The 57,671-nt window shown below is 51.4% G+C and carries 46 protein-coding genes (1 of these 46 cut by a window edge); 22 read left to right on the top strand and 24 right to left on the bottom strand.

The features are described 5' to 3' along the window. The 4 genes from AC1VOR_RS14510 to AC1VOR_RS14525 form a co-directional block, all read left to right on the top strand. Nucleotides 1-132, top strand: partial view of a class I SAM-dependent methyltransferase gene (locus tag AC1VOR_RS14510; RefSeq protein ID WP_482618656.1) — the 3' portion only. It extends 1,140 nt beyond the left edge of the window; 132 of the gene's 1,272 nt are visible here — the last part of the coding sequence; its start codon lies off the left edge, out of view; it ends in the stop codon at nucleotides 130-132. Then, nucleotides 129-2,714, top strand: a complete 2,586-nt coding sequence (locus AC1VOR_RS14515) for a metallophosphoesterase (RefSeq protein ID WP_482618657.1) — start codon at nucleotides 129-131, stop codon at nucleotides 2,712-2,714. The genes AC1VOR_RS14510 and AC1VOR_RS14515 overlap by 4 nt, the downstream gene beginning before the upstream one ends. Before the next feature lie 203 nt (nucleotides 2,715-2,917). Then, nucleotides 2,918-4,189 (top strand): MerR family transcriptional regulator, encoded by a 1,272-nt coding sequence (locus tag AC1VOR_RS14520; RefSeq protein WP_482618658.1) that lies wholly within the window; start codon nucleotides 2,918-2,920, stop codon nucleotides 4,187-4,189. Nucleotides 4,190-4,338: 149 nt separating this feature from the next. Then, on the top strand, nucleotides 4,339-6,150 hold the full coding sequence (locus AC1VOR_RS14525; protein WP_482618659.1) for an FAD-dependent oxidoreductase: 1,812 nt from the start codon (nucleotides 4,339-4,341) through the stop codon (nucleotides 6,148-6,150). A gap of 72 nt (nucleotides 6,151-6,222) precedes the next feature. On the opposite strand, the gene AC1VOR_RS14530 is transcribed toward AC1VOR_RS14525, so the two are convergent. After that, nucleotides 6,223-7,050 (bottom strand): WYL domain-containing protein, encoded by an 828-nt coding sequence (locus AC1VOR_RS14530; RefSeq protein WP_482618660.1) that lies wholly within the window; start codon nucleotides 7,048-7,050, stop codon nucleotides 6,223-6,225. Then, nucleotides 7,037-8,353 carry a helix-turn-helix transcriptional regulator gene (locus AC1VOR_RS14535; protein WP_482618661.1) on the bottom strand — a complete coding sequence of 439 codons (1,317 nt, stop codon included), beginning with the start codon at nucleotides 8,351-8,353 and terminating at the stop codon, nucleotides 7,037-7,039. The genes AC1VOR_RS14530 and AC1VOR_RS14535 overlap by 14 nt, the downstream gene beginning before the upstream one ends. Before the next feature lie 186 nt (nucleotides 8,354-8,539). Between AC1VOR_RS14535 and AC1VOR_RS14540 the strand changes: the two genes are divergently transcribed. Continuing rightward, nucleotides 8,540-9,331: a nucleotidyltransferase domain-containing protein gene (locus tag AC1VOR_RS14540; RefSeq protein WP_482618662.1), complete on the top strand. Its 792-nt coding sequence runs from the start codon at nucleotides 8,540-8,542 to the stop codon at nucleotides 9,329-9,331. A gap of 100 nt (nucleotides 9,332-9,431) precedes the next feature. Here the strand turns inward: AC1VOR_RS14540 and AC1VOR_RS14545 are convergent, their stop codons facing one another. Further along, a complete protein-coding gene (locus AC1VOR_RS14545; protein WP_482618663.1) occupies nucleotides 9,432-10,301 on the bottom strand; it encodes an alpha/beta fold hydrolase in 870 nt (289 codons plus the stop codon). 175 nt (nucleotides 10,302-10,476) lie between these two features. On the opposite strand from AC1VOR_RS14545, the gene AC1VOR_RS14550 reads away from it, so the two are divergent. Beyond that, nucleotides 10,477-11,382, top strand: a complete 906-nt coding sequence (locus tag AC1VOR_RS14550) for a LysR family transcriptional regulator (protein ID WP_482618899.1) — start codon at nucleotides 10,477-10,479, stop codon at nucleotides 11,380-11,382. A gap of 58 nt (nucleotides 11,383-11,440) precedes the next feature. Here AC1VOR_RS14550 and AC1VOR_RS14555 read toward each other — a convergent pair whose 3' ends face one another. Both AC1VOR_RS14555 and mscL read right to left on the bottom strand, forming a co-directional pair. Beyond that, nucleotides 11,441-12,592 carry a DUF4261 domain-containing protein gene (locus AC1VOR_RS14555; protein ID WP_482618664.1) on the bottom strand — a complete coding sequence of 384 codons (1,152 nt, stop codon included), beginning with the start codon at nucleotides 12,590-12,592 and terminating at the stop codon, nucleotides 11,441-11,443. A 628-nt stretch (nucleotides 12,593-13,220) separates the two neighbouring features. Continuing rightward, nucleotides 13,221-13,616 carry a large conductance mechanosensitive channel protein MscL gene (gene mscL / locus AC1VOR_RS14560; RefSeq protein WP_482618665.1) on the bottom strand — a complete coding sequence of 132 codons (396 nt, stop codon included), beginning with the start codon at nucleotides 13,614-13,616 and terminating at the stop codon, nucleotides 13,221-13,223. Nucleotides 13,617-13,782: 166 nt separating this feature from the next. Here mscL and AC1VOR_RS14565 point away from each other — a divergent pair, with 166 nt between their 5' ends. The 6 genes from AC1VOR_RS14565 to AC1VOR_RS14590 all read left to right on the top strand — a co-directional run bounded on the left by AC1VOR_RS14565 (nucleotide 13,783) and on the right by AC1VOR_RS14590 (nucleotide 20,585). Next, nucleotides 13,783-14,475 carry a response regulator transcription factor gene (locus tag AC1VOR_RS14565; RefSeq protein ID WP_482618666.1) on the top strand — a complete coding sequence of 231 codons (693 nt, stop codon included), beginning with the start codon at nucleotides 13,783-13,785 and terminating at the stop codon, nucleotides 14,473-14,475. Next, nucleotides 14,472-15,734 (top strand): HAMP domain-containing sensor histidine kinase, encoded by a 1,263-nt coding sequence (locus AC1VOR_RS14570; RefSeq protein WP_482618667.1) that lies wholly within the window; start codon nucleotides 14,472-14,474, stop codon nucleotides 15,732-15,734. Before AC1VOR_RS14565 ends, AC1VOR_RS14570 begins: the two co-directional genes overlap by 4 nt. A gap of 98 nt (nucleotides 15,735-15,832) precedes the next feature. Beyond that, nucleotides 15,833-16,597 carry an ABC transporter ATP-binding protein gene (locus AC1VOR_RS14575; RefSeq protein WP_482618668.1) on the top strand — a complete coding sequence of 255 codons (765 nt, stop codon included), beginning with the start codon at nucleotides 15,833-15,835 and terminating at the stop codon, nucleotides 16,595-16,597. Nucleotides 16,598-16,600: 3 nt separating this feature from the next. After that, entirely contained in the window at nucleotides 16,601-18,943 is a 2,343-nt protein-coding gene (locus AC1VOR_RS14580) for an ABC transporter permease (protein ID WP_482618669.1), read from the top strand. A 323-nt stretch (nucleotides 18,944-19,266) separates the two neighbouring features. Continuing rightward, nucleotides 19,267-19,599 (top strand): hypothetical protein, encoded by a 333-nt coding sequence (locus AC1VOR_RS14585; RefSeq protein ID WP_482618670.1) that lies wholly within the window; start codon nucleotides 19,267-19,269, stop codon nucleotides 19,597-19,599. Between the two features lie 125 nt (nucleotides 19,600-19,724). Further along, nucleotides 19,725-20,585 carry an alpha/beta fold hydrolase gene (locus AC1VOR_RS14590; protein ID WP_482618671.1) on the top strand — a complete coding sequence of 287 codons (861 nt, stop codon included), beginning with the start codon at nucleotides 19,725-19,727 and terminating at the stop codon, nucleotides 20,583-20,585. 45 nt (nucleotides 20,586-20,630) lie between these two features. Here AC1VOR_RS14590 and AC1VOR_RS14595 read toward each other — a convergent pair whose 3' ends face one another. From AC1VOR_RS14595 to AC1VOR_RS14625, 7 genes are all read right to left on the bottom strand, one after another. Continuing rightward, entirely contained in the window at nucleotides 20,631-21,494 is an 864-nt protein-coding gene (locus AC1VOR_RS14595; RefSeq protein WP_482618672.1) for an SDR family oxidoreductase, read from the bottom strand. Between the two features lie 65 nt (nucleotides 21,495-21,559). After that, the gene (locus tag AC1VOR_RS14600; RefSeq protein WP_482618673.1) at nucleotides 21,560-22,831 is read right to left on the bottom strand and encodes a GNAT family N-acetyltransferase; all 1,272 of its coding nucleotides are present in this window, start codon (nucleotides 22,829-22,831) and stop codon (nucleotides 21,560-21,562) included. Then, entirely contained in the window at nucleotides 22,819-24,246 is a 1,428-nt protein-coding gene (locus AC1VOR_RS14605; RefSeq protein WP_482618674.1) for a F390 synthetase-related protein, read from the bottom strand. Before AC1VOR_RS14605 ends, AC1VOR_RS14600 begins: the two co-directional genes overlap by 13 nt. Next, on the bottom strand, nucleotides 24,243-25,058 hold the full coding sequence (locus tag AC1VOR_RS14610; RefSeq protein WP_482618675.1) for an MBL fold metallo-hydrolase: 816 nt from the start codon (nucleotides 25,056-25,058) through the stop codon (nucleotides 24,243-24,245). Before AC1VOR_RS14610 ends, AC1VOR_RS14605 begins: the two co-directional genes overlap by 4 nt. 89 nt (nucleotides 25,059-25,147) lie before the next feature. Further along, nucleotides 25,148-26,140, bottom strand: coding sequence for an NAD-dependent epimerase/dehydratase family protein (locus AC1VOR_RS14615; RefSeq protein WP_482618676.1), 993 nt, complete (start codon nucleotides 26,138-26,140; stop codon nucleotides 25,148-25,150). Then, on the bottom strand, nucleotides 26,137-27,567 hold the full coding sequence (locus AC1VOR_RS14620; protein WP_482618677.1) for an ATP-grasp domain-containing protein: 1,431 nt from the start codon (nucleotides 27,565-27,567) through the stop codon (nucleotides 26,137-26,139). The genes AC1VOR_RS14615 and AC1VOR_RS14620 overlap by 4 nt, the downstream gene beginning before the upstream one ends. Next, entirely contained in the window at nucleotides 27,557-28,555 is a 999-nt protein-coding gene (locus AC1VOR_RS14625; protein WP_482618678.1) for a beta-ketoacyl-ACP synthase III, read from the bottom strand. Before AC1VOR_RS14625 ends, AC1VOR_RS14620 begins: the two co-directional genes overlap by 11 nt. 252 nt (nucleotides 28,556-28,807) lie before the next feature. Between AC1VOR_RS14625 and AC1VOR_RS14630 the strand changes: the two genes are divergently transcribed. The 4 genes from AC1VOR_RS14630 to ahpF all read left to right on the top strand — a co-directional run bounded on the left by AC1VOR_RS14630 (nucleotide 28,808) and on the right by ahpF (nucleotide 32,899). After that, entirely contained in the window at nucleotides 28,808-29,173 is a 366-nt protein-coding gene (locus AC1VOR_RS14630; protein ID WP_482618679.1) for a DUF2185 domain-containing protein, read from the top strand. A 214-nt stretch (nucleotides 29,174-29,387) separates the two neighbouring features. Next, the gene (locus AC1VOR_RS14635; RefSeq protein WP_482618901.1) at nucleotides 29,388-30,227 is read left to right on the top strand and encodes a YitT family protein; all 840 of its coding nucleotides are present in this window, start codon (nucleotides 29,388-29,390) and stop codon (nucleotides 30,225-30,227) included. Between the two features lie 566 nt (nucleotides 30,228-30,793). Beyond that, on the top strand, nucleotides 30,794-31,357 hold the full coding sequence (ahpC, locus tag AC1VOR_RS14640) for an alkyl hydroperoxide reductase subunit C (protein WP_018751773.1): 564 nt from the start codon (nucleotides 30,794-30,796) through the stop codon (nucleotides 31,355-31,357). 12 nt (nucleotides 31,358-31,369) lie between these two features. Continuing rightward, nucleotides 31,370-32,899 carry an alkyl hydroperoxide reductase subunit F gene (gene ahpF, locus AC1VOR_RS14645; RefSeq protein ID WP_482618680.1) on the top strand — a complete coding sequence of 510 codons (1,530 nt, stop codon included), beginning with the start codon at nucleotides 31,370-31,372 and terminating at the stop codon, nucleotides 32,897-32,899. Nucleotides 32,900-33,036: 137 nt separating this feature from the next. On the opposite strand, the gene AC1VOR_RS14650 is transcribed toward ahpF, so the two are convergent. From AC1VOR_RS14650 to AC1VOR_RS14670, 5 genes are all read right to left on the bottom strand, one after another. Then, nucleotides 33,037-35,757, bottom strand: coding sequence for an endo-1,4-beta-xylanase (locus AC1VOR_RS14650; RefSeq protein ID WP_482618682.1), 2,721 nt, complete (start codon nucleotides 35,755-35,757; stop codon nucleotides 33,037-33,039). A 263-nt stretch (nucleotides 35,758-36,020) separates the two neighbouring features. After that, nucleotides 36,021-37,397 (bottom strand): MBL fold metallo-hydrolase, encoded by a 1,377-nt coding sequence (locus AC1VOR_RS14655; protein ID WP_482618684.1) that lies wholly within the window; start codon nucleotides 37,395-37,397, stop codon nucleotides 36,021-36,023. Continuing rightward, entirely contained in the window at nucleotides 37,394-39,079 is a 1,686-nt protein-coding gene (locus tag AC1VOR_RS14660) for an ABC transporter permease (RefSeq protein WP_482618903.1), read from the bottom strand. Before AC1VOR_RS14660 ends, AC1VOR_RS14655 begins: the two co-directional genes overlap by 4 nt. A 39-nt stretch (nucleotides 39,080-39,118) precedes the next feature. Further along, on the bottom strand, nucleotides 39,119-40,225 hold the full coding sequence (locus AC1VOR_RS14665) for an ABC transporter substrate-binding protein (protein ID WP_482618686.1): 1,107 nt from the start codon (nucleotides 40,223-40,225) through the stop codon (nucleotides 39,119-39,121). A 24-nt stretch (nucleotides 40,226-40,249) separates the two neighbouring features. Further along, nucleotides 40,250-41,284, bottom strand: coding sequence for an ABC transporter ATP-binding protein (locus AC1VOR_RS14670; protein ID WP_482618688.1), 1,035 nt, complete (start codon nucleotides 41,282-41,284; stop codon nucleotides 40,250-40,252). 171 nt (nucleotides 41,285-41,455) lie between these two features. On the opposite strand from AC1VOR_RS14670, the gene AC1VOR_RS14675 reads away from it, so the two are divergent. Both AC1VOR_RS14675 and AC1VOR_RS14680 read left to right on the top strand, forming a co-directional pair. Continuing rightward, nucleotides 41,456-42,370: a LysR substrate-binding domain-containing protein gene (locus tag AC1VOR_RS14675; RefSeq protein ID WP_482618690.1), complete on the top strand. Its 915-nt coding sequence runs from the start codon at nucleotides 41,456-41,458 to the stop codon at nucleotides 42,368-42,370. A 132-nt stretch (nucleotides 42,371-42,502) separates the two neighbouring features. Beyond that, nucleotides 42,503-43,363 carry a hypothetical protein gene (locus AC1VOR_RS14680; RefSeq protein WP_482618692.1) on the top strand — a complete coding sequence of 287 codons (861 nt, stop codon included), beginning with the start codon at nucleotides 42,503-42,505 and terminating at the stop codon, nucleotides 43,361-43,363. A gap of 114 nt (nucleotides 43,364-43,477) precedes the next feature. Here AC1VOR_RS14680 and AC1VOR_RS14685 read toward each other — a convergent pair whose 3' ends face one another. The 7 genes from AC1VOR_RS14685 to AC1VOR_RS14715 all read right to left on the bottom strand — a co-directional run bounded on the left by AC1VOR_RS14685 (nucleotide 43,478) and on the right by AC1VOR_RS14715 (nucleotide 52,707). After that, a complete protein-coding gene (locus tag AC1VOR_RS14685; protein ID WP_482618694.1) occupies nucleotides 43,478-44,887 on the bottom strand; it encodes a DUF1266 domain-containing protein in 1,410 nt (469 codons plus the stop codon). A gap of 153 nt (nucleotides 44,888-45,040) precedes the next feature. Continuing rightward, nucleotides 45,041-46,318, bottom strand: a complete 1,278-nt coding sequence (locus AC1VOR_RS14690; protein WP_482618696.1) for a glycoside hydrolase family 125 protein — start codon at nucleotides 46,316-46,318, stop codon at nucleotides 45,041-45,043. A 113-nt stretch (nucleotides 46,319-46,431) separates the two neighbouring features. Beyond that, complete coding sequence (locus AC1VOR_RS14695; RefSeq protein WP_482618698.1) at nucleotides 46,432-47,280, bottom strand: carbohydrate ABC transporter permease; 849 nt, start codon at nucleotides 47,278-47,280, stop codon at nucleotides 46,432-46,434. Continuing rightward, on the bottom strand, nucleotides 47,277-48,152 hold the full coding sequence (locus AC1VOR_RS14700) for a carbohydrate ABC transporter permease (protein WP_482618700.1): 876 nt from the start codon (nucleotides 48,150-48,152) through the stop codon (nucleotides 47,277-47,279). Before AC1VOR_RS14700 ends, AC1VOR_RS14695 begins: the two co-directional genes overlap by 4 nt. Before the next feature lie 130 nt (nucleotides 48,153-48,282). Then, a complete protein-coding gene (locus tag AC1VOR_RS14705) occupies nucleotides 48,283-49,581 on the bottom strand; it encodes an ABC transporter substrate-binding protein (protein ID WP_482618701.1) in 1,299 nt (432 codons plus the stop codon). A gap of 102 nt (nucleotides 49,582-49,683) precedes the next feature. Beyond that, nucleotides 49,684-51,453, bottom strand: a complete 1,770-nt coding sequence (locus AC1VOR_RS14710; protein WP_482618703.1) for an L-fucose isomerase — start codon at nucleotides 51,451-51,453, stop codon at nucleotides 49,684-49,686. Nucleotides 51,454-51,504: 51 nt separating this feature from the next. After that, a complete protein-coding gene (locus tag AC1VOR_RS14715; protein WP_482618705.1) occupies nucleotides 51,505-52,707 on the bottom strand; it encodes an ROK family protein in 1,203 nt (400 codons plus the stop codon). A 288-nt stretch (nucleotides 52,708-52,995) separates the two neighbouring features. Between AC1VOR_RS14715 and AC1VOR_RS14720 the strand changes: the two genes are divergently transcribed. The 4 genes from AC1VOR_RS14720 (at nucleotide 52,996) to AC1VOR_RS14735 (ending at nucleotide 57,608) form a co-directional block, all read left to right on the top strand. After that, complete coding sequence (locus tag AC1VOR_RS14720; RefSeq protein WP_482618707.1) at nucleotides 52,996-54,159, top strand: hypothetical protein; 1,164 nt, start codon at nucleotides 52,996-52,998, stop codon at nucleotides 54,157-54,159. Beyond that, a complete protein-coding gene (locus AC1VOR_RS14725) occupies nucleotides 54,159-55,115 on the top strand; it encodes a ribokinase (RefSeq protein ID WP_482618709.1) in 957 nt (318 codons plus the stop codon). The genes AC1VOR_RS14720 and AC1VOR_RS14725 overlap by 1 nt, the downstream gene beginning before the upstream one ends. Then, nucleotides 55,112-55,777 (top strand): ribulose-phosphate 3-epimerase, encoded by a 666-nt coding sequence (locus AC1VOR_RS14730; protein ID WP_482618711.1) that lies wholly within the window; start codon nucleotides 55,112-55,114, stop codon nucleotides 55,775-55,777. Before AC1VOR_RS14725 ends, AC1VOR_RS14730 begins: the two co-directional genes overlap by 4 nt. 190 nt (nucleotides 55,778-55,967) lie before the next feature. Continuing rightward, a complete protein-coding gene (locus AC1VOR_RS14735) occupies nucleotides 55,968-57,608 on the top strand; it encodes a glycoside hydrolase family 53 protein (protein WP_482618713.1) in 1,641 nt (546 codons plus the stop codon). The last annotated feature ends 63 nt before the right edge of the window (nucleotides 57,609-57,671 follow it).

The raw sequence follows: 57,671 nt of genomic DNA on the forward strand, positions 1-57,671 counted from the left end.
TTTAAGGAGTGGGTTCAGCAGGTCATTGAAGGCTCCGGGCTGGAGGCTGAATTTGTAGCGATGGGTGATGGGGTTAATGGGACTCAAACGACGCAAGGCGTTATTTTACAGAAAAGGGGAGCTGAATTGTGAAGCTTCAAACAAGGGTACACACCATATTTATGCTGATTGGACCGACGGAATGTGGCAAAACGACGTTTGCCCAAGAGGTACTGATTCCTGGGCTGCGATTTGAGGACCAGAACAGAAAGGTCAAAGCCAATATTCAATACCTGTCCTCGGATCAGATCCGTCAAGAGGTGCTGGGGTATGATTACGATAAATACGAGCAAGTGATGCTGGAGGCCAGTGAGCAGGCATTTCACCTGCTATTCACAAGGCTGAAGATGGTTACCTCTTTCCCGGTAAATGCGGAGTTTGTTATCGTCGATACGACCGGGTTGTCCGAGGATTTCCGGGCTAAGGTGAAGGAGATCGCCTTCGAGAATAACTATAATCTGGAAGCCATTGTCTTCGATTACCGTAAGCGGGAGGATTATTATGCCTCCGAGCGCTCCAAGAAGCTGATTACGAACCATATCAATCGTTTGAAAAAGGAAGTGCTGGGTTCCCTGTCCCGGGAGGGCTATGGCCAAGTTCACAAGGTACGTGCGAAGGACTTCTATTTGTCCGAGCAGGGCACGGCGAATCCAGAATACAACATCGTCATTGAAGATCGGGATGCTTATCTCGCTACCCATCTTCCACAAGATCAACATTACATCATGATCGGTGACGTGCATGAGTGTGTGGATGATTTGAAGGGGCTGCTGATGGATCACGGCTATCGATTTGCCGAGGGCAAGCTGGTAGTCCCGGAGAAGCTGGAGCAGACGAAGCTGGTTCTGGTTGGGGACTGGATTGATAAGGGGAAGCGAACGAAGGAGATCATTGAATTTCTTTACGACCACCAGGAGCATTTCTACTTTGTGCTGGGGAACCACGAGAACTTTGTCTCCAAATACATGAAGGGTGAACTGCAAGGGGTTGATCAGGAATTAGCCCATACGTATTTTGATTCTACGCAGGCACTGGCGAATGATTCGGAGTTACTCTTGAAGTTCACGCAACTGGTTGAGCTTTCCCAGCCCTTCTACCGATATGTCGGGGGCAGTGGATCGTCCTTCTATGTGACCCATGCCCCGTGCCGGAACAAGTATATCGGTAAGCTTGATCCCCATTCCCGGCGGCATCAGCGGAATTTCAGACTGGACAGAGAAGAGCAGGTCGAAGGTCAGCTTGCTTTCCTCAGTCAGGAATCGGTCAAAAATCATCCTTATCATATATTTGGTCATATCGCGGCCAAGCAAGCCTTTAGAGTAGGCAACAAAATTCATATCGATACGGGAGCCGTGCATGGCAATCAGTTAACTTCGGTCAGCATCTCGTTCAAGCCGTTCCTGAAGTCGCATAAATCACGGCAGAGTGTATTTGAAGAGTCTCTGCCTACCTTATTTCAGCAAGAACGCAAGGTAGCTGTTCGTGATTTGGAGGAGGACGATCTGCGAAGACTTCGTTACTGCTCCGCGAACAAGATTAATTTTATATCCGGTACGATGTCCCCGTCTGACAAGAATGAACAGACTCAGGAGTTGGAATCGCTCAAGGCCGGACTGGATTATTTCCGGGAGCGGGGCATTCAGCAGGTGGTCTTGCAGCCTAAGTATATGGGCTCCAGATGTAACATCTACCTGCATGCCAATGTAGAGGAATGTTATGCGGTCAGCCGTAACGGGTACAAGATCAAGCGAGTAGACTTGAGCGAAATCTATGAGACTCTGCTGCACAAGTTTGGTGGCTACATGGAAGCTAACCAGATTGAAATGATGATTCTGGATGGAGAGCTTCTGCCGTGGCAAGCGCTTGGGGCCGGACTGATCGACAAGCAATTCAAGCCTATTGAGCAGGCCTTAGCGACGGAACTTACCTTCTTGCAGGAGAACGGGTTTGAGGAATCGCTGAACAAGCTGGTCTCGGAGTATGATGCCAGTGGGTTCGAACAGGACCAGTATCACATGAACAAGTCGGCATTAAGCGAGAAGTATGGAACCGCCCTGTATCAGAACTACAAGCCTTTGCATGATCTGCGCAAGAGCTTGGTGCCGTTGTCCGAGCATGTTCAGGCTTACCAGAATTACCGGAGACAGCTTGAACTTTATGGAGAAGAGGCGGATATGGAATATAAGCCATTTGCTCTGTTGAAGCTCGTCTATGCCGATGGCCGGGAAGAACTCCCTGATTGGGGTACAGCGCAGATGTACGGCTTCCTGTCCGAAGATGCAGCGCGGTCGCTTGACCTGTCGGAGCCGGGAGCGCTGGAGAGCGCAGAGCAATATTTCTCGCAGTTAACCCTGGAGAATCAGATGGAAGGGATCGTCATTAAGCCGGAACGATGGAATGGCAAGGTCGTGCCTTATATGAAGGTGCGGAACCCGAATTACCTGTCGATCGTCTACGGTTATGACTACAAATTCGAGCATAAATACCGCAAGCTGCTGAAGCAAAAGAATATAAGTAAAAAGCTCCGCACCTCGTTGAACGAAGCGCAATGGGGGAAGCAGATGCTTGCCGTACCGCAGAGCGCAATCACACCTGAGCATGAGGCTTATAAGCAGATTGCCGCCAGCCTGTTATTTGAGGTGGCCCAGGAACGGGAGATTGACCCTCGTCTGTAAAAAGTAAAATCAGCTACATCCTTTGTCCATTTTAATGCTCTATGACAAGGGATTAGCTGGTTTTTTCTGTTCTTGTCAAAGAATCTATTGCGACGCTCGAAAGGTTCAGCTACGATGAAGACATGATGTTGAGGAAGATTAACGCGAATGATGCTTACCTTATAAAGTGAAAAAATTCACAAAATTCATAAGGAGGGATAGCCTTGAAAATCGGGGAGTTCTCCAAGAGGAACCATATTACGCAGGATGCCATTCGCCATTATATTGACCTAGGTCTGTTAGTAGTAGATAAGCGAGGCTCGCACTACCATTTTACCGACAAAAATAAAAGCGAGCTGCAAGACATCCTGATGCTGAAGGAACTGGATTTTAGCTTGAACGAGATTCAGAGCATTTTGTGCTTTAACCGGCTGGAGGGGCAACGCTCGAACGATTTTCGTAATTTTCTCTTATCCTTACTGGAACGGAATAGGGAACGGGTGAATGAGAAGCTTAAGAAGTTTGTCGAGGTTGAACAGATATTGAGACGTAAAATTGAGGAGTTGAATGTCGAAGAACACGACAGAGCGAAGCTGATGGGCTTTCCGCTCTCCTCACTTTCCATGCTGCGCTGCCCTGCTTGCCGGAAGTCGCTGCAAATTGGGGGTGGCTCCATTGAGCACCATATGCTGCTTCAGGCGGAGGTCTTCTGCGAGTGTAGTTATCAAGCCGTTGTGGAAGATGGCATCTTCATTGACCGCAGAGCGGTGAGAACAAGGATTTTGCCTACCAAGAAAGAATTTCTGGAGTCGGCCTCCCCGCAGTACATTAATTTATTGTATAACGGCACAACGACGCTGATAGATCATATTCAAGGGCACGCCGGTCCTATGGAGTATATTCTTGAGCTGGATAGCTGTGTTGGTCGCTTTCTGATGCGGTATATGGAGCATTTGAAGGAAGGGACAACCTATATTTTACTCAGTACGGATTTGGAGCGATTGACCTCCTTGAAGCAGAATCTGGAGCGGGAGTATGCAGACAAGCATTTTATCTTTCTCTGCTGCGATCTGACCCAGCTTCCTCTGGCCGAAGGCTCCATCGACCGGATTGTAAGCCAAGGCATGTTGCCTAAATCCGAGCATACTAATAATCAGTTCCTTCCCGCTCTGGTCTCACCGTTATTGAAGCCACAGGGAGTGCTCGCCGGGGCCTTTTGGCATCTTGGGGTCCGTCCGTATCACAGTAGGCCCCCGCTGGTAGGGACTCAGGAATATACGAACCGGCAGGAGCTCATGGACGAGATTGAACAGCTTGATCTTTCGCAGTTGGATGTAGAGGAGTTAGGACCCGTAGTCGACAGTAGCCCCTATCTTGTCTTCAGGGATCAGGAGCAATACTTAATGCTCTACGCCGGCGTGAAGCATGGTAGCTATGAGGTGCTTCCCAGACCTGTAAATCGCGAGGTTCAGCCGTCCAGGCACAGAATTTCCTAACCCTACGGCAAACATGGGGTTGACCCCATGTTTTAAGGGATAAGCTTCAATTATTAAGTTATTTTTTTCACAAATACAAATTGACTTGGTGAACACCCCACTATGTACACTTAGCTTGTAACATAAGCACAGCCATAGGGGGAACAATCATGAAGGCAATTAGGAAAAAGATAGTCATGGTAATGATGGGCGCTCTGCTGGTACTCAGCTTGGCTGCTTGCGGGAATGCAGCAAATAACGGCAATCAGGCAGCCAATGAAGCACCCGGCACCGGCATCTACAAGGCGGGGACGTATACAGCAGTAGCTAAGGGAAATAACGGTGACGTTAAGGTTGAAGTTGTATTTGATGCCAATCAAATCATCTCCGTTACCGTGAAGGATCATCAAGAAACTCAAGGAATCAGTGATCCGGCGATGGAGAAAATACCGCAAGGCATCGTGACGGGCCAGACCCTGGCAGTTGATGTTGTTTCAGGCGCGACCAATAGCTCTAATGCGATTCTGGCAGCAGTTGAGGATTGTGTGAAGCAAGCGGGTGGCGATATTGATGCTCTAAAAGTAGCTGCTACAGTCAATGAAGGAGACAAGGTAGAGAAGGAAATGTCTACGGATGTCGTCATTATTGGTGCGGGCGGTACTGGGCTTGCCGCAGCAGGTTCGGCTTTTGAACAAGGTGCCAAGGTGATTGTCTTGGAGAAGCAAGGTAATGTCGGCGGATCTACTGCACTGTCCGGCGGGGGAATTGCCGCAACAGGCACCCGCTTCCAGGAGGAGATTGGCGTGAAGGATACGCCTGAGGACTGGATGAAGCTATGGAAGGAACGCCAAAGCACCAGCAATCCAGGCAGCCTCTACCCTGACTATGATCGGGTAGCGAAATATATGGATGATGCCGTAGATACAACTCACTGGTTGGTCGACTATATGAATCATAAATATGCAAGGGTCGAGGGATACGGGGTGGACCCTGTTGCACGTCTACACTTTCCTGAGAAGGGCGGGGCCGAATTAATCTCCAATCTGGAGAAGACCGTTCGGGAGAAAGGAATCGACATATTACTGGAGACTCCGGCCACCGAGCTTCTGACGGATGCGCAGGGGGCGGTCGTGGGCGTCAAGGCGGAAAATGCGGAAGGCACGCTGACTGTGCATGCCAAGAAGGTGATCATTGCCTCGGGTGGTTTTGCCAAGAATGAGGAAATGATGCAGCGATTCCTGCCTCAGTTCGTCGAAGATATAGATATCAGTGCAGCGGCAGCGGGCAGTACCGGAGACGGCATTTTAATGGCGGAGAAGATCGGGGCAGCCCTGTATGAGGACCCCTGGATTATTGGCCTTGGCATGGGCAGCCGCATCCAGCAATTGGGCGGACTAAGCTGGGATACCACGAAGATTCTGGTAAATGAACAAGGGCAACGCTTCTTCAATGAGAACAGCCATTACGCTATTGTGACTAACCAGGTGGTGAACCAGGAACAAGTGTGGATGGTGATCGATTCCAGTGAGGCCAATGCCAAGACCATTGCCTCGATTCAAGAGCTACTGCCTAATAATGAGATCGCCACAGGCGGGACTTTACAGGAACTGGCCGAAGCTATGAAGGTGCCAGCAGATACCTTGACGGAGACCGTGGACACCTTCAATAGTGGGGTTGCTTCCGGCAAGGATGCCTTCAACAAGCAGAAAGAAACTCTTGTCGCAGTGGCCAAGGCTCCCTACTATGCCTTCAAATTTTATCCCAAAACCATGGGAACCTTTGGTGGCGTGAAGGTGGATGAACAATACCGCGTATTGACGGAAAATGGAGCGCCTATCCCGAACCTATACGCTGGTGGAGAAGCAGCAAATCGCTTCATTTATAACCAGGTGTATATGTCTGGCAGCGCGGTGCAATATGCGTTGACGAGTGGTAGATTGAGTGGGGCGAATGCAGCTAATGCCATTAAGGAAGGCAATTAAAGAGTAGCTCCACGTATATAAAATAAGAGAGCACCTGTCGGATGAAGTCTCCGATGAAGGGTGCTCTTTTCGTTATGAAGACAGCTCTTCGCTCTCCGTCTCGGTGGCCTGATATCGCGCCAGAGCCTTCGTTGCGGCCTCCAGCATGCGCTTCTTCAAATAGTTCCCTTCAATGACCCGGACACGTTTGCCAAGGAAGCGGATTTTGGACAACAGATATTCGGCCTCATCGCCGAACACGACAACACGGATGCGATAGATATCCTGCTCGGCATCGTATTCCACCTGCTTCTCAAAGCTGGAGAAGGCATACAAGATGCGGGATAGCTCCTCATTATAGAGCTGAACTACTTCGATGAGTACCTGGTTTTTTCGTGAATCCAGAAGGGTCCCCATTCTCTCCACCATAGCCTCTACGGCTGCGGGGGGAACGGCTTCCTCCGTTAATTCTTGAATCTTGGCCAGTCGGGTACTCATCAGGGCACGATTGCGGGAACGGTACCATAGCAAATACCATTCTCGCTTTACCATGGAATACTCCAGCTTGTACGGAATGCCATGGTGGTCTGTTCGGGCCTCCCCGTTCTTCACCTTATAGCTTAGACGAATACCCGATTTGTTCATGATGAGCCGCCGTAAAGGACGCAGGAGGGGATGAACCACCTGGCGCTCCACGCTTCCTGCCTTCTGAATGAGGTGAAGCGAGATGTCCATGGCCTGTTCAGGCTCCAGAATTTGTTGCAGCTTCGTGAGGGTCTCAGGCGTGAAGGCATCCTGGGCCGCAGGATGCTCCAGCATCGTCTTCAGCCAGGCCCGTTCATGGCTGGTTATCATTATCGTTCCACTATGCTCCAGACGCGAAATAATCTGGTGGCTGAACAGCTTCTCAAATAGATTCATAATAGCTCTGAATCTCCTTCCATTCGGCAATCATGTCCTGACGGAAACGGCGGGGCTCCAAAATCTCGCAACTGGAGCCGAAGCTGCGTAGCCAGGGCTTGATTTCAATTGTGCCGTTGACCATAATCTCGTAGATAAACGAAGTATCATCTTCATCAACGATCTGTCCCCATTGCCCTTGCAGCAGCACCCGTTCCTTGATGAAATTAGGCTCAGAGCCCCCAGGGTTATAGAAGCGGGCGCGCACCATGATTGGTTTGCCGGTATCGATGAGCCAACTGTACTTTAGCTTATCGGCTAGCTCTGCCTTTTTCTGCTCATGCCAAGCTCCCTCAACAGTCTCGGCTTCCTCCAGTTGAGTGATGCCCTCCATACGGTATTTGCGAATGCCCTGCCGTCCATGGGACAACAGATACCATCTGCCGTATTGATGATCATATACCAGCTTCAGCGGGAGGGTAATCTCTCGTTTGGAGGTCGTATTCCGCTCAAATAAAGGGTTGGTATTTTGCGAATTATAACTGCGGTCCGACTTGGGCGAGAAATATTCAAAGCGCACCTTACGATGGTCCCGAATGGCCTGGAGCAAGGTAAACAGATGAGCTTCATCCAGAATTCTTGAGTAGTAATGATATTTATACAGGAAGGCCTCGGCTTCCACCGCACTTGCGATTTGCGGGTTTTGTAGCAGATGCTTCTTCAGTCCATCGCGCAGCAGGTATCCCTGAACCGAGGGCACCTGCGTATTGGCCATGACATCGATGAAGTCATACAGGTCAACCAATTCCTCGTCTGACAAGCAGCGCACCAAGTCGTCCTGAATGCGATACTTGTAGGGGCGTGGCCCTGGCTCCTTTTTGACGACGCCTACCGCCTCCAGATATTTGAGATCAGAGCGAATCGTCTTCTCGTCAGGCAGAGCAAGATCAGACGGTAAGCTGTCACAGCATAAATCCAGCAGTTCCATGGCAGTCAGCGCTTGTTCGTTCATCGCGCTCAGCAGTAGTGAAATGCGTTCACTTTCGGATTCCTTCACCGATTTGGTGCGGAACAAGAATAATAATAAAGGATCGGTGGAGTCATGATAGCTATAGTGCAAGAGATCAGCGAATTCCTTGCTTGGTTCCTCGGATGCTGAAGCATGAAGGGAAGTGGCGGCTTCCTTCAGCTTGCGCGTGGTTTTATCAAAGGTATGTACAGAAATGCCCAGCCGCTCGGCGAATTGTTTGCGGTTGAACGCGCCGCTCGTTAAGACAAGCATTCGCAGAAATTGAATTTCTTTGTCAAAGCTTTCCTTAGCCATAATGTCCCCTCGAATCGATATGCGGTCTTAATCCCATTATAACAGGAGAAGCGAATAGAGCGCCCGATGCGGGCATTTTTAGGCCATTCGTCATACTTGTGCCATGTTCGCCTGGTCGGTGATCAGCGATAATCGGTATTAAGAAGTGTGGTGAACAAGTCACCCACCAAGGAAGGGGGCTTTCTCATGCCAGACATGAAGGAGCACATCAGAACAGAGCTGAACCGCATCGAACAAACCGAAAATGTCAAAATCCTGTATGCCTGCGAATCGGGCAGTCGAGCATGGGGATTCCCCTCCCAGGACAGTGATTATGATGTAAGGTTTGTTTATGTCCGGCCGCAGGCCTGGTATTTATCCATACTAGAGCAACGGGATGTCATTGAACGCCCAATCAGCGAAATGCTGGATATTCATGGCTGGGATGTGAAGAAGGCGTTGAACCTGTTTCGCAAGTCCAATCCACCCCTGCTGGAATGGCTGCATTCACCGATCATTTACAAAGAAGAGCAAGCATGGGCCAAACGGATGCGGGACATCTCTCCCTGGACGTTCTCGCCTAAGTCATGCGTTTATCATTATATGCATATGGCCTCGGGCAATTATCGGGGATATCTGCAAGGGGAGCAAGTCAAGATCAAGAAATACTTTTACGTGCTGAGACCGCTGCTGGCTTGTCAATGGATTGAGAAATATGAGACGATGCCGCCGGTAGAATTCGATCAACTTGTCGATGAGCTGGTGCCGCGAGACAGCGAGCTGATGAACGAGATTCAGCGCTTGCTAGTACGGAAGAAGGCAGGGGAGGAACTCGACTATGAGCCGCAAATTCAAGCGATTGATCAATTTCTGAGGGAGAGTATCGCCTACTACGAGCAGAACACGTCTGCCATGAAGACCACAGCACCTATTGCCCCGGATCAGCTTGATGAATTGTTTCGGACGACGCTCCAAGAAGCCTGGAGCGAAGTGAAGTAAAACGCGGTGAGGTGAACAACGCATAAGGCCCCTCCTTCATCAGATGAGGAGGGGCCTCATCGCCCACATGTCAAGCACTGATAGTGGTGTTAAGCCTTAATTATATGGTTTTCAATTTCCTTTTCAGAAAATCGAGGATGAATTCACTGATCTCTAGAACATGTGTTTCAAGAGCAAAATGCCCTGTGTCCAGCAGATGGACTTCCGCCGATGGGATATCACGCTTATAAGCCGCTGCGCCGGCGGGGAGAAAGGCAGGATCGTTTTTGCCCCACACAGCTAACAAAGCAGGCTGATGTTGGCGGAAGTAGGCTTGAAATTCAGGATAAAGCTCTACATTTGATTTATAATCCAGAATCAAGTCCAGTTGAATTTCCTCAGCCTCCGGGCGTGCCATGTAAGCAATATCCAGAGAATATCCATCCGGCGAAACCAGGCCGGCATCTGTGCCGTGAAGGTACTGAAATTCGCGAATCGTGTCGGGACTTAAGGAACTGCGGCAGGCTTCACGGTGTTCCGGCGTTGGGGAATGCCAGTAGGTCTCCCAATCTCCCCAGGCATCACTGAATCCATCCAGATAAGCATTACCATTCTGGCTGATGATGGCCAGAACCCGTTCCGGGTGGGCCATGGCCAAGCGATAACCGACAGGTGCGCCGTAATCAAATACATAAAGTATATATTGTTGAAGCGATAGAGCTTCCGTGAATCCTTCAATCACCTCAAACAGGCTGTTGAATGTGAATTCAAACTGGCTGCGTGACGGTGTTGTGGTGTGCCCGAATCCAGCGAGGTCAGGAGCGATGACACGGTAGTGTTTGGCTAGTTGGGGAATAAGATTGCGGAACATATGACTTGAGGTAGGAAACCCATGCAACAATAACATGACTTGACCCTCCTTCGGCCCCGCTTCACGATAGAAAACCTCGACATCCCCAACCTTCTGACGTTGATATGAAATGTTCATCATGATCTCTCCTTTTCCCAAGTGAGTGTGATATTTCGTGAATACGCTGAACTTGCTCCAGTTGGCTTTGCTGTAGCCTTATTGTATACTGGAGGCAACTATTTTACTAACGAATGATCACGATGCTTACTATTCTAAAATAAAATACATCAGGGAGAAGGGAATCCATGTGATTCATATGATCCATTTGTTAGAGGGGCGCTACTTTCAGGCCTTTATTGCCCTGTTGGAAGAGAAGAGCTTCAGCCGCGCGGCGGAGCGTTTGGGTTATGTTCAGTCCACCGTCACCACCCATATTCAGCAGTTGGAGAAAATCAGCGGACAGAAATTGTTTCACCGGTACCCGCGAGGGGTGGAACCTACGGAAGCAGGCAAAGTATTTGCCAAATATGCCTATCAGTATGCTCATTTGGCTCATTCCCTGGGAGAGAGTATGGCTAAGCTGGAGCAGCCCTCCGGGACGGTGAGTCTTCGTGTCCAGGAATCCTTTTTCCTAACCAGATTGCTCCCGTTCGTCCGAGAATATACAAGAAACTTTCCTAATGTGAAATTGTATATTGAACAAGGAGCGCATCAGGATATTGTAAACGGCGCTCTGGATTATGCCCTGGATTTCGGGATTGTTCCAGCAAATCCGCAGCGGCATGACCTGCTCTTCTATCCGATGAAGGAGGAGACGATTGTATTTGTTACCTCAGGGGACTTGGCTGGGAAAATAGAGCGCGAGGGCGTTCAGCTTCTGAATGATGAACTCTTTATCAGCAACGGGATGTCCTGCTTGTACCATACAACGGCGATAGATGTGTTGAAGGAGGCAGGGATTACGGTTAGGGATGCCCTTGAAATGCCTAGTCTTGAAATGATTAAGCAGATGGTCATTTGTGGAAGAGGTTACGCTCTGGTGCCTGAAATAGCCATCACTAAGGAGCTTGGGGCGGGAGTGCTCAAGCGGCTGCCGTTTGACGCGGAAATGAGCTTTGTACATGGGCTGATTGTTCATAGAAACCGTGAGCTAAGCTATACGGCCAGAAGCTTTCAGCAAGAACTTTTGAATTACTTTAATCCGCAACTAGCCGACAAATAACAACAGGCAGTCGCCGACTGAAAACATCGGTAACTGCCTGTTAGTGGTTGATTTAAGTCTAAAGCTGAATTTTCAGTGTATCATGCGAAAGGTTAACCCCGGCTGACCGGCTAATGGCCAGCTTCTGATCCTCTGAGAACCCGATGGTCTCGCCGTCATGCAAGGTAACATCCGCACTAATAATGTACCAGGCGATATCGGCCAGGAAGTCACGCAGTTCCGCTGGCTCATAGGGGCTGTCCAGCACCTCGATTTCGTCCTTGCCAAAGTTTTGGAGTCCGATCGTATACCCGCTGATGCCGTTCTCGGTGCGCAACAAGCCGAAATAGATCACATTCAGTAACGGGAATTGATCATGTTGCTTCATGTTCTCCGTCACTTCCTGGAAGAACTCAGGCTGGAACACAGTGCCGGAGGTATAGATGCCGATGGCATTGGGCAGCTTGAGACAACTGGAGACCAGCTTGGTATAGACGGCAGCAGCGTCCAGTTGCGAGGCTTCCCGTTTGAATACGGCAACGATGAGCTGCGCAACATGCGTCTCGGTGACTTGGACGGCTTGCGGCCAGAGATAGTTGGTCGCTGCGTTGAGTACGGCTTCATCATCCGGCACCGGAGCATTGATGAAGCTGACCGCCATCATGCAGCCCTCAGCCTCGAAGACCAAGGGAGGAGGGCCGTCGGAGTCGGCCTCTGCCTGGGCTTCTTCCTTCTCCGTCTCCGATACGGTGATATTCCAGTCGTTTTGCAAATGGGTCTTTAATTGCTCAACATCAAATGCTGATGAATTCAGGAGGACAAAGCCATTAAAGACACCGCCGGAGCGATTATCCCCCTCTGTCTCTGATTCGGCTTCTCCGTCCGTAGTACCTTGGGCGGCCTCGTAAGCAGCAGCTTGCTTCATCCAATACTCACGAACCATCTCCACCATCTTGATGGCCTCAGCCTCTGCGGTATTCGGGTCATAGGGCTGCATTTCGCTGAAGATGTGACCGCAATGTTCCGTATCCTCAGGCGTCTCGTAACCGCCACATACGGCCAGCAGCCAGCCCCCCAGCATGTTCTTCTTGTACTTGAATATGTAATATTGCATGTCATGTCGCTCGAATTGTCCTGCCACCTCGATTTTATGAGGCTTGCGTCCTAGCTCATTCTCATGGGCCAACCACTCCACCATGGACTCCATAGCTGCCTGCTGCTGCACCGTCATCAAATCTTCTCCTTTACAGTGACTCCCTACAGGAGTGCAATAAGTTAACTTATTATATCAGTTCCAGCGACTAGAAGACTATCGGACGTGGGGGCTATTGTCTCCATGTTTGTTGCTTTGTAAATCTATGAAAATTCAAAATTGTTGAATTAATTGAAAGAAAATAGGTGAACAACCTGGTGATTATGTTACGTATACATAGCTCATGATATGGAGTTAAAATAGGGGACTGGTCATCCGGTACTGAGCTAGAGGGACCGAGACATAACATGAATTAGAAAAAAGGTGCGCGGGATTATCCCTGTGCCGTTTTTGTGCAAATAGTAGCGGTTGTACGATTTAATCTGGGAGGGCGTATCTATTAACAGGAAAAAGTCCCGTTAAATAGCTCATATGTCTGAAAAAAGGACCATTATAGGGAATTTATCCCTATAATCATACTGAATTAGCCAACTTAGCATGAAAACCTCTAAATTAGCAGGAGGATTTCCTGTTATATTCGATATTAGGTGAGAAAATGGATGATTAGCAGGAGGATTTCCCGTTAGTGGTAAATTCGGTTCGCGAAAGAGCAATTATGTAGCAATCACGGGGAGAATAAGAAAAAAAACACCTTCAAAAGGTGTTTTTAAAAATCTTTCTCCAAGCTAGCCTTCTCCTTCAACAAATCCCTGATCTCCGTCAGCAAAATCTCTTCCTTGCTTGGAGCGGGTGGGGCAGCGGGCTTCTTCTCTTCCGCGTGCTTGAAGCGGCTGATCAGCTTGACGAACAGGAAGATGGACATGGCAATGATGAAGAAATCAAGGACTGTTTGCAGGAAGTTACCGTAATTCAGTACGGCATCCCCATATGTAAACTGAAGTCCGCCCAAATTAACGCCGCCCAGCAGCAGGCCGATGATCGGGGTAATCAAATCCTCAACCACCGAGGTGACAATCTTCCCGAAGGCTGCACCGATGATCACCCCTATGGCGAGGTCGAGAACGTTGCCCTTGAGCGCAAAGGCCTTAAACTCTTTCCACATGATAACTCTCCTTCGTGTAAGGGGGCTTAAGCAGCCGTAGCCGGGCTCCCTCTATTTTGTAAAATTATATAGCAGAGCAGGACAAGCTTCAAGTTGGAAAGCAATTTAGGTTATGATGGAGGGGAGAATAGCCCGACCATGAAACGAAGAGGCAGGGAGAAGCGCGATGAAATACGATTGCTTGATCGTGGACGACGAGGAAGTGCTCGCCGAGACCACGAATGAATATTTGAATATGTTTGATGTCCGGTCCGCCTATGTCACCAGTAGAGAGGCTTGCCTGGCTTTTCTGAGTGAGCATGAAGCCTCTTTAATCCTGCTGGATATTAATTTGGGGGACGCCTCGGGCTTTGAATTGTGCAAAAAGCTGCGCCAGACCACGGATATCCCCATCTTATTCATTAGCGCCAGATCTAGCGATGACGACATCCTCATTGCGCTGAACATCGGCGGAGACGATTATATTCAGAAGCCGTACACCCTAAGCGTGTTGCTGGCCAAGGTCAAGGCCGTTCTTAAGCGTTATGGCGGAAGCCAGACGGAGACGGAAAGGGAAACCCTGGAGTTCGGCGATGTGTTCATCGACGTCCATCGGGGATACGCGACTGTCAGGGGGCAGGAGATTAAGCTAAAGACCATGGAATTCAAGCTCCTGTGTTATCTGGCCCGCAACAAGAACCGCGTAATCCCTAAGGAGGAGCTATTCCGCAGCGTGTGGGAGGACTCTTTCACCGGCGATGGGACCTTGAACGTACATATTCGGCATTTGCGGGAGAAGATTGAGGCCCAGCCGCACCAACCTAGGTATATTCAAACGATTTGGGGAACGGGATACAAGCTGGAGGACCTTGGTCGATGAAATGGAAAACCTTAGTGGTCATGCTACTGCTTATTCTAATCCTAGGTACGGTAGCGGTAGGAGTGCAGTTGCAGACCCCGCTCCGGACCGAAGTGGATACCGTCGCGTTGAACGAGCTTATTCATACAGCCCAGGCTAACTGGCCTGCTGTGCATGAGGGAGATTACGAAGCCATCGCCTATCCGTTTGCCATTCTGGACGCTTCCGGCAGCCTGTTGATGGAATCCGAGAAGGGGCTGTTTACAAGCCGGGAAGCTGCTTTTCGCCAGAGAATGCCGATAGCCGACATTAGCGTAGGTAATGGGCGGGTAGGGGAAGTCATTATGTACAACGATGTGCAGGTGGGAATTCGTGACATCCAGCAGCGATTAGCTGGTTTTACCGGGATATTCGGGTTAGCGATAGCCCTGATCGGTGAATTTTACCTGCTTGTTCTCTATAGGACGGTCATACGGCCGTTTCAACAGCTACAGAGCTTTGCTCGCAGCATAGCTCGGGGTCAGTTGGACACGCCATTACGGATGAAGCGGGATAATTGGTTCGGGGCTTTTACAGAGAGCTTCGATCTGCTACGGGAGGAACTCGCTACCGCCAAGCAAGGCGAATACGAGGCTAATCGCAGCAAGAAGGAATTGGTGGCTACGCTCAGTCATGATATTAAGACGCCAATTGCTTCTATTAAAGCCATTAGTGAATTGTTGCTTCTGCGGATGACGGAGGAGAAGACGGCGAAGCAGATCAGCACGATTCACGCCAAGGCGGAACAGATCAATGTCCTGATTACGGACATGTTCCATGCCACGCTGGAGGAACTGAGTGAGCTTAGAGTTAAGCCTGTAGAAGCCTATAGCACGGTGCTGGAAGGCATGATCGCGGATGCCAACATCGACGAACGGATTAGTAGCGATCCTATTCCACGCAGTATGCTGCGAGTAGATACGGTTCGGCTTCAGCAGGTGCTGGACAATGTGATCAGTAATTCCTTGAAATATGCCGGAACCTCCATTCACGTTCACAGTGAGCTGATGCCAGATCATCTCAGGCTACAAATCGACGACTACGGTCCTGGTGTTCCTGCGGAAGAGCTGCCGCTGCTAACGAATAAATACTATCGTGGACAGCAAGCTGCCGGGCGCAGTGGTGCCGGACTTGGCTTATACATATCCCGCTATTTCATGGAGCAGATGGGTGGAGCCCTGGAATGTAAGAACCGGGAGGATGGGTTTTCAGTCATTTTGCGCATTCCGTTGGCTTCCTGAATCGAATTAAGAAATGGTTAAGGAATACGCAAAGATCGGCTAAGAATTGCCCCATTATAATCAGGGTATGGTAACACAACATCCCGAACGGAGGGCATATGATGGGACATTCAATACTAAGAACAGATAAATTGTGCAAAAGCTTCTCCAGCAGCGGAGTACAGCAGCATGTGCTGAAGAATCTGGATTTGGAAATACAAGCCGGGGACTTCACGGTCATTATGGGTAGCTCAGGCTCGGGAAAGTCAACACTGCTCTACACGTTATCCGGTATGGATAAGCCAACCATGGGCGACATTTATTTCGGAGACCGTTCTTTGTCTGGCTTAAGCAACGATCAACTGGCCATATTCAGAAGACAGCACTGCGGGTTTGTCTTTCAGCAAATTCATCTTCTGGACAATATGAGTGTGCTGGATAATGTACTGGCCGGAGGATTGCTGGTGAGCAAGGATAAGCGTAGCGTTGCTGCTAAGGCACGGAAGCTGTTAACTCAAGTAGGGTTGCCGGCAACCGCATGGGGCAAATTCCCCTCGCAAATCTCCGGGGGAGAGGCGCAGCGGGCAGCGATTGCACGGGCGTTAATAAATCGGCCTCAGATCGTATTTGCCGATGAACCCACAGGGGCGTTGAATTCAGCGACAAGCACGCTGGTTCTGGACGTACTGACAGAGGTGCATCAGAGTGGGCAAAGCCTGATCATGGTCACCCATGATATCAAGTCTGCGCTTCGGGGGAACCGGGTAATTTACCTGCGCGATGGTATTATTTGCGGGGATTTACGTCTGGAGCCGTATGCCACTGATGAACTGACGGCCAGAAATGAGAAGCTGAAAGCTTTTCTTACCGAGATGGGGTGGTAACGAGTGCATGTACTCAAGCTGGTTATCGCCAATATTCGTAAGGGTAAGAGTGCCGCCTCTTCGCTGGCCTTGCTGATTCTGATCTCAGCAGTGCTCCTGAACGTAGGGCTCACCATCATGTTCAGCATCCAGACCTTCTATGATGAGAAGGTCGAGGAATTGCAGGAAGCACACGCGGCCATCATGATGAAGCAAGATAGCCGTGTAGCAGGGCCATTGAATTTCTTGAAGAGCTATCCGGGCGTAGAGGGAGCCTTGCAGGAGGACGTTTTGCTGCTGACTTCGGCCCAGTTCCAGTACAGCAATAGTGAGTTGACCTCAGACGTTGCATTATTAAACGCCGAGACGGATCGGGATTTCCCAAGATTAAAATTCACGGAACGGTTGGATTCAATTTCTGACCAGGATATTTATTTGCCATATCGCTTCAAGTTGGGTGCGGGCTACAAGCTGGGAGACACCTTCGAGTTCAGCTATGCCGACCAGACCTATAACTACCGAATTGCCGGATTCTTTGAATCGGCCCTGCTGGGCAATATCGATATGGGCATGATCAAGTTCATGCTTCCGGATGCAGCTTATGGCTCCTTGGAGCAGAAGCTGGGCGCAGGGGCGCAGGCCTCGTTGTTATCGGTTCGTCTGGAGCACAGTGCCGATTCGCCGAAGTTGATCGACGCGTATTCCAAGCAGTTTGAGACAGGAGCCAGCCGGGGTGGGGAACTGTATTGGAGTGGCGATGTGGTAATGGTGATGTCAGCCAATACGATGACCATCAATATCGTGGCTATGATCCTGGTTGCTTTTGCCGCCATCGTTGTGCTGGTCTCCTTAATCGTCATCCATTTCCGCATTGCTAACAGCATTGAGGATGGGATTGTGAACATCGGCATATTAAAATCACTCGGGTATACCAGCCGGGAAATTCGTGGATCGATGCTTGCCCAGTTTGCTGGTATTGCCTTGCTGTCGAGCTTGCTAGGGATTGTGTTGTCCTATTGGATCATGCCGGTATTTGGCGGCATCATTTCCTCTTTGGCGGGACTGCTCTGGACGATGCGGGTGGACGTGGGACTACATGCTTTTAGTATCCTGTTAATTCTGGTGACGGTCCTGGCGGTAACCCTGTGGAGCTCCCGGCGTATTCGTTTTCTTCAGCCGGTTGAAGCGTTGCGTGGTGGCCTGGCTGCTCATAGCTTCCGCAAGAACTTCGTTCCACTGGATAAGTCGAGTGGGGGGCTCACATGGATGCTGGCCTGTAAGGCAGCCTTGGGTAGCTTGAAGCAAAACCTGCTGATTGCCTGCATCATTGCCGCGATTACTTTTGCCTCCGTCTTTGCGGTGGTCCTGTATTACAATGTGGGGGCAGACAGAACAACCTTTATTCAATTGGTAGGTTCAGAGACGGCCGAAGTAGTTGCCATCACGAAGCCGGGCACCGATAGTGCTGAATTCATCAAAGAGGTTGAGGCGATGGAAGGCGTCGTCAAGGCTACGATCTTGGATGTGACGATGATGGAGATTGAAGGTAACCGCTACTACACGCAAGTAACTGAGGACTTCAGTCGTCTGGAGAACAATACCGTTTATGAAGGGCGTTATCCAAAATACAATAATGAGATTGTCATATCCGGTGCCATTTCCAAGCAAATTGGCAAAGGTATTGGTGACACGGTGAGCGTGACTGTACAAGGAAAGACAGAGACCTATCTGGTGACGGGGTTAAGCCAATCGATTAATTTCTTGGGCTTAGTCGCATCCATCACCAAGGAAGGCATTGAGCAGATGGCTCCGGATTATGAGAGCAGCGTGTTCAATATTTATCTGGACCAGACATCAACAGTGGCCTTTATCAAGCAGCTTCATGCCCAATTGGGAGAGCATTTGGATTCGGTGACGGACCTGGAGGAGGTATTCAACAGCCAGAGCAGCATCTATATCACGGCTTTGTTCTCTGTCATGGTGCTGATTCTGACCATTACCTCGATTGTCGTTATATTGATCTTGTATCTCGTCATTAAGACGATGATCCTTAAGCGCCGCAGAGAGCTTGGCATCTATAAAGCCATCGGCTATACGACGCTGCAACTGACGAACCAGATTGCACTAAGCTTCGTCCCTGTCGTCGTGACCGGTATTGTCGTCGGCAGCGTAGTCGGCTACATTTTCACCAATCCCTTGCTAGCCTTCCTGTTGTCTAGTGCAGGCATCTTCAATGTTGACTTCAATGTGCCATTGACGGGGGTCGTTATCCTGGGTCTGGGCATCACCGCCCTGGCCTATGCCGTCTCGCTTCTGGTCTCCTCAAGAATCCGGCACATCAGCACGTATGAGTTGATTACGGAGTAGGGATGGGGGAAGTGAGGTGAACTGACATGGCGGCCAATCGATTGCCGGCCAGTACGTAGCTTTAAGTGAAACGGCTTGCAACCATAGCATCACCCATCTTGCGGCCCAGGGTGAACATCACTTACCGGATGCTAGAGAAGTTCCTTCTCTCCGCATTAAAATAGCTGTAAAGTAGTAAGGATCGACGACCTCTGCGTGATGCAGAGGTCGGTTTTTCTGATCTTATATATTACACGCCCACCCCCCCTAGGAATCCGGCTATGCTAAAATGTCAGTAACATCATCCGCTTGGACCAGAACTTCTGAAGATGAGGGGAGAAGCCATGCAGACAATTATCGTTAAATTGAATCCTGCGTTGATGAGGAATCCTGATTTGGATATACGTTATGTTTTGCCGGATACGGTGGAGACTTATACGAATAAGAGCATTATGGATCAGGGGTATGATTATTTGAATGATCCTAGCCACAGCTTAGCAATCTGGCTGAGCTGCATGAATGCAGAGCGTGATTATTTAAAGGTGCTGGAATGCTTTAAGGAGCAACACATTTTAAACAATAACCTGCTGCATTGTGCTGAGATTTATATCAGTGCAGATGAAGTGGCAGAGTTAGAAGCGTGTATTAAGGTATATTCGCTAGACTCGTTGGAGTAGGGCGGGCCTGTCGAAATGGAACGGTTGTGCGAGTATCAAGCTGGGAAAACAGGCTGTGGTGGCCGTAATGAGCCGAGGCTTACTGTATCATTATTTTGCTAAAGACAAAGGAGGTATTTATAGACTTGCCCAATTCTCACACTTTTGGAACCAGTCATTATCTGGATGTTGGCGCAGGCCGTAAGTTGCATTACATGGTGAAGGGTGATGGGGCGTCTACGGTCGTTTTCGAGTCGGGCATGGGTACTTCGAGATCGGTGTGGGGGCTGGTGCAGCCTGCAATTGCTCAAGTTGTTCGGACAGTAGTCTATGATCGAGCCGGGATGGGGAGAAGTGATAGGGACAGGGAGCCACGCACACTTGAGAGGATTACCAGTGATTTACTAGCCTTACTAAATGAGCTTGGGCCAGGCCCGTTTATTCTGGTCGGTCATAGCTGGGGAGGGCCAATCGTGCGTCGTGCCGCGGAGAAGCTGCTTGCTTCTTCTTCGCTGAATCTCCGTGGGCTGGTGCTGGTTGATCCTTCCGACGAGCACGCAGATCTTTATTTCTCTAAAGCCGCTGCCCTCAATTTTGCTCTGCTAGGCAAACTGCTGCCAGCTCTCGCCAGGCTTGGGCTGTATCGACGCTTATACATGGCGCCTCCTGCGGGCCTACCCGAGGATATAAGGGAGGAGCATCTGCGGGAGGACTTTACCTTACAGGCGGCCCAAGCCTCGGCTGCTGAGTTGACGGTATCTTTAAAGGACTTGAAGGAACTACGCCAGCGGCCAGCCGAACTTGGTCATTTGGAGGTGGTTATCCTGTCAGGCACCAAGATAACGAGGATGGAGCGAAGAACGCGCCCAGCCCTCATTGCTGCCCACCGCAAGAGTGTGTCCCTTCTGCCAAATGCCCGGCATGTAGAAGCTCCAAACTCAGGGCATATGATTATGAACACGGAGCCAGAGTTGATCGTGGAGACTGTGCTGGAAATGATACGTTGATGCGTGACAAGGCATCGATAGGTGGTTATGGACTCAAGGGGTAATTCATTTCAGTGCCCGTCCCACAATCCACTCCAACCACTTCCAAGGCAAACGCTCCTTCCCCCAAAGCATAGCTCTTGCTCCCTGGCCCACCGGGTAGCGTAGGCGGGGGGAACGTTTGGCGGCGATACGGGCAATCAAGTTGGCCACTTGCCCGGGATCGGGGGCCTTTTGCCCGGCCATCCTGGAGTAACGCAGCACGGCCTCCAGCCGCTCGCGGTAAGGCGAGTTCTCGTGGCTGACGATTCGAGCAAGGCCCTTATGCCAGATCGCCGTGCGGAAAGCCCCCGGCTCCACCAGCACGACTCGTACGCCGTAGGGAGACATCTCATGACGCAGGCTTTCACTGTAACCCTCGACGGCGAATTTTGACGCAGCATAAGGCCCATATCCCGGGAAGCCGACCCGTCCGCTAACACTACCCACATTAATAATGCAGCCAGACCCGCGCTCCCGCATCTGCGGGAGGACGGCCTTGGTCATGGCCACGACACCGAAGAAGTTCGTCTCCATCTGTTGCCGCCAATCCTCCAGCGATAATTCCTCGATGTATCCACCTACGGCAAAGCCCGCATTGTTCACCAGCAAGTCAATCCGGCCAAACCGGGCCATGACCTCTTCCACCGCCTGGCGGATGGACTCGTGGTCGGTGACGTCCAGCGGCAGCGGCAGCACTGCATCAGCCACTTGTTCCTTCCGTGCCAGTTCCAGGAGATCTCCGGCTTTGCCGGGATCACGCATGGTGGCGGCTACCTGATACCCTTGCTTGGCCAGCGCTACGGCCGTCAGTAACCCGAAGCCGCTGGAGGCTCCGGTGATGAGTGCAACGAGGGGCTGTTCCGTAGAGATTGAGCCTGCAACCATCATCAAAATCTCTCCTTTTTGAGAATTTGAAAATCAGGGACCAAATGGTATGGCATCAGCCGCCTGGCTCATAGCTTCAGCCGTTGAATAATCGGTACCCCGATACCGTACAGAAGCTTCTCCAACAGTGTCCAGCATACACGGACACTTATGTGTAGGTGCTTGTCATACACCGCCATCACCTCCAACTCCGCCACCGCTCCACGATTACGCTTGAACTGTCCAACCCCGGAGCTCTCATGAAGCAGCAGGCTGCGCTCTGCGGCAATGCCAATTAGCACGGCAGACAGCATACGGTATAGTCCCAGCTTTTGGGGCTGGGAAGTGTCATAGCCGAAGAGGGGAGCTGTCATAATCCCATCCCGGGCGAAGAAGCCAAGGACTGCGTCCAGTCGGCCGTTTTTGCGTAGTCCATGCAGTTCCAACGTTCTTGTAGCGATAGCTGTACGGATGAAGCTTTCATTTAATTGTGGATTGCAGGGTGAGTACTTGTCAATGTACAACATATCGTACAGTTCCTTGATACGGGCGGCATCCTCTGGGCCTATCTCCTTGGGACCACACACGGTGTAGTCTTGCTTCATAATCAATGCCCGGTCCCGCTTCACCAGCCAGCGAGCTTTGGCCGGAACGGGTGGAAGGGAAGTAGGATAAATTGGCTGGCTCGTCCTTCCGTTAGCTCCCTCATCAGCATCCACACTAGCAGCTTCACTAGCCTCCCCAACGGCAGCGGCTTGGTGGCCCGAGCCATGCAGCAAATAAATCTGTCGGCTAGGAATAAGCTTGCAGCCCTGTTCTCGCATGGCGGTCAGATAAGGCCGGGTCGTCGTTTCATTCAGTGAGCGGCAGATCACCACATGCCTGGGGTAACGCTGCTGCAATACCTGCATAAGCTGCTTGAACCGTTCCGGCGACACCGGCGGGAAGAGATTGGTAGAGACCAGCCAATTGTTCACCTGGACCACCCGGTTGAAGCGGACGCGCCGCAGCATCCAGCCGATCCCGCTGAGCAGGCCGCCAAGCACGGCTTCGGCGGGACGGTTCCCGAGTAAAGCCAATTCTTCACGGGCATACGTCACAAAATGGGTGTAAGGGGAGCAGACATAGGAATTGCCATACTCTTCTTCATTAACGGTCACCGGGAGTGGCACCCCATCCACAGTCACCACCAGCAGCCGGGTGCACACATTATCTATGTACTGTTCCACGGAGGGGGCAAGCAGGAGCGGCAGCAGATAATGCTTGGCGTATTGTCCGTATTCCGTATCCGGCCATGCTAGATCGGAGATATTTGTTTCATCGTAAAAGCGGATCACTGCCTCGTCACTCACATCTGCCATCTCCTCTCCACCCGCCGTAGCTTCGTTATTCCAGGAACAACATCATATGGGGAAAAAGTCAGCTTCGGCGGTTTGCAGCCCAGCCGATTACATAGGTTAGCAAGCTCCCTTAAAATAGCGGCCTCAAGCTCCCCATCCTGCTCTCGCCCGGCCCGCAGCATCAGGGCGATGTCGAATTGCTTTGCCCCGGTCTGGACCACGCGGTAATGCTCAATGTCAGGTGAAGCCCCAATGACCGCGCGGGTAATGAAGTCAGGGAACACCGCTACGGGTTCGCTGCTCACGGGATGTGGCAGATAGAGAATATCATCGCAACGGCCCTCAATTCGTTCAATAGCGGTATACGCCAGCCCACAGGGACAAGGCTCCGCCGCTTCGGTCAAAATATCGTTCAGTCGGTAGCGGACAATCGGCTGCGAGGTTCTGGAGAAGTCCGTAATGATCGGCACGAAGCGACGGGACTCCGTATCCAGATATTCCTTTTCGATCATGACCAGGTCCTCATTCAAGTGCAATGTGCCGTGCTCGCAGGTGTAGCCCAGGAAGCCCTCCGTACACTGGTAGGCCTGATGCACAGGCAGACCGAAGGCCAACTCGATATATTTGCGGTCGAGCGGGTCCAGCACTTCCGCTACCGAGATCAGCTTGTGTGGTCGTGCGGTAAGTCTACCGGAGACAACGGCCTCAGCCAGCAGGCGCAGCATGGAGGGGGGAGCGATCCAGATACCCGGACGGTAATCCTGGAGTCGCTTAACCAAACGCTCTATAGGCTCCAGCATATCAAAATACTGAAACTGCAAGCGTCCACGCTGGACAGACTCGTACAGATTACTGTTAGCACGCAGGAAAAAAGCAATCTTCTCTCGTTGAAGTAGCCCACCCGGCAGCATTTTCGCTAGTACGGTTCCACTCCACGCAGCTTGTTCACGCGCGCTTACTACAAATAACCCTCGGTTGCCCGAGGTGCCGGAGGACAGGCCGATGGTGACACCGCCCAGCAGTGGCTTGAAATCCCGGGTCTGCTCCGCGCGCGCGGCTAGATTCAGCGCTTCCTCACGGCGAATACCGACGGTATTTAGCTCATCAAAATGCTCCATCATACTGGATTTCTCGATGATGGGGAAGCTGCGCCAATCCTCGTCAGGTAGATCCTCCCACAATCTTCGATAAAAAGGCGAAGACTGGCGCACCCACTGCACATGGCGAATGACCTGCTTCTCCTGCCAACGTGCCAGCCGGTCCTGCAAGATTGCCTGATGATTGAAAGGGGGCTCAGCAGTGAGGCTCGCAGGGCTGGGAGAACGGTGATTGCCACGCTTTGCTCGTCCGGCAGAAGGCGGAGGGCTCGCTTGGGTGAACCGCCGCTCCATATATTTAGTTCTGAGATAATGATAGACCACTTGATGCAGCTTCATGCAAGCACTCCTTTTCCCCAGTTGTCCAAAGCGATTGGGCAATGGCTGGGAACGACGCGCAAACCCGGATGCCATGCTCTTAGCGCTTGCAGACGCTTGAAGCTATGCTTGTAGTCCAGCCTGTCCGACATAATCAGTCCGGCGGCTGGATGGGGTGGCCGCTGTTCGAGAAATGCTCGACTCGACCAGACGGTGTCCGCGCATAGCAAATAATCGTGGGCGGTGGTGGAGACGAACACGCCGATCATTCCCTCGGCATGGCCAGATAGCTCCACGGCCAGCACGCTTCCGTCACCGAGCAAGTCATAGACCTCCTCGGGTGCGAACGGGGCTCCTGGGCCAAACGAAGTAGCCCAGGTAGCCGATGGTTTGGCGGCAGTGCTGTCCAGCTCCAGCCCCCTTCTCCCAGGTGCTTCGCCCACCGGCAGCGAACGGTCAGCGAAGTCCTCGGGTAGCAGCCCCGGCAGAAAGCCCGCTTTCACCCGAGCGAACTTGCCGAGCCCGCGAACCGCGGCATAGGCCTTGTCCAGATAAATGAAGTGGGCGTTCGGGTAGTCCCGTGCGCCGCCGATGTGGTCGGCATGGAAGTGGGAGAGGATAATGTAGCGTACATCCTCCGGGGCGATGCCTTCTTGCCGAAGCTGAGCCGCTGCGCTGTCCTCTTCCCGGAAATGTACCGGGGTAATGTAGCGGTACAACGCGTTTGGCAACGTGGCCGTCTCCCGGAAGAAGCGGGTACTGTATCCGGTATCGAACAGGATCGGCCCGTGTACCGGATGCAGCAGGCAAGCAAAGCCAGCCGGGAACTTCACGGGCCGGAAGCTGCCCCCCTTCAGCGTCAGCCATTCCGGATGCACGCAATAGCCGGCTGAGCGAATTATCAGCTTGATGGGCAGGGAGGTCAGCATGACTTCACCCACCAATCGGCAAAGCGGCGCAAGCCGTCTTCAACAGAAACCTGGGGTGAATAGCCAAGATATTGGCGAGCTAGCGAGATGTCTAGCGTATGCGTCACCCCTATTGAACCCACGGTATAGCGCGTCAGTGGAGGTTCACCTTTCAGTGGTAAGGCGGTGTAGACTAGCTCCAGCACCGCAGCCAGACCATAGGCCATTTTGTAAGGAAGCTTCCGTGTATGCAGAGGGAGGTCCAGCATGGCAAATAGCTTCTCCATCAGCTCGCGGAAGGTGTACGCTTCCCCGTTCGAGATATGATAGGCTCGCCCGAGTGCTTCCGGCCCGGCCTGACAGCCGAGGATCATGGCGTCCACGACATTGTCGACATAGGTCAGGTCGATGATGGCTTGACCGTCACCAATCATCGGAACGCCTCCCTGGGCGTTGGTTTCCAGCAGCCGGGGGAAGAGCGATTGGTCCTGCGGGCCGAAGATAGCCCGCGGCCGCAGGATCAACGCTGGCAGACCGTCTTGGCAGGCGGCCAGCACCTCTTGCTCCGCCAGCAGCTTGGTAGCGGCGTAGGCGTTCGCGGGCCGCTGTGGCCGCGGAGCATCCTCGCGGACGGCGCGGCGCGGACGATAATCGAACAGCACGCTTGGCGTGGAGATGTGGACGAGCCGCTGAACTCCGTGCTTGTGGCAGCCCGCCAGCACGTGACGCGTAGCTTCTACATTACATTCGTAGAAGCTGCGGTAAGGCCCCCACGGCGCGGATAAAGCGCCGCAATGCAGGACAACATCCTGCCCTGCACAGGCTCGTTCCACCGCAGCCGCATCCCGCAAATCCGCTTCAACAAAGCGGATGCCATCCCGCTCCAGTTCCCCCCCGGCATCCAGGGAACGGCCCATGGCGCTCACCTCCCAGCCCATGTGGGCCAGCCTGCGGGCGGCATGTCCTCCCAGAAATCCGGTTGCTCCAGTTATCAGTGCCTTTGTCATTTTGAATCACCATTCCATTCCATATCTTCGGTCAAGGCTTGGGTTACGGTCATCCCCAACCGCCTGCTCCGCTGCCATACGTCGTACATCATGCGAAGCTGCTCCATAAAGGGACCAGGGTCTTCGGGGCGACGAATCACATCGCGGGCTCCGCGCAGCGCATTCATCCATCGCCGCCATGTCCGCGCGCCACGGACATACTTGAAGCCGCTGCCCAGCATGGCCAGCCGGATCATTGCCGCTGATCCGGTCCTCGGCATCATGACACGGTCCGAGAGGGCCACTACCTCCGGCTGGGTCAAGGCTTCTGCCAGCCCATCCCCCGGCTCAAACAAATGCACCCCGCTGGTCACGCGGGGGTTGCATTCAATTGGGTACAGCGTGCCGTCTTTGGCTTGGATGAAGTCGAAGCTGATTTGGCCCGTATACCCGATCTCGGCCGTGAAGCGCCTCACCCAATCCAATAAAGCGGGCTGCTCCGCTTGCTGGAAATGAACGCAGGCCCCGGCCTGTCCCGTGCGGTAATGACAAGCATAGGCGGCATGGGCAATCAGCCCGCCCTCATACACGACACTATAAGTGCACCAGGCCTGGCCTTCGATGAACTCCTGAGCGACCCAGGGTTTGGAAGGAGACACCTCATGCATGGCTTCGTCCCGGTAGAGGGCTGCCTTTCCACTTAAGCTCCGAATCTGCCTCAATCGCATATCTTGTTGTTTACCCGTAGATAGAATTCTCTCACTACGTTGTTCAAGTCTTCTTCTCTCCGGCAAAATCACCCGGGAGGCGAATCGCGAATAAGCAGGCTTGAACACTAGCGACAGTGGCATGAGTGAAGGAGCCTCGCTCAGGTCCATGACCGGGTGACCAAGAACCGAAGAGGAGGGAGGATCGACGCTTCCTACCCAATCCCGGGCCTTAGCCCCAATCCCGTATTTCTCTACCTCGCTCCAAGCAGATTTGTCCTCAATCAGTGCCGTAGCGGGCACTTGAAAACCTAGCTCCGCTACCCAGCTTATAAATTCAGCCTTGTGATGCAGGCGGTGCAGCACCGCAAGCTCTGGGCAGAGTACCCGGCAAAGGGGCTGTAGTTGGCCCAGCCCTTGGGCGACATAAAAGATCTCCTCGCAGGTGGGGATCAGCAAATCAATACGCCACTGAATGACCAACCGCTCCAATTCTGCCAGAAAAGCTTGCGTATGCTGCCTTGGGGCAGGCAAAGCAGCCGTACCCTCCACCGTGTTGGAACTGCGACATAGATAATGGTCCAGACTTTCCGCCGCGTACACGGTATGCCCGGCACGATGCAAGAGCCGGACCAGTTCCAGAGCGACCGGTGCTCTTCCGCCGGTAATCAGGATTCGCTGACTACTCTTCGGCTGCGCTGGCTCCTGACTTATCTCGCTAGTGGCTTGCTTAGTAGTCAAGAACCATGCCTCCCAGCGTGAGACCCGCAGCCGTGCCGATCAGGAGCAGGGAATCGCCACGCTGTATCCGCTGCTGCTGGATGGCCTCATGTAGCCCCATCGGAATGGAGGCGGCAATGGTATTGCCGTGGCCTGGCGTAATATTCATAAATTGAGCGGTAGCGATGCCCAACTTCTTTTGCAGTAGCCGCATGGCCATGGCACTTCCCTGATGGGGAATAACCATCTTGAATTCCTTCATATTTATATGTGAGCCGGCAAGCAACTCATCAACGAACCCGGGCAGCAGCTTGGAGGCCAGACGGAAGATGCTTTGGCCATCCATATGGAATTTGAAAGGGTCCGCTACTGGAATCGGTTGATCCGGGTGGTATTTGGTTCCTCCTCCGGGAATCTCCGAATAGTGGGCTCCTTTGCTGTAGGTTCGGAGTGAGGCCTGACGGATACGTGAAGCTTCCTGCTCTCCGGCGGGGCCGATAATAACCGCTGCCGCACCATCCCCGAACAGGGCAGCACTTTCTTTGTCCTTCCAGTTCAAGCCGACCGAAGCAATTTCCGTGGCCACAAGCAGTACATGCCGATATCTTCCGGCATGGACCATGTAGGACATCACGTCCAGTCCGGTAAGGAAGCTCAGACAGGTCGCATCGATATCAAACGCCGGAACGCCGGACATATCCTGGCCCATAGCCCGCTGGATCCATACCGCTGTGGACGGCAGCGGCTGCTCCTTGGTTCCGCTGGTGCAGACCAGGCAATCGATGTCCTCGAAGCGCAGCCCGGCATTTTTTAGCGCGGCCTCCGCGGCTCGGGCCCCCATATATGAGGCCGTCTCTTCGGCAGTGGCATAGTGCCGAAATCCAACGCCGGTAATCTTATGTACCCAACCTGGCTGCACGCCTAACCTTTGGTCCAATTCCTCATCCGTGACAACGCGGCTGGGCAAGTATTTTCCGGTGCCCAATATTTTTATTTTACGATCATGCATGTTGATCCTCTCCCGTGCTCTGGCTGTGTCCGGAAGCATATCCCGGGCATTTGATGCTTTAATCCTAGCCTATAGAATTCGATGCTCAAATACAACGATCAAAGGTCCTGGGTAGCAGGACGGTGATTGTAGAGGCGCTGCACCGCTGACTTTTTGAACCGCATTTACGCATTTATTAGGAAACAAGAAGAGGTTTTTGGCGAAAGTTGTCGAAGACATTCAGTCATCCCATACGATAGGAGTGAATGCAATTTGGCAAATCAACCTGCAAAGAAATATGCACTAGACGCAAATCAGATCGTACCTTTGATTGAATCGACTGAAGGCTGCATCGCTACAGATCGCATTACAGTGGATGGGTGCAAGGTAGGCTTTATGTACAGAGAGGACACCACGGGTAGCCAGTACCCTGATAGCGGGTGGAGATTTATGGCGGGGGACGAGGACGACGCGTATATGGACAACCCGGAGAACCATGGGGTGTATTTGGTGAATACGATCTGTAACTATGACCGGGAGATCATTCCATTCCTGGATTCCCCGCCGGGCACGGCCTATATTCGCAATGAAGATGATGTGCTGGTGCTGGATACGGAGTGGGAGGCAGCTCGGGATTAATCAGGGCTGAGAAGCCCTTTTCCATGTGAATGGGATAGCGAAGTAAAGTGTCAAAGTCGTATTGACTTTACAGAACGAAGTGGATACTATGATCTGGTTGCGGAATGCTCGTAACATTCGTGAGGAGTGGTCTGGCTCAGGGCTGTATCGGTTTGTACAGGGGCCAGATGCTGTCCATCCTTGCGGGGAGACACGCTTAGAGAGGATCATGGTCATGGTAAAAAAGAAATTAGCGGATATCGCAACAATTATATTGGGGGCCTTCCTGTTCGCGCTGGCCGTCAATCTATTCATCATCCCGAATGAATTCGGGGAGGGTGGCGTGACCGGGGTCACGATTATTCTGTACTACTTATTCCAGTGGTCGCCATCCATTGTCAACATCGTGCTTAATGGACTGCTGCTTATAGTTGGATATAGATTTCTTGATCGGCGCACCACGGTGTACACCATTATTGCGGTCGCGTTCAACTCATTATTTCTGCATGTCACAGAAGGATGGACCATTGACTCGCAGGAGCCTACGATAAACGCCGTATTTGCTGGCGTGATCATCGGGGTCGGCATTGGCTTGATCGTACGTGTTGGAGGAACGACAGCGGGAACGGTTATTTTGGCGCGAATTACGAATAAATACCTGGACTGGAATATCAGCTACGGGCTGCTGTTCTTCGATCTGATCGTTGCCTTCTCCTCTTACTTCATTATTGGCCCAGAGAAGCTGATGCTGACGATTGTCTGCTTGTACATCGGCACCAAGGTCATGGACTTTATGATTGAGGGGCTAAATCCCAAGAAAGCAGTTATGATCATTTCCGAGAAGCAGGACAGTATTGCAGAGATGGTTATCACGCAGATGGATCGTGGCGTAACGGTGTTATCAGGACATGGTTATTACACAAAGAAGCAGAAGGAAGTCCTCTATATTGTAATTAGCAAGCAAGAGGTGTCCACGTTGAAGAAGATTGTGAAGTCGATTGACACTGCTGCGTTCCTTACTATCCACGATGTACGCGACGTCTTCGGCGAAGGCTTTCTGGACATTTCCAAATAAATTGAAGAATAACCGGCTTACTCTAAAAATAATCTAACAATTAGCTGAATACCGCTAGTTCCCGAGTTCTGTTGGGGACTTTCCTTTCTTAATTATAGGGAAAACTCCCGCTAAATCGCTCATATCCGCCAAAATCGGGGGTTTATAGGGATTTCCTCATGCTAAATTATTGTGAAATGGTCGATTTACGGGGGACAGCCTAAAATTAACATGAGAATTTCCATCTATTTATGATATTTGGTGAAATACAGACGGATTAGCAGGAGGATTTCCTGTTAAAGGGCGATAGAGGTGCAGGGGTCTTTTGAGTTGCTCCCTGGCAGGCTCATGCCAACCTCTGGTTGTTATTTTGATCCGACTAGCCAAGCTTAATTTTAAAATCAGTGTTTGACACCTGCATCCATGCAGTTTTATTTAGTAAAATATGAAAATTGTATGTACGAAAGCACGCTTTTCTGTAAATACTTAGATGAAGAGTTGATGAAATATATTGATAACGATAATCATTGGTATAATATAATGATTATAAACAAAAAACCAAATGTTCCGAAAGGAGAGTTTATTTTATGTCTTTGATTGGAAAAGAAGTATTGCCGTTTAACGCATCTGCTTATCACAATGGGAAGTTTATCGAGGTATCCGAGGAGAACTTCAAGGGCAAATGGAGCGTAGTATGCTTCTACCCTGCCGACTTCACCTTTGTATGCCCTACGGAACTGGAGGATCTCCAAGACCAATATGCAACGCTGCAAGAGCTTGGCGTTGAAGTATATTCTGTATCCACCGATTCCCACTACGTGCACAAAGCATGGCATGATAGCTCGGAAGCGATCGGCAAAGTAACTTACATCATGATTGGTGACCCATCCCATGTCATTTCCCGCAACTTCGACGTACTGATCGAAGAAGACGGTATGGCTGACCGTGGTACATTCATCATCGACCCGAACGGTGTGATTCAAGCGATTGAAATTACGGCTGGCGGCATCGGTCGCGATGCCAGCACATTGGTCGACAAGATCAAGGCGGCTCAATATGTTCATAATCATCCAGGAGAAGTATGCCCGGCGAAGTGGAAAGAGGGCGGCGAAACCCTGAAACCAAGCCTTGACCTTGTTGGCAAAATTTAAGGAGAGTTTACTATGAAACTGGACGCGGATATCAAACAACAACTGGAGCAATACCTTCAGCTTCTGGAAGGCGACATTCTGCTGAAAGTCAGTGCAGGAAGCGATTCGGTATCTCAGGATATGTTGGACCTGGTTCAAGAACTGGCCGATATGTCGGGGAAGATCACGGTTGAGACCGCCTCCTTGCCCAGAACTCCAAGCTTTAGCGTGAACCGTAAAGGCGAGGATACGGGGATTACCTTTGCCGGTGTTCCGTTAGGACATGAATTCACTTCCCTGGTGCTGGCCTTGCTGCAAGTCAGCGGAAGACCACCTAAGGTGGAGCAAAGTGTGATTGACCAAATCAAGGGTATTCAAGGCGAATACCGCTTTGAGACCTATGTAAGTCTGTCGTGTCATAACTGTCCGGACGTGGTTCAGGCGCTGAACCTGATGAGTGTGCTGAACCCCGGCATTTCCCATACGATGATTGATGGGGCGGCTTTTAAGGAAGAAGTCGAGAGCAAGGAAATTCTGGCCGTGCCTACGGTACATCTGAATGGGGAATTGTTCGGCAACGGACGGATGACCATCGAGGATATCCTGGGCAAGCTGGGAACTTCGGATGCTTCCGAATTTGAAAATAAAGAGCCGTATGACGTGCTGGTAGTCGGCGGTGGTCCGGCTGGAGCGAGTGCGGCGATCTACGCAGCGCGCAAAGGCATCCGTACCGGGATCGTGGCTGAACGCTTTGGCGGTCAAGTCAATGATACGCTCGGCATCGAGAACTTCATTAGCGTGAAGTATACGGAAGGACCCAAGCTGGCGGCAAGTCTGGAAGAGCATGCGAAGGAATACAACATCGACATTATGAAGGGTCAGCTTGCCAAACGTCTGGAGAAGAAGGAACTCGTGGAGCTAGAGCTGGAAAATGGCGCGGTGCTGAAGAGCAAGACGGTCATTATCTCCACAGGGGCCCGGTGGCGTAACATCGGCGTTCCTGGAGAAGCAGAGTTCAAGAACAAAGGCGTGGCGTATTGCCCGCATTGTGATGGTCCCTTATTCGCAGGCAAGCATGTAGCCGTCGTGGGCGGAGGCAACTCCGGCATTGAGGCGGCGATCGATCTGGCAGGTGTGGCTTCGCATGTAACCGTGCTGGAATTCATGCCAGAACTGAAGGCAGATTCCGTCTTGCAAGACCGTCTGAATAGCCTGTCCAATACCACGGTTATCAAGAATGCTCAAGTTAAGGAAATCACCGGCACCAGCAAGGTAGACGGGGTGACTTATATCGAGCGCGAAAGTGGTGAAGAGAAGCATATCGAGCTTCAAGGGATATTCGTGCAAATCGGTCTTGTGCCGAATACGGATTGGCTGGATGGTGCGCTCGAACGTACGAAGATGGGCGAGATCATCGTAGACAACCACGGAGCAACCACGATCCCTGGCGTATTTGCCGCAGGGGATTGCACCAATTCGCCTTACAAGCAAATCATTATTTCCATGGGGTCTGGCGCAACAGCGGCCTTGGGCGCGTTCGATTATATGATTCGCAACCAATAAGCGATAAGCAGGTCAGGTCTACCATGTTCGGATGAACGATATAGCAAGAAGAACGGCGGTGCGGGGAGAGATCCCCGGCACCGCCGTTTTTTCATAAGTCCGTACAACACAACACTTACAAGTTTATTATTATGCTTTTAAAACCCGCAATTTCCAGGGTCCGGCTTGCCAGTCAGGGTCAGTACACCATAAATGGAAGTATCCTGATATCCGTTGCCGGTCGTGTCGTTCCAGGTGGCGATGCTTTGACGCATGCCATCCTTGGCATCGTTGATTTGTGCATCGAAGCCGATTTTCACCCCGTTGGCCGGGGAGATCGACCGGAATGGAATTCTGGCTTCGACCGTATAGCTTGTGCCGAGCGCGGTGACGAATGAGGCGAAGCCATCTCCAATGCTCTCCGGATTAAAGGAGGTTTCATTGTCGAAGTTAATCCGGTATTGTCCATCATCGGCTTGATAGAACGGGGTTTTGGCGTTATTTTCGTCCAGGAAAATTTCCGCAGAGTCCTGCTCCCAAGGGTTGGCGTTAGTCTTGTCTAGCTGTGCGTCATTTACCTGAATCAGTACGTACAGGTACTGGTCATCCCAGAGGGCTGTGGCCGTTCCGCTGGCACCTTCCCAGGCCAGTTGATAGCGGTCGATGGGGATCACTGGTGCTGCATTCCATATGGCATCTACGATCCCGTCCATCGTCGGCGTGCCGTAGCTGGCTGTCGACTGGCGCGCCTCGGGTAACTCGGGCTGATGCTCATCGATGAATTTGTCCGGGTCGATGACGCCATAGTAGGCGGGTTTGGCTTGCAGGTTCTTATCGAACAGCAGCGGGTTGGATGAAGCTCGCCAGCTTGTAGCGTCGTCCAGTCCCCAGAAGGTCACGCGGCTGATCTGGTCTGTATGCTCACGGAAAAGGTTCATCAATTGAGCGTACAAGAAGCCTTGCGCGTTCGCCAGCGGTTCGGATAATTCATAGTTGCTGCCTGCCTGAATATCAAGCTCCGTGATGCTGACCTCTACACCCAGGGAGAGGAACTGCTCCAGGGACAGTCTGACATTTTGCGGATTCGTATTCAGGTTGTAATGTCCTTGCATGCCTACACCGTCGATCAGAAGCTTCCCGGGATGCGTTAGGGCATAGCGGTCGTTTAACTCCTGTACCATACTATAAATGGCGTCGGCCTTGTTCCGGTTATCCTCGTTATAGTCGTTGTAATATAGCTTGATATCCCACTCAGGATGATCATCCAGCACCTCCCGGGCGGCGAGGAACGCTTGCTCTACATAGTCCGGGCCAATGGCCTGGTACCATGGAGATGTGCGCAGCGCTCCCTCCCAGTTGGTTGGGTTAGGCGGGTTATCATTCATGGCTTCATTCACCACATCCCAGGAAATCACGTTATCGCCAAAATGCTCCATGACGGTCTGGATATGGGTCCGCAGATTAAGAAGTGCTTCTGTACGCCCCAAGGGGACGGTTTGACCTTGCGCATTGGTCGTTGTATTCATCCAGGCAGGGGATTGCTGATGCCATACCAGCACATGTCCATGCATATTCATCCCGGCGCCCCTTACCGTGTTGATCATGGCTTCGGCTTCGGCAAACGTAAAATTGCCCGGGTTCCGTTGCAAGGCGTCCGGCTTCATGGCGTTGCCCGCCGTGGCGGTGTTGTGGTGCATGCTCAGCAATTCGAAGCGCACACCCTCCAAATCCTCTGCCGAAATGGCACTACCGATCAGGAAATCATCTTCGTAAGCCTTCTTAAGCGGAAGCAGGTCCTTGTCGATGTCGATCGGCCCGGAGCCCGTGCTCTCAAAGCGGATGTCATCGATATAGAAGGAAGCGGTGGCATTGTTTGAGCTTTCGGCATATATCGTCAAAAATTCCCCTCCCACGCTGTTGTAACGGTATGTTCCTTCATATAGCACCCAACCGTCAGCGGTACGGATGGTCTTGGCTGCCAAAGCCACGTAATTGGCGGAGCCGCCATTGCCGATTTGGGTGGATAGCTGGATTTGTGAGCTTTCGGGCTCGATCAGCTTGATCCAAGCGGAGATCTTGTATTCTTCGCCCAGGTTCACATAGGGTTCTACGCGCAGCGCCGGCCCGTGCCAGGTACTGGTCCGTCCTTCCACCTTCAAGGCCCGTGAGCCGCCCGGCGTGTGATTATCCTCCGTGGTGACGGTTAACGTTTCGGACCCGGCTCTCCCCGTGAAGCCCCCGGTGGTTCCATCTTCAAAGGTGATGGCTTGAAACGGTAAGGCTGGCTCTCTAGGGGGGTCTTCTCCACCTGAGCCTGTCTCGGCAGTAACCAGTATACTCCCGATATAGAAGGGTACCCCGGCTCCGGCGTCATTGGACTGAATCCGCAGTGCGATATCTTTACCGGTGTCTACAGTGAATTCTTTGCTCAGCGTCAGCGGGCTGCCAGCAACAAAGGGCTTGCCATCCAGCCAACCGTAGCTGTTGACGGTTTGCAGAAAGGCTTGCGCTCCGTCCGGCACACTGACATCCGCGTCTACATAGACGGACACGGTGACGATATAGGTGCTTCCATGCTCCAGCCCGATGCCTTCAAATCGAAAGTCAGCGCCATCCCAGTTGTTAGCTCGCCCGCCAACATGCAGGGCGGCCCCATCCTCATTGCCCGTGTAGAACTTGCCGGTTACCGCAGTCAAGGAGGCACCGCCCGACTGCATCGCAGCGCCCTTGCCGCTCGTAAAATCTTCATGATACACCGTTGTCGTGTCATTCAGGGTCAGGTCCGTCCCGGCTTGAGCCACCGTCGTCAGCCATCCTGACGGAATCAGCAAAGCCGCGGCGAGTAATAGCGAGACGGCATGCTTCATGCTTTTCAACATTCACTCACTTCCCCTCGGATAATTGGTCAAAACAATTAAAACGCTTACATTTTATAAAATCATCCCTCCTTTACATCCAAATGATACCATTTTGTGGACTTGCGGACTTTCTACAGATTAAAGGTCAACCCGTGCTTTTCTTAGGTTATTGAGCGGGGAGGGCTTCTCCCGGTTGCAGCCTAAATAAGATAAGAAGCCTCCTTATCCACTGTTGGATGGCTGGAGACTTCTTATCTGAATACGAGTAGGAGGTCGTAATATGCTTAGAACCATAGTTCTTCGCTAGCCGACAGCGAATGAATTTGTGTTTGGGCATTCCAGGCCGCAGCGTCATTCAGCAATTGATGCCTTAGCTGGTCCGTCTCTTCCTTGGCCGCGTGAACCAGTACGTTGTGCCGTGCGGGAATCGTCGATAGCATCCGCCGTACATCCTTGTAGCCTTGATGCACCTTATACCTACGCTTCTGTACTTCACAGGCCCCATACTCTTCTGGCGCTTGCAACAGTTGATCGGCGAAGGTGCCCTTGGCAGCATGACCTGTCAGCAATATCAGATTCCGAGAATCATCTCGTAGCTGATTATAATACCAACGGGCAAGCTGGGACTGCATCATCCCATCGGTGATGAACCAGATGGAGGAATCCAAAGTTCTTAACCAGTGAATTCGCTGGGCTTCGCTATCTGGAACAAGCAGATCATCGCGAAGTAGGAATTGCTCCAGTTGGTTTATCCATTTCTGGCCAGTGGAATCAGCATATTGGCGCAGCCATTCGGGATAACGAAGTAGCCGCTCCATGCCACGTAGCAACCCCTGCTCGATGACAATGGGGCAATCCCGGTAAGTCTTGTAAGCCCATAGCAGCATTTCTTGGCCCCGTCCTGTTGTTGGTACTGGAAGCAGAACCTTGCCTCCGCGCAAGAGGGTGCTGCTGATGGAGGCCTCCAGCGTGTTCAGCTTGTCTTGTTGGGACTCAGAGTCTGTGCCATAAGCCGCATCAATAATTGCCAAATCGGCATAGCTGGCCGAAGAATCAACTCGCTTAAAGAGACGATCCCCATCTCCCTTTCCGGCCTCATTCATGCGAACTAGCCCGGGATTATCGTCTCCCAGCAGCATGGATTCAGCGGTATAATCCCCCGAGTAGAAGATGGTCTTGCCCTCGACCCGGAGCAACAGCCATACGGATCCGGCCATATGTCCGCTGCGTCCCCACATTGCTTGAACCCCGGGAATCGCTTCGAACCATGTTAGTTTATTGGCCTCCTGGTCCAGGAAGCGGTAACGGATGGAACAATAGTCTGTATCTTCATAGGGAAGAGAAGCTCCCCATTGCTTGGCAAACGTGCTCCAGCTCTGGAAATAACCTTCTACCTGGGCAGCCGTCTCTCGCGTCGTCCAGACTTCCCCTTGATAGCCCATACGGTATAAGATGGGGATGGCTACTGAATGATCCTCATGAGCGTGTGACAGAAATACAGCGTCCAGCTTGGGAACCAGTTCAGGTTCCATCAGCGGATATTCTCCGGTGCCTTCTCGTTTGACTCCACAATCCAGCAGCAGATGGAACCGGCTACTGCAGAGTACATAAGCGGAGCGGCCATGTTCGCCAGCACCGCCCCAAACCTTGAGCTTCATCATGATGCATTCCACTTTCTGTTCGTTTTAAGAGCTTCGACAATGAGTAGTAATAGGACAGTCATTCCGACAGAGACGACGGCCATCGCCATTCCCAGAGATACTTGTCCCTGCTCGAACTGAGCGAAGATGTAGGTAGCTGACGTCTGCATAGAGGGAGGAAGGATCAATAAGGAACCCACCAATTCTCGAACCGATATGGTAAAGGTCATGATCCACCCCGCCAGCATTCCCGGTATAATTAACGGTAGCAGAATGCGCCTTGCTATCAGCCATGGGTTACCGCCAAATACTTGAGCAGCCTGAAAGAGTACTCCATCAATTTGAGTGAAATTGGATTTTACATATTGCACCGTATAAGGGAGGAAGAGCACTACATACGTGAGCACCACGATGCCATAGGTATTGTATAGGGTGACTGGCAGCCATGGTGAATTCCAGAACAGCACCAGACCTACGACCATGACGATGCCTGGAACGGTATTGGGTAACAGGCTGAACAGGTCAACGAACCGTTGTGTCCGCTGCTGCGACTTGCCAATAATTAAGGCGAAGCCACTGCCCAGTACAACGGCAATTGTGGATGCAGCGAGCGATAAGCCAAGACTGTTCCACAATGCGTTCAGACTCACTGAGCCCCAGGATAATAGCTCCCGGTAGTGCTCCAACGTGAGATTATCCCAGGCTAAGCCAGCTCCCCGGAGCTTCATCAGAGAGGCAGCAATGACTGAAAAGTAAGGGATACCCACCGAAAATACCAGCAGTAGTCCCAAATAAGCTAACGAGGCTACGCCAGCCAACCCGCGCAGAGCATAACGCTTGCTTCGTTGCCCCTTGCCGCCTACGAGCCGATAGGTGAACCGTCGGCTCATGACAGATTGCATATACCACATCACCAGACATACGGACATCAGCACGGAGGCGAGGGAGGTGGCTTTGCCAAAATCGATAGGCCAGCTAGATATATATTTGTGAATCTCTGAGGTCATCACATAGTAGCCGATGCGCCGACCAAACGTTGCGGGTGTCCCAAATTCGGCGATCGTCTTGACGAAGATCAGCATCGCACCCATGCCATACGAGGATAGCAGCAGTGGCAGCATAATTCTCCGGAAGCGGTAGCCGCTGCTCGCTCCATGGACCGCACCCACCTCTTCCAGATTGCCGCCAATTCGAATTATGGCATCGCGCAGCAGTAAGTAGAGGAAAGGGAACAGATGCAGACACATAATCAGCGCCATTCCCCCGAAGCTGAAGAAGGCATCGCTCACGGCAGCACTTCCCGGCAGCCATTGCTGTAGATATCCTCCCCTTTGCATGAACAGAATCCAACCCATTGAGCCGATATAGGGAGGGGTCATGAAAGGAATCATGAGAATCACATCAATCCAGCGATATTGTCCGAGCCGCGTCTTGGACATGATCCAGGCCAGGGGAAGAGCGAGCAGGGTTGTCCCTGCTACTACGCAGAATCCAAGCCCAATCGTATGCATTAGTACACTGGATAATTCATGTCCGGCAATTGTTCGGATCGGACCTAACAGGTCCAATCCCTGCTCTGTAGATATGCTTTGCCAGAAGATCATCAATAGCGGTACCACAATACCCATGATTAGCAGAAATAAAGCAAGTATTATGCCAATGTTGCGAAAAATCCCGGGACTATCTTTGAAGCCAGACCTCATCATGCTCACCTCACATTGCCTTCCTACACTTGTTGTTGCTTATTTGAATACTTCGGAGAACTTGGCTGCGGTCTCATCGCCATGATCATTCATCCACTTCCAGTCTACAGTCAGCAGGGGAATATCCTTCAGGTTCGTACGACCTTCAGCCTCAATGTCCTCACGACCAGGAATGAGGTGAGCCTTGGCAACCAGCTTCTGCGCATCTTCAGACAGCAGATAGTCGATGAATGCCTTGGCGTTATCTACATTTTGACTTGTGTTCAGAATAGCCGCCGGTCTCGGGCTGACAACGGTTCCTTCTGTCGGATAGACGATATCTACCGGCTCACCCTTGGCTTTAGCCGAATAGGTCATGTAGTCGACACCTGCGGCAACCACGCTTTTTGCCCCCGTAATCACCGGATCCAGTGCCTCCTGATTGGCTCCAGCCATGGCAACACCGTTAGCTTTATACTTCTCGAACAAGGACCAGCCTTCTTCGCCGTTTACACTTAAGTAGCCAGTAATGAAGTCTAGTGCTGATCCCGACAGCGTTGGGTCAGGAATGTTTACCGCATCCTTCCATTCAGCAAGCTCCAGATCGCTCCAGCTCTTGGGCGGGGTGGATACCAGATTCGTATTGTACACAATGCCAAGCGCCGAGGCACTAGTACTGAAATAATGTCCTTCCGCGTCGGACCATTCTTTGTTCAGCTTATCGCTGTTCACGGCTTCCGGATAAGGCATCGTGAGCCCTTCCGCCTTCATGGATTGCATCGATGGCAGGGAAGCAAGGATGATTACATCGGCAACGGGATTGGCTTTCTCTGCTTCGAGTCTGGCCAGAATTTTACCTGTTGTCCCTTGGAACATTTCGACCTTGACACCGGTCTTCTCCTCAAATCCACTGATGAGATTATCCGCCAGCTTCTGCGGTCCGGCACTATATAGCACTAGCTTCCCGCCCAAGGTTTTGGAATTTTCTGTGTTTGCTTCTTTGTTGGTTTCTGTACCAGCTTCTGCGCTTGCCTGCGTAGCTTGTCCGTTAGTAGAAGATCCGCCCGCCGAGTTGCTGTTAGAGGCGTTACCGCACCCGAACAGGCTGATGCTCATTAGGGAAGCCAGCAGCAGCATCGTCCCTCTTTTACGCAAATTTGTCTTCATAATCTAATCACTCCTTCTTATTAGTTAGCCTAAGGCTATAAGCTCATTGCTGGGTTGTTGCTCTGGTTCATCGACATTTTCAGCAGTACTACGGCCTTGCACCCAGCACACGGACTGTGGGGATACATACAAGGTTACTTGTTCGCCAACAGGCATTCGGTGATGCGAGTAAACGGTCCATTCCAAAAGTTCATTCACCTGGAGCCGAATCTCATAGCGTTCACCGACATAGCTGACGTGCCGGATGGTAGCCATGTAGCTCAGGTCATGGTCTGAAGTTCTATGCCACCTGGCCTGCTCTGGGCGGAACATGGCCTTGTCGGGCTCGATCCAGTTGGACTTGCCGATAAAGGACGCCACAAACGGGTGGCTCGGCGACTTGTAGATGGACTCTGGGGTTCCCCGTTGCAGCACTTCACCTTTACGCATAACGACAATGTTGTCGGACATCGACATCGCTTCAATCTGATCATGGGTGACATAAAGGGCGGTCAAGCCCATGTCCTTGACCAGGGACATCATCTCTACGCGCATTTCTTCACGTAGCACGGCATCAAGTGCACTTAAGGGCTCATCAAACAGCACAAGTGCTGGACGTATCGCAACGGCTCTGGCGAAGGCCACTCGCTGCTGCTGTCCGCCTGACAACTGATGGGGATAGCGATTCTCCATTCCCTGAAGTCGAACCATGGCCAAGGCTTCGGTGACTTTTTTCTTGAGATTGTGCTGAAGCTTGGCCGCCTTCAAGCCGAAGGCGACATTCTCAAATACCGTCATATGCGGCCATAAGGCAAAATCCTGGAACACCATGCCGAACTTGCGCTTATGTGCAGGTACATCAATACGCTGGCTTGCTGAGTAGATACATGTTCCCGCTGAGTAAATCTCCCCACCATCAGGCTGCTCAAGCCCGGCAATCATTCTCAGGAGAGTGGTTTTGCCACAGCCGGACGGACCCAGTAAGGTAGTGAACTCGCCTTGCCGCAGTGTCAAATCTGTGAGCTGAAGTGCGGGTGTGCCTGCAAATGATTTATGGACCCCTTTAATTTCAATCTCCATTCTGATCCCTGCCTGTCTTATTAAACTTTTCTCAGTGTAACGGTTGGGTTCAAGCTAAGTATTAGACTTATGTAAACGACAAATTAACTTTTTGTTTGAATTCTGTTGATGTTCATAGAGTAAATCTATAGTGAGGTCTTATATAAAGGAGAGATTGAGGAGAGTGATGACATGAACCTGATGAAATTGCGTATTGTTGAGTTAATGGATCGACATCATAATATGACCAGCGTGGCCGAGATACTGGGGATTAAGCAGCCAACGGTGACGTTCCATATGAAGTCTCTGGAGAAGGAGATGGAGGTCAAGCTGTTTGAGTCGCGTAACGGGAAGACCTTTCTTACCGAAGCCGGACAGGCTCTGTTGCATTATGCGATTAAAATGAATGCGCTAGCCAAAGAGTCCAAGCGTATTGTCAAGGAATATGACAATCTGTATCGCGGCACCCTGCATATCGGAGCGAGTTATGTTCCGGCAACCTATCTGTTACCTCGAATCCTGAACGCCTTCTCACAGGAATTCCCCGGCATTCGTATTTCGCTGTCGGTCAAGCCTTCGCTCGTGATTCGGGACATGCTTGCCCGTCATCAGATCGACCTTGGCGTTACCTCGTCGGAGCTATTTACTGACAAGAACTTACTGGCCGAGCCTCTGTGCTCGGACGATCTGGTGCTCGTATGTGCCCCCGATCATCCCATCGCAAAGGGCGAGATCCTGGAGCCTGAACAGATTGCCCGTACGCCATTTGCTTTACACGGAACAGAATCAAGCACCCGGCAGTTAACGGACCAATGGGTGGAGCGGCATGGGCTGGAGCTGCGCAGCACGGTTGAATTGGACTCCCTGGAGGCGATCAAACAGTTAGTATTACTCGGGCATCATGTAGCATTTCTGTCACGTATGGCCGTGAGGAGAGAACAGGAGCAGGGCTGGTTACACATTCTGCCGATTCCGGGTCATCAGACCTCCCGGCATATCTATAGTGTACATAATGTGGACCGCTTGCCGTCGGTTCAGGTCAGCCGCTTCTGTGAGGTATTAAGAGAGGCGGGGGCGCACGCCGAGTTGGGGCAGAGGGAACGGTAGCAACAAAAACTAGAGGTTGCCCTTCATAAAATCTATGGAAATTTGATGCAGATTTCCCTTTCTTTTAACAGCGTGCTTGTACTTCTCCTTTAGAGTGAACTTGTATTCAATACACCAAAGGAGTGAGGAATTGTGAAAGCTTGGAAACGCATCATGTTGGCAGCGGTGGTTGGCTTTACGACATGGGGAAGTGTGTTCTCCGGTGCCGTACTGGAGCCTGTGTCCGCAGCACCGAATGCCGTCCCCGCGTACGAGGTGAAGTTTATTGCTAGTCCTGAAGCCGTCTTAACCTCAGAGGGACAAGTAAAAACGAGCGTCAGGGAGCAATTCAATCTCCCAGCAACCCCTGAGTTGATCGGCGTAGCTTATTATGACACGGACAGTCTTGCGCTGAATGAGGAAGGTTGGAATGTGCGATTCCGTAAGAAGGAAGACAAGAGCAACTACGAGTTAACCTACAAGAAACGCTACCCGATCTTGAATGGAGATGTTGATGCTGCGCTGACTTTGGCTAACCAGGAAGGCTTCGATGCATCAGATGATAATTATGAAGCTGAAATTGATTGGGGTTATAACAAGCAGACACTAAGCTTCTCCAACACGAAGAAGGAGAAGACGAAGGTGGATGGTCCAGAGCTTCCTCCGGATGAGGAAATGTTATCCCTTCTGCTAGACAAGCTGCCCGGGAAGCTGAATAAATGGTCTGCTCCCAATTGGGGAGAACAGGTATTGTCTCAATCGCGGGCCCATGGTCCGTTAGTCTTTGAGCGTTATCGTGGAGAATGGGAAGGACAGGAACTCACTTTGGAAGTGTGGCCGATTCGAAATAGTACAGGGACAGGGATCGACAATCTGGTAGAGATTTCTTTCAAAACCGATGATCACGACGTTGCGGCAGAACTTCGCCCTGAACTCATGAACGTCATGGAACTCCGTGGCTGGCTGCTTCCGGTTGACGGTTTGAAGACAGAGACGATTCTGGAAAGATATTAGGCGATTGGTATAGGTAACCTAAGAAAGCCCGGGATCTCCGATTATACGGAGATCCCGGGCTTATTACTGCCTGATTAGGTTATTAGCCAGCAAGCATTTATAGACTATAGGTAATTATGCGGAGAAAATCTGCTTTAACTCGCGAATAGCTTGGTTCAGGTTCTCCAGATCGGGAGCATAAAGCTCTTGCGTCTCTTTCTTGCTCAGTCCCAGTGTTTGAGAGGTCGTCATTCCCATCCGGTCCAGGTTAGGGCGTATGTCCAGGGCGGCCTGTCCATTCACGCTAAGCCGGATATCCTGAAGCCCTGTGGGTTCCCATCTCAAATCTACAGGTCCATTCCACGGTATGGCCAGCTTCTGCTTCTTGCGGAATAACTTTTTGACATGAATGCGGATGTACTTATTCGTGAACAAGCATTTCTCGGTAGTAAGGAACGGAATTTCTCCAGGCTCCAGCTCTCCTTCGAAATCTTCCAGATACATGTCAAAGTAAGAGGTGTCGCCGCCCTTGACGGATTCCGTGGGTGTGTAATAAAACACGGCATTTCCCTTCTTCTCCAGGAGGAAATAGTCGACCTTGTATTTACGGAAAATCGGGAGAACGGTGTGTTCGTACAAGTCGATAGGACCGGAGTTCTTCACGTTCACTCCGGGATCATCCGAGTATTCCCCTTCATAAGTCTGAATGAGCGCATTCAGGTTGCTGCCCGGCCAAATTCCCGAAATCTCAAGCGGCTTCAATGGGCTTACAGCCAACTTGTAGCATCCTTCAATATAATCATTGGCGCCCAGGATGAAGCGGTCCTCGGCAGGCGTCATGAGCTGCTTGCCCAAGATGGCACTGAACAGGAACGTTTGCCAGTTGCGGAACAGATGCTCAGCCATAGAACCATACTTGTCGCACCATTGAACAGCTTCTTCCTCGGTCAAATAGCCGCAGATGGCAGCGTCAGCGATGATCGAAATGGCCCGGGAGTAGTTAAAGCCAGCCCAAGACGTGCCGTCGGTATGGTGTAGCCAGGAGTGATTATGACGAAATAAAGCCTCCAAGGTTTCCAACATGGATTTGGAATCATCGGCAAAATAAGCGGCTACGTTCGCCACCAACTCTTTCGTATAGTCCTGCTTATGTTCAGAATCGTTCAGCATTGGATTCGCTGAGGAGAAGCGAGAGATATATGTATTTAATTTGGCTTGTTCATTTAAGGCTTGCTCAACATCCTGCGGACGGAGTTGACTGAATCTCTCGGGACTTTCCAGGAACAGGTCAATCAGAATAGCACAAATGGGACCTTCCCATACATTGCAGAGCATCAACTCGTTAATGGTCGCTTCAAGCTGGCTGCGGTTGGTTATTCCATAGTTGCTTTCAAGTGCCTTTTTGGTCAGCGCTTTTGCCCCGGGAATGGTATGAGGATTGAACGAGAGCAGCTTGGTGCTGAGCTTCTCCGGTGAGGGATGATCGCTGAAGAAGCTGGGCGCATAGCGGTACATGGCAGTGAGAATGACATATTGATTTTGCATAATTCGATCCTTTCCATAAATAATAGTGTCTTGTCTATATCGGTATATGCCATCCGTTTTAACACCCCTCCAAGCCAACAATCATTGAAGAAAGCCATGACCGCCAGGGGCTAATGCCCTGGTATCATGGCTTTCTTTGGATGTTTCTTAATTCTACCGATTCGATCCTTCCAGCCATTGCAAAATGAATTGCCCCGCCAGGCTGTTGGCCCAGCCGAACCACTCGCGAGTGAACTGCTCGGGATGATCCGGATGGAAGCTCTCGTGCATCAGGCCGGTTCCGGCAGTAGTCGCCAGCAGTTGGTCCAGCAAGTCAAGCTGCTCCTGCTTGTTGGTTGAGGTCAGGCCTTGCATAATGAGTCCAATATGCCAGACGTAACCCTCCGGCGTATGCGGGCTGCCTACCCCTGCGGCATGACGTCCCTTGTAGTAATAAGGGTTGTCTTCGCTAAGTACAAATTGACGCGTGCGCAGGTATTTAGGGTCGTCGTAGCTGCAATACCCAAGATAAGGCATGGACAGCAGGCTTGGCACGTTAGCATCATCCATCAAATTATAATTGCCGTAGCCGTCGGTTTCATAGGCATAAATTGTGCCGTGGCGCGGGTGTTCCACCAGTCCGTAGGTTTCAATGCCGAAACTGATTTCTGCTTCCAATTTACGGGCGCGTTCAGCCAACTTGGCATCAGCATAGTACGTCTCGGCGAAGGTGGCCAAATGACGCAGAATCACCACCGCGAACATATTGGCAGGAATCAAGTAGCCGAATTTGCAGGCATCGTCGCTGGGACGGAATCCCGACCATACCATGCCTGTCACATTCGTTCTTGTTCCCCGGCCTGCCATAGGCAGTGTATCCGATGGCAAGGTAATATCATCGCGCTCAAAGCTGTAAGGAGAGCGTTCATCGTGATATTGCTCGGTCTGCATCGTCCGTACGATGACGTTCAGCATCGCATGAACTTCCTCGGTGAATACGCTGGTATCGCCAGTAGCTTCAAAGTAATCCTGCAACAGTTGCACGGGATAACAGAGCGAGTCTAGTTCGAATTTGCGTTCCCAGATCCACGGGCCCATCTCGGTACGGTCCTGCTGGTGTCCATGTCCGTTGCCTTCCCGATTGAAGGCGTTGGCGTAAGGGTCCAGCAGCAGGCAACGGGCCTGCCGCCAGATCAAGCCGCGAATCATCTCCGCCAGCTCCTGGTCCTCGTGGGCCAAGCGGATGTAAGGTCTTACCTGTGCCGACGAATCCCGCAGCCACATGGCCGGGATATCGCCGGTAATGACGAAGGTCGTTCCATCCTCCATACGTTCTACGGTTGTATCCAGGGTATTGCTGTAGCCGTTTTTGAATAACTCGGCCAGTTCAGGCTTGATCTGCTGCAACTCGGCAACGGTTTTCTCCACCTGACGCGTAATAGCGTTGAACATCGGTGTTCTCTCCTTTTGTCTTTACTCTATGTGCTATATAAGTTGAACAAATGATTTAGGAAATCATTTCCTCTCTTGCTTGATATGCCTATCGTTTAATTCAACTTATATATTTACCCCTTGACCGCGCCAGCGGCGATACCTTTGACAATATGCTTCTGCATCAGAATGTAGAAAATGATGATCGGGATGGTAGAGATCACAAACCCGGCCATAATCAAGTTCCATTGCTGATTATAGCTGCCATAGAAGTATTGCTGGGACAGCGGAATGGTCATCGGCTTGTGGTTGCCATAGACAAGGAATGCGACCAGAAATTCACCCCAGGCCCATAGTGCATTCAATACAGCTACGGTAGCGGTAATCGGCTTCATCAGCGGGAAGACCACCCGGAAGAACATCTGAATGCGGCTGCATCCGTCGATGGCGGCAGCTTCCTCAATCTCCTTGGACATCGTGGCAGCGTAGCTCCGGTATAAGAAGATCGGTACAGGCATACCGAGGGCAATGTAGATCAGAACTAGCCCCACAGGAGAACCCGTGAGCGAGAGCTGGCGGGCAATGACGATCAAGGCCACCATATAGACCTGGAAGGGTACGAACAAGGTGGTCATGAAGACGAGCATGATACCGCTAGAGAACTTACTCTTCCAACGAGCTAACGCATACCCTGCAAGCGATGAGACTACAACGGTAAGTGTGGTGGTAGCGGCCACCACGACAAGGCTGAACCATAGAGAAGATAAGAAATCATTGTTCGTAAAGATCGTGATATAGTTGTCGAAATTGAGTTTGCCCGGTAGTCCGATGGTCGACACCATGATCTCCGGCTTGGTCTTGAACGAATTCAGGACCACGATGACGATAGGCGCGAAGAAGAGAATCGCCAGTAACCATACCAGCGCGTACAGTCCAACTTTACGCCATCCTTGTCTCTTGCTCTCACCGGCAGTTTTCATCATATTTTCTCCTCCCGGGATTTCATCAGTCTGGTCAGAATCAAGGTAATACCGGCAATCAGAAGGAAGAAGATGGTCGATTGCGCTGTTGCAAGCCCGGTTTGGTTGGCACTAAATGCCGTATTGTATATTTTCAGCACCATAGTCATCGAAGAGCCAGCCGGACCACCAGAGGTCATGGTGAATGGCAATTCGAATATTTTGATATGAGCTGCGGTTGACAAGATCAAACACATCACGATGATCGGCGAGATGAGCGGCAGCTTAATCTTGAACAGAATGTCCGAGGTACGGGCTCCGTCAATTTTAGCGGCTTCCATCAGGTCTTCGGATATGCCTTGCAGCGCTGCCAGATAAATGATCATGTAATAACCGGCTACGTTCCATACTGCCGTAACGGCCAGCGCATAGATAACAATGTCGGGGTTGCCCAGAATCGAAGCCTGCCACGAAGCCGGCAATTGCAGCGCGGCGAACAGGTCCGGCAAGGCATCGCTATACACAAACGACCATACATAACCTACCACCAGCAAGCTCATCACGTTCGGGATGAAGAAGATAGAACGCAGGAAGCTTCTGGCACGAATCTTCGTATCCAGCAACAAGGCCAGAATGAGGGATACCACATTGCCGAGAATAACGGCAGTGATGGTGAATTTCAGCGTTGCACTAATCGTATCGATGAAGCTTCTATCCTTGAACGCAGTGATATAGTTGTCCAAGCCGATGAACTTGTAGTTGGGTCTCATGCCATAAGCGTCCGTGAAGGACAAGGCCAGACTTTGTACTACGGGGATGATGAAAAAGATAGTAAACAGCAATAAGGCGGGCAGCAATATGAGAAAGTAAAACATATTTGGGCCTTTTAGCTTCATGAGTATCATTCCTTTTGCCACTGGGAGTCATTTATGCGTGGCTTAAAGCTGAATGCCTCGGGGGAGGGAGAGCATGAAGCTCATCCGTCCCCCGAATAACATCCGCGCAAACATGGTGTTGTCGTAAATCTTATTGTCCGGAAGCTTCAACTTCCTTGGCTCTGTCCCATGCAGCATCCAGATCTTTGGCTAACGTATCCCAGTCCGTTCTGTCCAGCATATACTTGGAGAAATCCTCCCACAGCTTGTCTGTAAATACGGAACGCAGTACACGGTCGCCATATGGAGTGAACTGACCGCTGGAGATGTATTGGTTGATATCTGCAGCAATCGGATCATAATCCACATTGACGCCATTGACGGTCGAGGACACTTTAACATTCTCAGACCAGATTTGGCCTGCTTCTTGCGAAGCTACGAACTCCAGGAATTTCTTGGCGGCATCCACGTTCTTGCTATTCTTCATGATGGACAAGGAAGTGTCCGGGAATACCAGCAACTTGGATTCGTCAGGGTTATCCGAAATCGGGAAGGCCATCAGGCCGATATCGGCATCAGGTCCCACTTGACGGATAGGCTCCAGCGCCCATGAACCATTGCCATAGAATGCGGCTTTTCCTTGAGCGAGCATGGCGTTGGCATCATCGTAGCCGATGTTGAAGGAGCCATTAACATCACTGTATCCGTATACATAATCTTTATGCAGGTCAAATGCCAGCTTCCAGCTTTCGTCGGTAGCGATGCTTATGCTTCCGGCGTCGCGTTCTGCCGACCAGTTCGGGTTGCGCCCGAAGACTGTTTCGGAGAACAAGGCAATCAGTGGCATATAGGCGACGGACAAGTCTTTGGAGCCTGTAGCGAAGGCAGGAATCCCCTTGGCCTTCAGAGCTTCAACGACTTGCTTCATTTCAGTCAAGGTAGTTGGTACTTCCAGGTTGTTGTCAGCAAGTACGGTCTTGTTGTAGTAGAAACCGATATATCCATTATCGATCGGCATGGCATAAACTTGGTCATTATAAATGGCGTTGGCTGCTTGAATACTCTCGGCGTTAAGATTGCTAAGGTAGCTCTCGCCCTTCAAGTCCAGCAAATAGTCCGTATCGATTTCTTTCATCCAGGTTACGAGGTCCGGCATTTCGTCGGAAGCGGCTCTGGCACGCAACGTCGTCTTCAATTGGTCGGCGTTCATCGTTTGAATCTCGACTTTGATATTGGTGTTTGCGCTTTCAAATCGTTTAATAATCTCTGCAAATGCTGCTTGGCTTGCTTGTTCTTGCTTCAAAGACAGAAATTCAAGCTTGACGTTCTCATTGCTGGGTGTGCCCTGATTATTGCCGGGTTCGGCAGCGTTGTTGCTGTTGCCTCCACATGCAGTTAACACTGTGACGGTCAGCATAACTACAACGAGTGCAGATAACCATTTCTTCATGATGCGATTCCTCCCTTTTTGTGAGCAAAGCATATATGTGAGTTGCGGGCTACGCTCGGCCGATACGCTGGCCCGCAAAATACACCGTGATTATCAACTTTTTTAGCTGTAGAGTGGCCCTAATTGTGAGCAGGCGCGATAGTCCATGCCCACCGAGCTATTTTCCAAGCCAAAGGCTTTCCAGTAGCTTGGTCTGAACAACCGCTCTTCCGGCACATTGTGCATGTTGACCGGAATCCGTAACATAGCGGCAAGGGTAATCAGGTCGCTGCCGATATGCCCGTAGGTGAATACACCATGATTCGCGCCCCAGTTATCCATAACAGCGTAGACATCGCGGAAAGCCCCGCTTCCGGTGAGATTAGGGACGAACCAGGCAGTAGGCCAGGATGGGTCGGTACGTTCATCCAGCAGATCGTGTACATGCTTCGGCAGGTCCACAGTATGACCTTCGGCAATTTGCAGCACCGGACCTAATCCGGCAACCAGGTTAATCCGATAGAAGGTGATCGGCATGCCACCCTTGGTCAGCACGCGACTGGAGAATCCACCGCCACGGAAGTAGCCTTGATGAGCAGCATGCCAGGTAGTGGCTTGCAAGCTGCGGTCAACTTCCTCTTCGGTGATGTCCCAATGTGGTTTCATGGCCGGCTGGCCATCGATTTGTTGTTCGCCAGAGCTGTCCAGCGCCACCGAGCCAGAGTTCTTCAGATGAATGACGCCGCCTGCAGCTAACCCTTCAAGATCATATCCGGCGACCCGCTTCACAGCTTCCGGGCTCCAATAGGTCCGGACATCCACGAAGGCCTGTGCAGTATGGGTCAATAAATTCCCCAGTAGCATGGAAGCACCATTCAGGCTGTCATTCTCAGTAGCCATCACATAAGGAGCACGGCGGCCGTTCCAGTCGAACGAGCTGTTCAGAATGGCTTCGGAGAAGTCACCGTTCGGCAGATAGTCGTTCCAGTGACGTTGCCCTTGGAACCCTGCGGCCAGGGCTTCATGTCCCAGTGCTTCTTCTGTAAAACCCGCTTCCGCCAGCTTTGGATTGCCAGCCATGAGATCCCGCATAATCAAGGTCATTTTCACGACGAACGCCCATACCTCATCCTTGCGTTCGGGGGAGAATTGAGTTGCTTCTTCGTTGTAATCGGTACCTTCCAGACAATGCTGGCGTGTCCAGGCCAGTGCACGCTCGAATTCCTCTTGGTCGAAAATCCCCAATTGAATCCGGCGGTTGATCTCGCTCATATCTACATATTCATTCCGCATACCCAGATACTGCTGGAAGAAGGGTTCATTGACGATAGAGCCGGCAATCCCCATGCTGACGGAACCGATAGCCAGATAAGATTTGCCGCGCATTTGCGCAACAGCCATGGCCGAGCGAGCGAATTGCAACAGCTTGGCTTGTACATCTTGGGGAATGCTGTCGTCATCCTTGTCTTGCACATCACGGCCGTAAATGCCGAAGGCAGGCAGGCCCTTCTGGTTATGAGCGGCGAGCGCTGCGGCCAGATACACTGCCCCGGAACGCTCCGAACCGTTGAATCCCCAGATCGCCTTTGGCCGATGCGGGTCCATATCGATGGTTTCACTGCCGTAGGCCCAAGCGGGGGTTACCGAGATGGTAGCGCCTACATTTTCAAGCCGGAACTGCTCGTCCGCTTGGCGGGCCTCCTTGATGCTACTGATGCAGGTAGAGGCAATCACGCACTCTACGGGGGAACCGTCGCTGTAGTGAAGCTGCTCGCTCAGCAGCCGAGCCACCGCTTGAGCCATTGAGATTGTTTGCGGTTCAAGCACTTCTCTGACGTTGCCGATCCGGGCGTCAACGACCGGTCTGATACCGATCCGAATTCTGTTATCCATCACTGATGTCTCCTTGCTGTCGTTAGGTCAGCATCCAAATATAACGCAATGTTATATTTGGAGCTTCAATCTAGGTTTATGGAAGATATGATCAAACACTAAGTAACAGCCGCCTAACGCATACTCATGTTCCAGTAATTGACCAGGCACGATGCTTAGCCGATTAAAGTGTTCCTTCAATAATTCACTGGCCGTGTCTTGTAAGGACTTAAGCAAGATCGAATCGTCCAGGTTAGGACAACCGCCAATCACAAAGTTGGGGATTTCGAAAATGCGTGCCAGATTCACCAGGGCGAGTCCCAGGTAATGGCCGGCTTCTTGCAGCAGGGAGGAGGCCAGTTCATCTCCTTCTTGTGCAAGCTGAACCAGATTCTCCAGCCGTAGGGGAAGCTGTTCAGCCGAAGCGGCACTTTCGCTTCCTTTTCCCTCACGGTAACGACGAATCAGATTAAGTTCGCTGGCGAATACGTTCAAGCTGCCCTTGGGACCGCCAAGCCCTTCCGGTCCGCTGACATCGAGAATCATTTGACCGATAAAGCCTGCATTACCATTCTCCCCGCCATAGATCCCGTTCTTCATGAAGATTGCACTACCTACGCCGGAGCGTAGCCCGATATAGATGAAGTCCTGATTCTCGGCGGATAGATAGAAGCGCTGTTCTACCAGTCCCATCAAATGAACATCGTTGCGCACATACACCGGCAGATCCAGGCGATCTTCCAGAATGGACTTGATGTCCACGTTATGCCAATCATTAATCCGTTCAATGAAGATGGACAAGCCGTTATTCTTGTCAACCACACCGGACATCCCAATGCCAATACCTTCGATCTTCAACCGATCTACACCGGATTCGTCAATCAACCGGGCAATTTCATCGGATAGGCGATCGGTAATGTATTGTACTGAGCTATCGAGCGGATAATGATATTGGTGGGAAGCCAGAACCTCGCGATTGGAGTTGGCCATCGTGATCCGCACCTGCGGGAATTCAAAGTCAACCCCGATGCCATAGTATGCATCTGAATTAATAGCGAGCAATGCCGCTGCCCTGCCCCCGGTGGACTCGGCGAGTCCGCCCTTGATAATGATATGGTCGTCGGTTAATTCCTTGACCGAGTTAATAACCGTAGGCCGGCTCAAATTCGTCTTCTTCACAATATCTTCAACGGTGATTGGCTGGTAGCTGGATATGCATTGCAACACCAGATACTTATTAGCTTCTTTCAAAATTTTAGAATTATTCTTTCCCAATCCTTTTCACCCTTTGCAAAAATAATACGCCCTCTTAATTATAAGCAAATGTACCTTCTTCTTAATAGAGCAGGCATTATTTTTCGCTTTTAGGTACGCTTTCATTTGTTCATTTCTTGCTGCGGCATTGTGTTTGATCGGGCTTGATGATGCCAGTATAGCAAGAACAAAAAGTTTTGTAAATACATTTTACTAAAGTGTTTTTTAAATGTGTTATTGAAAACTATTTCGTTTATGTTACAATGACTCTCGTAAGGCCTAAAACGCTATCATTAGGACGGTGACTAGATGAGTAATCACAAACTAGCGCAATTACTTGCGCAGAAATCCGATCAATTAATTCAAGGCTGTATCAAGGTGGCTCATGATGGTACGAAGTTATTTACCCCTGACGGGATTGCTAGTTATGATGCGCTCTGGGTGCGCGATTTTGCTTATATGGTTGAATACGCTTCCGAGTTCATCCAGCCGGAGGATATCCGGGCTGCGGTTGACTTCGTTATTGGAGGGCGACGCGAGGATGGCTGGCTGCCTGACCGTATTTATGCCGACGGATTAGGTGTATATGCCGCAGGCGTGGTAGAGAAGCCCGTAGGGGAAGCCAATCTGGATAATACACCGTTCCTGGCTTATGTGGTGTACTTCTATCTTGAATCTCTGGAAGAAGGCAAAGCTCGGGAGTTGTTCAGCAAGTGGGCCGGGGCTCTGGACCAAGGTATGTCGCTGATTCCGCTTAGTGGCGATGGACTTGTCTATAATGATCCGGCCAAGCCGCATTCTCCGTATGGATTTACCGACACCATCGGTAAGACGGGTGAGCTGTTCATGGAATCGCTGCTCTTCTGGCGCGCTTGCCGCTTCTTGCAGGAATTGCACGAGAAATACGGGCAAGCGGCTGTAGCCAAGTCGTATAGCGAGCAAGCGACTGCGATTGAACGGAGTATCTCCAAGCTCTATGACCCGTCCTGCAGAGGCTTCTACGCGGCTACCGGGGAGTGCAAGCAGTTGGACATCTGGGGGATCGCTTATCTGCTATACATTGGCTTCCCGGCGGATGACATCCGTGAAGATCTCCTGACCTTCCTGCATGACAACTATGACAAATACGTCTATAAGGGCCAAATTCGTCATCTGCTGCAAGGGGAATACTGGGAGCGTCTGCTCATCGATGTCCCACATGAGGAATATCAGAATGGCGCTTATTGGGCGACGGCCAGCGGCTGGGTAATCTGGTGTCTGGCTCAGAAGGATGGCAAGCTTGCAGCCCAGGCCTTGAAGGATGTAGCGGACAGCTTCGTCAATGACGGCATCTTCGAATGTTTGAATGAAGGATATAGCAAGCTGGATAGCTTCGTCGTCAGCGCGACCAATGTACACGGTGCCTATCAACGGTTGGTGCAGGAGCAAGCGCAATCCTTCATCCAGGCGGTGGATGAGCTGGAGCAGCTCTAATGTCAGCCCGGCATCAAGTGCTGGTGGCTGGAAGTGCCAACATCGATATCATGCTTCAGGTACCGCGTACCCCGCATCAGGGCGAATCGCTGGTGGTAGCCGGGCAGCGTACCGGACTTGGCGGCAAAGGCTCCAACCGGGCCATTGCCTTGGGGCGGCTAGGACTGGATGTACAGTTCTGCTGCAAGCTGGGGCAAGATAGCAGCGGCGATCTTGTATTAAGTGCGCTACAGTCTGAAGGGATCGGAACCCGGCTGGTGAAGCGGGACGAGCATGTCGGTACGGGAACTGCCTATATCATGGTTGAGCCTACCGGCAAAAATACGATTTTATCTTATTTGGGCGCGAACAATGCTTTTACCAAGGCGGATATTAACGAGATCGTGGATCAACTGTCGTCCTTCTCATTTCTATCCCTGGAACTGGAATGCAGCCTTTCCCTCATCGAGCAACTGCTATATCACGGTCGCAAGCAGGACAAGGTCATCATTGTGGATGCAGGACCGGTGCGAGAAATTGAGCTTGGTGAATTTCGGGATGTAGATATATTTAGCCCGAATGAGACGGAGGCGGCACAGTGGACCGGCTTTGCTGTAGATACGGAGGAAGCGGCGGGCGAGGCTTGCCGTTACTTGTATGAGGCTACGGGCAGCAAGCGGGTGCTGCTTAAGCGCGGAGAGCATGGCGCGATGCTGTATGACGGTCAGGACCTTCGGAACTTCCCTGCCTACCGCGAGGCGGGGCAAGTGGTGGATACCACGGCAGCAGGAGATTGCTTCATGGGGGCACTGACGCTAGGCATGGCCCGGAAGATGCCGCTGGATCAGGCCATTTATTATGCGAACGTGGCAGCGGCTATTGCGGTGACCCGCTCGGGCGCGGCCACTTCGCTGCCAACAGGAGCAGAGGCGGATGCAATGTTCGCCAAAGCGCAGGAAGAAGGGTACATCAAATGACAAACAAACTCTCGTTATCGATTATGTGCGCCGATCAGCTTAATCTGAAGGGAGCACTGGAGGATGCGGCGCATATTCGCGCAAACTTCATTCATGCCGATATTATGGATGGCAATTTCGTGCATAATATCACGCTGGGCTTCGACCAATTGCGGATGCTGGCCGAGAATTCGTCCGTTCCGGTGGATGCTCACCTGATGGTCAGCAATCTGGATATGGCCATTCCGCTGGTGCTGGATACGGGATGCACGCATGTCTGCTTCCATATCGAGGCGACTCATACGCCGATTCGTTATCTGCGCCAAATCCGCGAAAGTGGCAAGCAGGCCGGGATTGCCACTAATCCACACGGTTCCATTGACTTCTTGCAGCATCTGCATCAGTACGTTGATTACGTCCTGGTTATGACGGTTGAGCCAGGCTTTGCCGGACAGAAGTTCCTGGAGCATACCGCGCTGAAGATCAAGGAGATTCGCGAACTGATTGGCCCGGACAAGGACATTATGGTCGATGGTAACATCGGTCTGGATAGTGCCCAGCTCTGCCGCGAGTACGGAGCCAACGTCTTCGTGCTGGGCACCTCGGTAGCCTATAGCCAGCAGCAGATTAATGAGGCGCAAATTCAGACCTTCCGCGACAAGCTGGATGTTCCGGTGCAGTGACAACAAAATAGGCTATTTAGAAATAAGGCGGCACCTATTCTCCTGCGAGGATGAGTGTCGCCTTTTTATTGGTGCGGACAGGGACTATTTTTATATCAAATTCAAAGGATTATTATATATCCAACAAAATGTAAGCGCTTTATAATTTAAGCGTGCTTACTATATCATTTTAGTTGAGGAGATGATAGTTATGAGCAAATGGTGGAAGGGTAAAATGCTTGCCTGTGTCTGTGCGGTTGCTTTGGTCGCACCTGGGTTAGGCTACGTACCCGAGGCGGATGCAGCGGGGAGCTTCCTCATGGGCGGGGATGTTTCCATGCTCCATGAGGTTGAAGAGCGAGGCGGCGAGTTCTATGACCAGGCTGTGAAGAAGGATGCCTTAGAGATTCTGGGTGATCATGGCATGAATGCGGTTCGTTTGCGCTTGTGGGTAGACCCTTATGATGCTGCGGGTAATCCGTATGGTGGCGGGACCAATGATCTGGCGACCACAATATCGCTTGCTCAGCGGGCCAAGGCACAGGGCATGGATGTGTTGCTTAACTTTCACTTCAGCGACTTCTGGGCCGACCCGGGCAAGCAAAGTAAACCCAAGGCCTGGCAAGGCTTGAGCCATAGTCAATTGCTCACGACAGTACACAACTACACCAGCAGCGTAATTACCGAAATGAAGGCGGCCGGAGCTCTCCCTGATATCGTGCAGGTGGGGAACGAGGCGAGCAGTGGTATCCTTTGGGATGAGGGCAAGGTGGGCGGAGGAATTGATGATTTTACCCAGCTTGGTGAACTGTTGACCTCTGCGATTAACGGAATTCATGCCGCCCTGGGGCCGGGCGAGGATGTAGAAATTGCCCTGCATCTGGACCATGGTGGAGACAATAATCTGTATACCTGGTGGTTTGACAAAATCGAGGCAGAGGGTGTGGATTACGATATTATTGGCTTAACCTACTATCCCTTCTGGCATGGGACGATGGGTGAGCTTGCTTATAACCTTAATGCCATCAGCAGTCGTTATAATAAGGACGTCATGATTGTGGAGACCTCTTACGGATTTACTTTGGATGATGGCGATGGCCTGGGGAACTCCTTCTATACCGCAGAGGAAAGCATCGGGGGTTATCCGGCATCATTGGCGGGACAGACAGCTTACTTGCGGGATTTGAAAGAGATCATGCAGGATGTGCCGAACAATCACGGCCGCGGAATCTTCTGGTGGGAGCCAACCTGGTTGCCGGTGGAAGGGGCACATTGGGGCAGTGAGGCAGGCAAGCTGTACAATAACGATACCGGCCTATTGTCCAACCCATGGGATAACCAGACGCTGTTTGATTTTGACGGGAATGTACTATCTACCGTGTCGGTCTTTACGGAAGGTTCACTGGTGAACCTGGTATCCAACCCAAGCTTTGAAGCGGATGGCTGGACGCAGACCCCTACCTCGTGGAACCGCTGGGCTGCGGATGATGCGTCATATGATGCCATCAAGGTAGAAGAGAATGGCATTACCGGCAGCTATAAGCTGACGCACTGGAGCGATGTCGCATATGAAGCGTCCACGTACCAGCATATTACCGGGCTGAGCCCAGGTACGTATACCTTATCGGCCTGGGTCCTTAATAGCGGGGGCCAGAACACTTTGCAACTATATGCGAAAAACTTCGGCGGCGCCGAGCTCTCTGTTGATCTGCCAACAAGTCCTGAGAAATGGGTGAAGGTGAAGATTGAGAACATCACGGTAACCAACGGCGAGATTGAAATTGGGGTCTACTCCGATGCTCAGGAGGAGAACTGGATGAACCTGGATCATGTGAAGCTATATAAGAATTGAGCTTATGAAGGTTAGGTGAGCAGCTCACGTCAACCCTATGACCAGCTCTGGCGAGCAGTGATG

It is taken from the genome of Paenibacillus sp. 1SOY10 (assembly GCF_056836745.1).

Bases quoted from the DNA above. Each gene is read 5' to 3' on its own strand.
- AC1VOR_RS14725 (WP_482618709.1), top strand. From the start codon at position 54,159: ATGTCAGCCCGGCATCAAGTGCTGGTGGCTGGAAGTGCCAACATCGAT.
- AC1VOR_RS14570 (WP_482618667.1), top strand. From the start codon at position 14,472: ATGAAATGGAAAACCTTAGTGGTCATGCTACTGCTTATTCTAATCCTA.
- AC1VOR_RS14540 (WP_482618662.1), top strand. From the start codon at position 8,540: ATGCCAGACATGAAGGAGCACATCAGAACAGAGCTGAACCGCATCGAA.
- AC1VOR_RS14670 (WP_482618688.1), bottom strand. From the start codon at position 41,284: ATGGAGATTGAAATTAAAGGGGTCCATAAATCATTTGCAGGCACACCC.
- ahpC (WP_018751773.1), top strand. From the start codon at position 30,794: ATGTCTTTGATTGGAAAAGAAGTATTGCCGTTTAACGCATCTGCTTAT.
- AC1VOR_RS14710 (WP_482618703.1), bottom strand. From the start codon at position 51,453: ATGGATAACAGAATTCGGATCGGTATCAGACCGGTCGTTGACGCCCGG.
- AC1VOR_RS14730 (WP_482618711.1), top strand. From the start codon at position 55,112: ATGACAAACAAACTCTCGTTATCGATTATGTGCGCCGATCAGCTTAAT.
- AC1VOR_RS14585 (WP_482618670.1), top strand. From the start codon at position 19,267: ATGCAGACAATTATCGTTAAATTGAATCCTGCGTTGATGAGGAATCCT.
- AC1VOR_RS14605 (WP_482618674.1), bottom strand. From the start codon at position 24,246: ATGAAGCTGCATCAAGTGGTCTATCATTATCTCAGAACTAAATATATG.
- mscL (WP_482618665.1), bottom strand. From the start codon at position 13,616: ATGTGGAAAGAGTTTAAGGCCTTTGCGCTCAAGGGCAACGTTCTCGAC.
- AC1VOR_RS14705 (WP_482618701.1), bottom strand. From the start codon at position 49,581: ATGAAGAAATGGTTATCTGCACTCGTTGTAGTTATGCTGACCGTCACA.
- AC1VOR_RS14690 (WP_482618696.1), bottom strand. From the start codon at position 46,318: ATGTTCAACGCTATTACGCGTCAGGTGGAGAAAACCGTTGCCGAGTTG.
- AC1VOR_RS14525 (WP_482618659.1), top strand. From the start codon at position 4,339: ATGAAGGCAATTAGGAAAAAGATAGTCATGGTAATGATGGGCGCTCTG.
- AC1VOR_RS14555 (WP_482618664.1), bottom strand. From the start codon at position 12,592: ATGACGGTGCAGCAGCAGGCAGCTATGGAGTCCATGGTGGAGTGGTTG.
- AC1VOR_RS14535 (WP_482618661.1), bottom strand. From the start codon at position 8,353: ATGGCTAAGGAAAGCTTTGACAAAGAAATTCAATTTCTGCGAATGCTT.
- AC1VOR_RS14600 (WP_482618673.1), bottom strand. From the start codon at position 22,831: ATGGCAGATGTGAGTGACGAGGCAGTGATCCGCTTTTACGATGAAACA.
- ahpF (WP_482618680.1), top strand. From the start codon at position 31,370: ATGAAACTGGACGCGGATATCAAACAACAACTGGAGCAATACCTTCAG.
- AC1VOR_RS14650 (WP_482618682.1), bottom strand. From the start codon at position 35,757: ATGTTGAAAAGCATGAAGCATGCCGTCTCGCTATTACTCGCCGCGGCT.
- AC1VOR_RS14675 (WP_482618690.1), top strand. From the start codon at position 41,456: ATGAACCTGATGAAATTGCGTATTGTTGAGTTAATGGATCGACATCAT.
- AC1VOR_RS14530 (WP_482618660.1), bottom strand. From the start codon at position 7,050: ATGAATCTATTTGAGAAGCTGTTCAGCCACCAGATTATTTCGCGTCTG.
- AC1VOR_RS14685 (WP_482618694.1), bottom strand. From the start codon at position 44,887: ATGCAAAATCAATATGTCATTCTCACTGCCATGTACCGCTATGCGCCC.
- AC1VOR_RS14655 (WP_482618684.1), bottom strand. From the start codon at position 37,397: ATGATGAAGCTCAAGGTTTGGGGCGGTGCTGGCGAACATGGCCGCTCC.
- AC1VOR_RS14565 (WP_482618666.1), top strand. From the start codon at position 13,783: ATGAAATACGATTGCTTGATCGTGGACGACGAGGAAGTGCTCGCCGAG.
- AC1VOR_RS14595 (WP_482618672.1), bottom strand. From the start codon at position 21,494: ATGATGGTTGCAGGCTCAATCTCTACGGAACAGCCCCTCGTTGCACTC.
- AC1VOR_RS14700 (WP_482618700.1), bottom strand. From the start codon at position 48,152: ATGAAGCTAAAAGGCCCAAATATGTTTTACTTTCTCATATTGCTGCCC.
- AC1VOR_RS14665 (WP_482618686.1), bottom strand. From the start codon at position 40,225: ATGAAGACAAATTTGCGTAAAAGAGGGACGATGCTGCTGCTGGCTTCC.
- AC1VOR_RS14660 (WP_482618903.1), bottom strand. From the start codon at position 39,079: ATGAGGTCTGGCTTCAAAGATAGTCCCGGGATTTTTCGCAACATTGGC.
- AC1VOR_RS14545 (WP_482618663.1), bottom strand. From the start codon at position 10,301: ATGATGAACATTTCATATCAACGTCAGAAGGTTGGGGATGTCGAGGTT.
- AC1VOR_RS14735 (WP_482618713.1), top strand. From the start codon at position 55,968: ATGAGCAAATGGTGGAAGGGTAAAATGCTTGCCTGTGTCTGTGCGGTT.
- AC1VOR_RS14635 (WP_482618901.1), top strand. From the start codon at position 29,388: ATGGTAAAAAAGAAATTAGCGGATATCGCAACAATTATATTGGGGGCC.
- AC1VOR_RS14615 (WP_482618676.1), bottom strand. From the start codon at position 26,140: ATGACAAAGGCACTGATAACTGGAGCAACCGGATTTCTGGGAGGACAT.
- AC1VOR_RS14625 (WP_482618678.1), bottom strand. From the start codon at position 28,555: ATGCATGATCGTAAAATAAAAATATTGGGCACCGGAAAATACTTGCCC.
- AC1VOR_RS14550 (WP_482618899.1), top strand. From the start codon at position 10,477: ATGATCCATTTGTTAGAGGGGCGCTACTTTCAGGCCTTTATTGCCCTG.
- AC1VOR_RS14575 (WP_482618668.1), top strand. From the start codon at position 15,833: ATGATGGGACATTCAATACTAAGAACAGATAAATTGTGCAAAAGCTTC.
- AC1VOR_RS14695 (WP_482618698.1), bottom strand. From the start codon at position 47,280: ATGATGAAAACTGCCGGTGAGAGCAAGAGACAAGGATGGCGTAAAGTT.
- AC1VOR_RS14720 (WP_482618707.1), top strand. From the start codon at position 52,996: ATGAGTAATCACAAACTAGCGCAATTACTTGCGCAGAAATCCGATCAA.